Raw genomic sequence first — 57,671 nt, 5'->3', positions numbered from 1 at the left:
ACTTAGAAGAAATAGTTTTAGAAGCATTCTTAATTTCAATTCAAAATTGCTACAAAAACTCTAAATTTTACAATAAACCAATTAAAGATTGAACAAGTCAAGATTTCCCAACATTTGATGATTTAAAACCATATGTTTTAGATGAAGTTTCAAAAGCACAATCAAGATTAATTAGATTAGAATATATTATTAATAACTTTGTTGGGAATGGTAAATATGCTAACTTATGAAATGGTTATACTAATATAGATTTAACTAATGATTTAATTTTATTTGACTTTGCTGATTTTGGTTCTGGTGGACAAAATACTAGAATTAAAGCAGCACAGCTATCACTATTAGTTAAAATTGTAGATAACATCATATGAAATAACGACTTAACAATACGTCAACCAATTCAAATCATAGTTGATGAAGCACACACATTTATAAGCAGTGACAACACTTATGCTTTAAATATGATGTCTACATTTGCAAGACGTATTAGAAAAAGAAATGGTTCATTTATTCTAGCAACTCAAAATATTTCTGACTTTGTTAAACCAGGAGCAATTAAAGACGCAAGAGATATCATTAATAACACTCAATTCTCATTTATTGGAAAACTTATGCCCCAAGATTTAAAAGATTTAGATACTTTATATTCTAAATTTAATGGGTTTACTGAAAATGAAATGACTAATATCAGAACTCAAGAAGTAGGTAATTTCTTATTCATTAATGGTGGTATAGAAAAAATATTTTTTAAAACCAATATAAGTGATTTAGAACAACAAAACATTGGAATAAAAGTTTAATTTAAGAACCTTTAAGGTTCTTTTTTTACGAACAATTTAGTCGGATTTCCGACCTTTTTGTCTGTAAAGATTTTAATTTATTAGAAAATATTTTATTAAATCTAAACTCTTTATTATTTATAGCTCATCTCTTGACTTAATTTAATTTCTATGATATTATATTAATATATATTTATATTTTTAAGTACTACAACTCAACCAATAATATATTAAAAAGCATTATTTATAAGTAATGCCTTTTTGTCTTGCTTATAACAACCACTTAAAACCTGGTTGTTTTTTGTTTATTGACTTAATTTAAACCCAATACAATAGAAAGGGCTAACATATGAAAAAATATAAAAAAATATTAATTCACAACAACAAAGGTGGTGTTGGTAAAACTCTTATCACTTCAAATTTGGCAGTTTATTTAGCAAGTCAAGGTAAGAAAGTATTACTTATTGATTTTGATAGACAACGATCATTAACAAATTTTTTCACTAATTCAAAACAAGAAGAATCATTCAAAATTTTTAACAAAAATGAAACAGTAGATATTATTCCTACAGATGTAGAAAACATTTGAATAATTCCGGGAGATTCAAAAGTTGAACCATTATTACCTTTTATGACTATGGATGCAAGTTTTAGAAAATTTGAAAATCAATATTTTGATGATTTTGATTATATATTCTTTGATTTACATTCAGCATTAACAAATTCAACAACTCTATCTTATAAAAATGCAGATTCAGTTATTTTTATAACAGATACTTCATTAAACTCAGCAAGCATATTGACTGAATTTGTTGAAGATTGACATTCTACTTTATCTGAAAGTGGACTTGATAATAACATAAAAGCAGTTATTTTGAATAGATTTCAACCAACAAAGCAACCACTAGAAACACTAGAACTTTTAAAAAGAAAAGTCCCACAATACTTATTAAAAACTGTAATACCAAATCAAGCAAATATTTCAAAATCAATACTACCTGAACAAAAATGAATGTTTGAATCACCAACAACTAAACAATTATTTATAGATTTAGTTAATGAATTAAAAGAAAGGAAAGCATTATAATGTCTAAAAATTTATTTAGTGAACAATATTCAAATCATGGTCTAAGTTACAAACAATCATCTACAAGAAGAGTTTGTATAACTATTCCTAAAAAGGTAGTTGATTTAGAAATTCAATATGAAAAAAGATTTGGTATGAAACCTAACCGTTCTCAAATGTATGCTAACTTTTTAAAACAACTTTTAGAAAATGTTCCTGGTGATTAGTATGAATAAAAATATTAAAAAATTCCCAATTTTGGACACTATATTTTTAAAATATAAATGATTATTTATTTTATTCTAAAGAGTGACATAATATTGAACCAACTAAACTAGTAAAACAACTAACTAGTAAACCATCACATTGATTAGTTAGAAAATGGATTATTACTTGTTTAAAACAACATTATTTAAGTTATTTTATTATAAATGCTTTGTTGATTTATTGTTTTGGTGTTTCAAAATGACTTTGTGCTATTCAATTAGATCGAATGAGTGAATTTGTTTTAAGAAAAAACATTAAGAATATTAACAAATTACTTACTATATTACCTAACAAAGTTTATATATAAGTGTGTTAAGTATATACCTTGATATACCTTAAACAAAACTAGAAAAAAGTTTAATTAATTAATTTAATTATTAATTTAATAAATAGAAAACCAAAATTATTTTTTATAAAATTGAAAGGAGAAAGGAAAAGTGGATAAAAAATCTAAAACTAACCAAGAAATTGAAGATAATTCTAAAATAAAACAAAAATCAAAATCTACATCAAACAAGAAACTAAACAAAAAAGCAATTTCTTATATTATGTTAGCTTCACTTTGAGCTGGTTCAGGATTTGGTTGATTTTTGTATTATTATAACCATCAAAAATCAGTTCCTGTACTAAGAAAAGGTTATGAAGAACAATACTATAAAGAACTTGAAAAGTGATTAACTCCCCAACAAAGAAAACAACGTGAAGAATTTTTAAAACAAGCAAAAGAGTATGAAAAACAACTTAAACTTGAAAAAGAAAAACGATTAGAATACGCTTCAAGACATTTAGTTAAGTTTATTAACGACTTTGATTTAGGTGCTATAAATGATAATCAAGACAAGACAATTATTTCAATACTTGAAAATAAATTTGAACAAGTTAAAGGTCAAATTAGAGTTGATGAAACTTTTAAAACAAAAGAATATGCAAGAATTATTCCTATTAAAAACAGCAAATATAACGGTGAAGTTACAGTTAACTTTACAATTAAAACTAAGCTAAATACAGTTATAACAAAACTTTATTTAGACAAGTTTGATAATCCAACCCAAGAACAAATCATCGCTAAGGTTAATGAACTTAACCCAGATTTAAATTTAACTAAAGATGATATAACTGTTGAAATAAAAACTAATGAAAACAAAGCAGTTATCAAAGCAAAACCAGACAGTTCTAAATATCAAGGTCAAGTTGAAGTTACATATAATATTAGACCAAAAATTGCTGACAAAATTTCAACAACTAGTTTAGGTGCTTTACTAGATAAAGATAAAAATTCAATTCTTAATGCTATAAATAAAGCAAATGAGAATCTAAATCTAACTTTAGACCAAGTTGATATTGATCCTATAAATGATACTAGTGCAATTGTTAAAGCAAAAGAAAACAACAATTACCAAGGACAAGTTACAGTTAACTTTACAGTTAAAAAACAACTTGAGCAAGAAGCAAAACAACTAAATCTAGGTGCTTTATTAGACAATAAAGAACAATCAATCTTTGAAGCATTTAAAAACTCAAACAAAAATGTTAACTTAAACCTAAGTGATGTCACAATTGGTGAAAGAAGAAATGGTAGTGCAACTATCACTGTTAAACCAACCAACAATGATTATCAGGGAAAAGTTACAGTTACATTTACAATTAAAACTAAACTTCAAGATATTATAACAAAACTTCATTTAGACAAGTTTGATAATCCAACCCAAGAACAAATCATCACTAAGGTTAATGAACTTAACCCAGATTTAAATTTAACTAAAGATGATATAACTGTTGAAATAAAAACTAATGAAAACAAAGCAGTTATCAAAGCAAAACCAGACAGTTCTAAATATCAAGGTCAAGTTGAAGTTACATATAATATTAGACCAAAAATTGCTGACAAAATTTCAACAACTAGTTTAGGTGCTTTACTAGATAAAGATAAAAATTCAATTCTTAATGCTATAAATAAAGCAAATGAGAATCTAAATCTAACTTTAGACCAAGTTGATATTGATCCTATAAATGATACTAGTGCAATTGTTAAAGCAAAAGAAAACAACAATTACCAAGGACAAGTTACAGTTAACTTTACAGTTAAAAAACAACTTGAGCAAGAAGCAAAACAACTAAATCTAGGTGCTTTATTAGACAATAAAGAACAATCAATCTTTGAAGCATTTAAAAACTCAAACAAAAATGTTAACTTAAACCTAAGTGATGTCACAATTGGTGAAAGAAGAAATGGTAGTGCAACTATCACTGTTAAACCAACCAACAATGATTATCAGGGAAAAGTTACAGTTACATTTACAATTAAAACTAAACTTCAAGATATTATAACAAAACTTTATTTAGACAAGTTTGATAATCCAACCCAAGAACAAATCATCACTAAGGTTAATGAACTTAACCCAGATTTAAATTTAACTAAAGATGATATAACTGTTGAAATAAAAACTAATGAAAACAAAGCAGTTATCAAAGCAAAACCAGACAGTTCTAAATATCAAGGTCAAGTTGAAGTTACATATAATATTAGACCAAAAATTGCTGACAAAATTTCAACAACTAGTTTAGGTACTTTACTAGATAAAGATAAAAATTCAATTCTTAATGCTATAAATAAAGCAAATGAGAATCTAAATCTAACTTTAGACCAAGTTGATATTGATCCTATAAATGATACTAGTGCAATTGTTAAAGCAAAAGAAAACAACAATTACCAAGGACAAGTTACAGTTAACTTTACAGTTAAAAAACAACTTGAGCAAGAAGCAAAACAACTAAATCTAGGTGCTTTATTAGACAATAAAGAACAATCAATCTTTGAAGCATTTAAAAACTCAAACAAAAATGTTAACTTAAACCTAAGTGATGTCACAATTGGTGAAAGAAGAAATGGTAGTGCAACTATCACTGTTAAACCAACCAACAATGATTATCAGGGAAAAGTTACAGTTACATTTACAATTAAAACTAAACTTCAAGATATTATAACAAAACTTCATTTAGACAAGTTTGATAATCCAACCCAAGAACAAATCATCACTAAGGTTAATGAACTTAACCCAGATTTAAATTTAACTAAAGATGATATAACTGTTGAAATAAAAACTAATGAAAACAAAGCAGTTATCAAAGCAAAACCAGACAGTTCTAAATATCAAGGTCAAGTTGAAGTTACATATAATATTAGACCAAAAATTGCTGACAAAATTTCAACAACTAGTTTAGGTACTTTACTAGATAAAGATAAAAATTCAATTCTTAATGCTATAAATAAAGCAAATGAGAATCTAAATCTAACTTTAGACCAAGTTGATATTGATCCTATAAATGATACTAGTGCAATTGTTAAAGCAAAAGAAAACAACAATTACCAAGGACAAGTTACAGTTAACTTTACAATTAAAACTAAACTTCAAGATATTATTAGAAATACAAATTTAGGTTATATAAAAGACAATACATCAAGAACCTTACTTGACCTAATCAATTCTAAAAATGATTGATCAATGAATGAAAATCATATAAAACTTAATAATATAACTAATACTTCAGCAACTATAACACCTAAGTCAAATGGTTCAGAAAATAAATATCAAGGACAAGTTATAGTTAACTTCAAAATTAAAACTAAACTTCAAGATATTATTAGAAATACAGATTTAGGTTATATAAAAGAAAAAAACTTTAATTCTATCTTAAAAGCAATTAATGAAAAAAATCCTGGAATTAATTTAACTAGCTCTGATATAGCATGAAGATCACTACAAAGAGGTCAACAAGTTGAAATATACCCAGAAACAAATAGTCAATATAACCCATCTAACAAATATCAAGGACAAGTTACAGTTAACTTCAAAATTAAAACTAAACTTCAAGATATTATTAGAAATACAGATTTAGGTTATATAAAAGAAAAAAACTTTAATTCTATCTTAAAAGCAATTAATGAAAAAAATCCTGGAATTAATTTAACTAGCTCTGATATAGCATGAAGATCACTACAAAGAGGTCAACAAGTTGAAATATACCCAGAAACAAATAGTCAATATAACCCATCTAACAAATATCAAGGACAAGTTATAGTTAACTTCAAAATTAAAACTAAACTTCAAGATATTATTAGAAATACAGATTTAGGTTATATAAAAGAAAAAAACTTTAATTCTATCTTAAAAGCAATTAATGAAAAAAATCCTGGAATTAATTTAACTAGCTCTGATATAGCATGAAGATCACTACAAAGAGGTCAACAAGTTGAAATATACCCAGAAACAAATAGTCAATATAACCCATCTAACAAATATCAAGGACAAGTCCGATTAACTTTTATTACAAAACCACCAATGCCAGAAAAACAGCATGTTTATGATGGTACAAAAGTTGTTCAAATAGGTTGAAAGACTCTTGAAAATGGTACAGTTCAAATTAAACAATTTAGACCAGCCACAACTGAAGTTCCTGTTGAACTTCCACCATGAATAACTAGTTTATATGGTGCATTTGTCGGTCTTGAATCTAGCAGTGTAAAAAATCTTGATAAATGAAACACCTCAAATGTAACTGATATGGGGGAAATGTTTTATGGGGCTGAAAAATTCAACCAACCACTAAACAATTGAAAAACAGAAAATGTAGTTGATATGAATCATATGTTTTTTTGAGCTAGTTCATTTAATCAAGATATTTCAATGTGAAATACTTCAAATGTAACTAATATGGCAGGTATGTTTTTTGGTGCTTATAATTTTAACCAAAATATTTCAATCTGAGATGTCTCTAATGTAACTGATATGAGTTATATGTTTAAAGGAGCACAAAACTTTAACCAAGATATTTCAATGTGAGATGTTGGTAAAGTAACTAAATGAGATAATTTTGGTTGGGGGATATTTTCATCTAAACTTTGACAAATCCCAGAAAAATTTAGATAGTGTTGACTCCATCTTAAATTAGAGAAAAATATAATAAATAATAAATTTTCAAAAAATATATATAATAAAAATGAAAGGATTATATATAATGAAAAAAATATTAACACTACTGACAATTTCAACATTAACATTGTCTGGAGTTGCTGTGGGGGGTTACTTATTAACCAATAATCTTAACCAAGTTTTATCAACAAACAATTATCAGAAACAAAAACAAAAAGAGACAAACCCTCAATTAAAAGAAAAACAGCATGTTTATGATGGTACAAAAGTTGTTCAAATAGGTTGAAAGACTCTTGAAAATGGTACAGTTCAAATTAAACAATTTAGACCAGCCACAACTGAAGTTCCTGTTGAACTTCCACCATGAATAACTAGTTTATATGGTGCATTTGTCGGTCTTGAATCTAGCAGTGTAAAAAATCTTGATAAATGAAACACCTCAAATGTAACTGATATGGGGGAAATGTTTTATGGGGCTGAAAAATTCAACCAACCACTAAACAATTGAAAAACAGAAAATGTAGTTGATATGAATCATATGTTTTTTTGAGCTAGTTCATTTAATCAAGATATTTCAATGTGAAATACTTCAAATGTAACTAATATGGCAGGTATGTTTTTTGGTGCTTATAATTTTAACCAAAATATTTCAATCTGAGATGTCTCTAATGTAACTGATATGAGTTATATGTTTAAAGGAGCACAAAACTTTAACCAAGATATTTCAATGTGAGATGTTGGTAAAGTAACTAAATGAGATAATTTTGGTTGGGGGATATTTTCATCTAAACTTTGACAAATCCCAGAAAAATTTAGAAATTATAATCCTAACAATACAAAAACACTATCAATTGTTTTAGGGATTATAGGTGGTATTGCAGGTATAGGTATACTAGGTTCTGCAATTTATCTATATAAACGTAAAAAATCTAATCAATAATTTTAATCAAACACCTATTTCCCCCCGCTACCATAAACACGGACTAAAATTTTTCAATATTATAACAGGATTGTTTTCTGAATTGTACAGGAGACAATCCTTTTAATTTTTCTTTTATTCTTATGTTGTTATATCAATAAATATATTTATGAATCCTTTTAGTTAACTCTTCTACTGAATTATATTTTTCACCATAATAAATTTCTTGTTTTAATAAACCAAAGAAGTTTTCTATAATAGCATTATCTAAGCAATTACCTTTTCTAGACATACTTTGTGTTATGTTATTTTCTTCTAGTTTTTTAACTCAGCTAATGTGTTGATAATGAAATCCCTGATCAGAGTGAATTAACAAACCATTTGTATTTTTAACCTTTTTAAGTGCTTTTTCTAGCATTGAATTTGTTAAGTTTAAGTTAGGATTAGTTTGAATCGAATACGAAATAATTTCATCATTGTAAAGATCAATAATTGGTGATAAATATAACTTTTGACCATTAACTTTAAACTCTGTTACATCAGTGCATCAAACTTTGTTTTCTTGTAAAGAATGAAAATTTCTTTTTAAAACATTATCTGCAATTTTTCCAACAGTTCCTTTATAAGAACTATATCTTCCATTTTTTGTTCTAAATTTGATACACTGAACACCAAGCTCTTTAGTTAACCTTAAAATTTTTTTGTGATTAACAATATATCCTTTTGATTCTAAAGCTATTTTTAGCCTTCTATACCCATATGTTTCAAATGATTTGTTAAAAATATCAACAATCATTTCCTTTAATTCTTTGTTTTTATCTATTGTATTTTCTAACTTATGTTTTCATTCATAAAAAGAAGATTTAGGCAGCTTGGCTATTTTTAAGAGAATAGAAATTTTAACTTTTTTGTGTGTTTTTAGTAATTCTAAAACTACTTTTGTTTTTTCCTTGTTGATTTTTGTTTTGTCAACAAGGTGTGGAACTTTTTTCAGAATTCAGCCTCCAACTTATAGTATTCAACTTGTTCTTTTAATTCCTTAATCTGTTGTTCATTATTAATTTCTACTTGAGATTTCTTTATTTTAGTTGGTTTTTTATTAGGGTTTTTCATATTTTTCTTAGGTCTCCCTATATTATTATTTAACCCTAAAAATCCATATTCTTTATACTTTTTAAATCATCCAGCTATAGTTGATGAATAAACAATATTAAATTTTCTTGCAATTTCATCATAAGACTGATTAGTTTTAAGTTTATATAATACAATTTTGAGTTTTAATTTTGGACTATAATAAGGTTTTTTATCCTTATTAATAAGTCCTTCAATTCCGAATGCTTCAAATCTATTAATTAAATTTTTTACAGTTGAATCTGAAATATTATACTTATTTGCTAAATAAGTGCTCCTTTTTACATTAAGTTTTTTAGCTTCTTTAACAATTTTTAACTTTTTTTCTAAATCTAATTTGGACATATAAAAACCCCATTTCCTGGATTTTTAGTCCGGAATATGGGGTTCGGGGGATTTAAAAATTAGGTGTTTTTTTTAATACTATTTTGTTTATACTTTAAAAACTAATTTTACAAGATATTTTACTATGAGTTGATGTAAACCGCCTACCAAAGTAAAACACCTCCTTATTTTGATTATTAAACCCCTTAAAACATACTTTAATAATTATTAGAAATTAAAAGTATGTTATTTTATTTGTTTTAATAAATATAAAAAAGTCTAAATAATTAAATTAAATTCCCTTTATTCTAAAGTACTTTATTAATCCTATATAACTAAATATACACCTAGATATACTTCTATATACCTTGTGATTAGAGTTGTTATTTTATGTATTTAAAATAAGTAAAAACTTATATTCAAATATTATAATTAGTCAAAAATAGTATAAATAGGTGATATTAATGAAATATAGCTTAGAATTTAAACACAAGGTATTTAATGAATTTAAATTTAAATCCTTAAAAGAATTATCTAGTATTTACAATATAAACTACAACACACTTAAATATTGAAAATATCAAACACAAAAAATATTATTAAAGAAAATTAATCATCAATCACAAGTTTTATTCAAACACCAACAAAATTTGAATGGTTTATTAAAAATAAAAGAGATTTGACAAAAACAAAACAAAAAAAGCATTTCTGTTTTTCACCAAATATATCAAATTCAAAAAGAATTTAATATTCCAATAAATAAAATATTAAACACTATTAGTGTTTCAAAGAGTTTATATTACAAAAGATTAAAACAAGTTGAAGTAAATATAAATAAACCTAATAAATTAGAACAATTAATTATTAAAATATTTGTTAATAATCATAATTTAATAGGTTATAGAAAAATAAAACAAAAACTTTTTGAATTATATAACCTAGTTGTTAATCATAAAGTTATTTTAAAAATAATGAGAAAGTGAAACCTAGTAGTTGGTTGGTTGAAAAACAAATCAAAAACACCACATCATAAATCAGGTAAAAATAAATTTAATATACCAGATTTAGTTAATCGTGATTTTAATCAATTTAAACAACAAGGACAAGTAGTTTATACAGATGTTACATATATAACTTTAAATAAGCAAAAATACTATCTTTCTACTACTATTGATGGTTTTTCAAAAGAAATTATAGATTATAGAATAAGTAATAAAAATGACACTCATTTAGTTGTTAAAAACCTAAAACACACAATTAAAAAATATCAACAATTAAATATTGATATATCAGGTTTAATCATTCACTCAGATCATGCATTAGTTTATGAATCAAAACAGTTTAGAAAACTTTGTTTAAAATACAACATTAGACAATCAATGGGTGTCAACTATTCTTGTTTAGATAATGCTGTAATTGAGAGTTTTCATGGACAACTTAAAAAGGGAACAATTCACTCAAATAAAAAGTTTTATAAATCAATATTTGACTATTTAAAAAATATTGATATTTGGTGTAAGTGATATAACAAATCTAAAAACTCAAGCATTAAGTTAAACAAAAGAAAATTACTAATCTGTTAATATTTTTAAATACCCTATACAACCTTAATAGTTATAAGGTTTAATAAAATCTTGATAAATTAAAAATTACAAAATCTAAAAAAAGTGCTTATAAAATAAGAGCATAGTTTTTGTTTTGCAAAATTTTTAATTTTTTTTAAATTTGGGTTTATAATTTTTAAAAAATATGTTAAATTAAAAGTAACTAATCAATATTTAATTGATATTTTACTTGTTTTTGCTTAAGGTAGCAGTACATTTTCATTAGCATTTATTTCTTTAACAAATTTTGAATAAACAAAAAACTCTGTTAAACCATTTTTTAATATATTTTTTCTATCAGCAACAAATTCATTTAAGTTATAAAAATCTCTTCAATTCAATTTATTTTTATCACTATGTTGAACTAAAGTTTCTAAAGTAATTAATTCTGGTAATGAATATGCAATATCTGTTTCATAATATTCTTTTTCATTAAATGCTTTATTACTAGTAGTTTTACCTAAAATTTGATTAAACTTATCTTCAGAATCAAATAATTTTTTATTAACTTTTTTAAGAACATCTGATGTTAAGTCTTTTTGTTTTAATAAACTAACTACACTATTATCAGACTCAAATTCTTTTAAAAGACCTTCTAATTCTTTTTCTTTTCCATTAGATTTTAATTTAATATTTTCTTTAATTTGTAAAATAAAATTTTTTACTTTGTCTTCTAATTCTTGTTTAGCATTAGAAAAATTAACATAATTTTTAAGTGCAACATAAGTTTTATTACCATTAGAAGTCATTTGTTCAGTTAAAACATCAGAAAAAGCATTATGAATAATGTATTTTGATTTATCATTAAAAGTTAAAACTAATTTTTTATCAATAATCTTATTAGTATTATCTTGTTTTACTTCTGCATCACTAATAGTTTTTTCTTCTAAAGCAACATTCTTTGGATTTATTTTTTCAAAAAATTTATAAGAATCATTTTCTTTTTTATACTCAGAAAGTTTAATTTCTAATTTTTTACGAGCTTCTTGTAAACTATTTGCTGGAATAGCAAACAAATATGGGGATTTATCTTCTAATCTTTTCTTTTCTAATTCAGAATAAGTTTTAGAAAATTTACTTTGTCAATTTTCTTGTTTATAAACAAAAACTTTTTGTTCTTTTACAAAACTAACATTAGTAATTCCTCTAAAGTATGACTTATTAATTGTTTGTTGAGATAAATTAGCTAGCGAATTATAGTTTTTAACATTAGCTAAAAAACCTTCTAAGTCTTTTTGAGTTAGAACTTGTTGGTTCAATTTATAGGTTAATGACTCATAAGCGTTACCTCTACCACTCAAATTAGAATAAATAGGAAGTGTTCCAAAAAAAGCATCAGGATAAAACTTAATAGTTGTTTCTTCTTTGTTTTTATTACTATGTGCTCCTAAAGTAATGCTATTACCACTCATTTCAACACCCTTAACAATTGAAAACGATTTTAGAGTAATAATTTCAGGACCTCAAGAAACATTTTTCATAAATCATTTAGTGAATTTGTAAAATTCTTGTGGGCTTACAGCTTCTATATATTGATTGTAAAAATTAAATGAACCATATCTAATATTTAAATAAGGTAAGGCTTGATACTTTTGATAATACTGTTGTAAATATTGATCAACACTTATTTCTTTTTTATTAAATTTAACTATGTTTTTTTCTGGATCATACTTTACACTTTTCTTATTATTATGAACTTCAGAAAATTCAGTTACAGGCAAAGCATTAGGATCAATAAAAGCATTTTTAAATGATTCTTCATCAACAAAATTTTTACGACCAAGTTTTTCAATAGATGTAGTTGAGTATTTATAAGCAGATCCTAAAACAGCAGTAGTTGCAACAATAATTAAACTAGCAGATATAGCATATTTGTGTCATACGTATTTTTTAAAATTTATTTTTGACATAAGCAATACTCCTTAATCAATGTTTTTATTATGTTCATTTTTGAGAAAAAAGCAGAGACATACAATCTCAATATGAATAAAATATTGCAACATTTAAGTAATTACTAACATCAATTACAAGATATTACTAAAATAAATTTCAAAAATTAGTTAGCTTTCATGTTAATAATATTTCTCTTTTCTAGTTGCTTATTCTATGTTAATAGAAATAATACCACAAAGACTTTTATATTTGCAAATGCTTTTTTTGTTTTTTTATTAATAAATTAATAAAAATAAAAAGCAAAATTTGGAAAATAATTGCAAAAAAACGCCTTTTTTAAGGGTTTTTCTTATAATTTAGCTTTTAATTTACTAATATTTCAGAAAACAAAGCTTATTTTTTATTTCTAAAAAAAATAAAAAAAACTAGTTCTAAAACTAGTTTTTATTGATCCAAATTATTTAAATTAATATTCTTTAATAGGTTCAACATTTTTAAATGAAACTTCTAAAGTAGTTCATCTTCCAAACATTTCAATAGCAACAAAAGCTACACCTTTTGAATAGTCCATGTCTTTAACAGTACCTTCTTCATTTTCATGAATACCAGATTTAACTTTAACAACATCACCAATTTTAAAATCAGCAGTAAACAAAGCTTTTTTAGCGACTGCTTCATTTTTTTGTTTAGTTTCTTGTTCTTTTTCTTCTTCATGAGCTTGTTGAATTTCTTCAATATTTGGTACTAACATATTTAAAGTTTCTTCAATAGTTAAAGGAGAAGGTTTAGCCCCACGACCACTTGAACCAATAAATCCAGTTACCCCAGGAGTATTTCTAATTAAAAATCAAGCCTTTTCACTCATAATCATATTAATAAAAATATAACCTGGAAACTTATTTTTAGTTGAAGTTTTTCCTGATTTACTTACTTGATTCGCTTTTGAAATTTTTATTGAAAAAACTTCATCTTCAATATTAGCTGATTTAATTTTTTGTTGTAGATCACCTAAAACTTTTTCTTCATGCCCAGTTTGACAAGAAATTACAAATCATTGTCCTTTAGCTTCTAACAACTCATCTTCTAGTTGTTTAATTTCTTCATAAGTCATAAATTGTCTCTCCTAATTAAAATGCTTTTATTAATCTAAATAAATGTTGAATCACAATATCTACACCAAAAAATAACAAAGCAAAAATACTCATAAAAATAATTACTATTAAAAATTTTTTACCTAAACTTCCTGAACCAGTTCATCTAATTTTAAAAAATTCTTTAGACATTCTTATTGGAAGCTCTTTAAATCATTTTCTAAAATTTTTTGGTTGTTTTTCTTTTTTAACTTTTAATTTCTTTTTAGTTGCTTTAGAAATTTTTTGTGTATTTTTAGGTTTTATAAGTTCATTTTGTTCAACTTGATCTATACTAATTTCTTTTTCCATTATCTTGTTTCCTTATGTAGGGTATGTGCATTACAAGTAGTGCAAAATTTTTTAATTTCTAGTCTTTGTTTTTGAGTTAAACCACTCTTATTAACAGAATAATTTCTACTTAAACACTCAACACAAACTAATGTTGCTTTTTTATTTGTTGAACTTCTCATATAAAACCTCCAAAGATACTAACAATTAATATTATATATATATTTCTTTTAATTAAAAAACTATGACAATTTGTTCAAATAATTTGCTATTCAAAAACAAATAATTGAACAAGCAACACTTGCATTAAATGAATCAATGTTTTTATTAGATGGAACATAAATATTAAAATCACTATTTTTTGTTAATAACTCACTAACACCTTTTTGCTCATTTCCAATAATTACAACAGTTTTATTAGCAAACTGGGTTTTTGTCATATCAGTTGAATTTTGATTTAAATTAGTTGCATAAATTCAAAATCCATTATTTTTTAAAATTTTAATAGCATTATTTAAATTATTAGTTTTACTTATTTTAATATCAAAAGCTGAACCGCTACTTGTTTTAAGAACTGTTGAGTTAACTTGTACTTGTTTTTTATCTAAAATAATAATTCCATCAACATTTAATAAACTACAACTTCTAATAATTGCTCCAAAATTATAAGGATCATGAATTTGATCTAAAACTAAAACTAATGATTTTTCTTTTGTATTTAAGTCATTAATTAATTCATCAAATGGCGTATAGTTAAAATCTTTAATTTCTGCAATAATTCCTTGATGTGGTTTATTTGTTTTTAATAACTGATTTAATTTATTCTCTGATACAACATTTATTTTAATTTTTGTATTTTTCAAATCAAATTCATTTAAAAGTTTTAAATTTTTAACTCAAATTTCTTTAACCATGTTTTTATGTTTTTTTAATAATTCATAAACTACATGCTTACCATAGATTAAGTTATGGTTCATATTATAAGATTCCTTGTTCTATTAAATCTTTTCTAATAAGATCAGCTTTATCAAACTCTTTGTTTTTAACTAATTGTTGTCATTTTAAAAATAATTTTTTAGCTTCTTTTTTAAAATTGTAATTAAATACATTTTTAAATCCTAAAACATCTAATATATAACTTAATGAACTAATTAATAAGTTAAAGTCTTCAAATTTATTGTCAAGTATATTCTTATTTATTTGTTTTATTAATGAATCAATTAAAGATAAAACTAAAGAAGTATTTAAATCATCATCCATATAATTATTAAATTGATCTATATATTCAGATTGATTAATCAATTCAATTTCTAAATCATTTTTAATAATAAATTGAATTGTTTTTTTACTTAAATTAGTTAATTTTTCAAAAAATTTATTAGCTTGATAAATTAAATCATCACTTATATTTAAAGGTTGAGTATAATTTGTTGTTAAAAAAATTCAACGTAAAGTATTTTTGTTATACTTTTTAATAAAGTCTTTTACTAAAATTACATTACCTAAAGATTTAGACATCTTTTCATTATTAATTTGTAAATGTCCATTATGTAATCAAATATTAGCAAGTTCTTTATTATTTTTTGCAATAAACTGAATTCTTTCATTTTCATGATGAGGGAATTTTAAATCAATTCCACCAACATGAATATCTATAGTTTGATGATTAAAATACTCATCAATTAAAAGCACACATTCAGTGTGTCAACCAGGTCTACCTAGACCAAAAACTGAATCTCATTTAATTCCTATTTCAGTTTTTTTTCACAAACTAAAATCTAAACTATAATCTTTTTTAGAATCAATCTCAATTCTTTTACCACTAATTAATTCATCTAATTTATATCCAGATAATTTACAATATTCATTTTGATATTTTTTAATATTAAAATAAACATCACCCTCAAGTTCATAAGCAGCTTTAATATTAACTAAATCTTTTATAAATTTAATCATTTCATTCATTTTCTCACTGATCAAAATGATTTTGTCAGGTTGATTAATATTTAAAGATTCTAAATCATTTAAATAAGCTTTAGTGTATTTTTGAGAAATTTCTAATTCAGTTAAATTATTATCTAAAGCTTTTAAAATGATTTTGTCATCAATATCAGTAATGTTTTGTAAATAATTAATTTTAATGTTTCTACTTTTTAAATATCTAATTAAAACATCAACTAAAATAACTGGACGAGCATTTCCTATATGAATGTAGTTATAAACAGTAGGTCCACAACAATATAAATTAATAGTTTTTTTATTTAAATTCTTTTTTGTTTTAGATAATGAATCATATAGTTGCATAAAAACTCCTATTTAACTTTAATTAGAGGTCTTAAAACAATATAAACAGTAGTTAGAATAGCAGTATTAAAAAAGATCTTAATTGGTATTTGAATAATTCTTACTACAACCATAGTAATAAATGGATTTTCAGAACCTGAAGAGTTTCTTAATCCAAACATTTGATAATCTCCTCAAGCCGCAACTAAAACAGTAACCAAAATTTCACTAATAACACATAATAAAATTATTGGTAACATTACTTCTAATCATTTTTGTCTTTTTCTAATATGTAATACTAAAACAATTCCATAAATAAAAATTAGTGTAATAGAAATCATTATTAAAAATAAAAACGGATAAATATCAGCAGGTATTTTAACACCAAATAGTGAAGTTTCTGGATTAATTTCTTTCATTCCTTGCATTAGTCAAAACATAATACCAGCAGATATTAATAAAAACACAGTAACAAATACTAAAGTTAATCAATTCTTTTTTAATTTAAAGGCATAAGAAGTCATTCCTGATCAAAAACCAAAAGAAAAAGCAACAATAAGATAAGCTACATGAATATATGAAGGAACAAACATTAACGTTAATAATTCAGTAACAATTCCAACAGTTAAACCAACAAAAGGACCAAAAATCATTCCTGTGATTTTAATCATAACTCCTTCAAAAGCTACTCTAATTGGTGGTAAAACCGTAATTGGTAATGTTAAAGAAATAACAGTTGTTGTTGCAACTGAAACTCCAACCATCATTGCTAAGTATGTGATTTTTCTTGTACTAAATTTAACTTTACTACTAATTCTAAAACCGCTACTATAATTTTTGAAATGAACTCTAACTAGTTTAAAAATTGAATAAATAAAAAGAGCAGATAAAGTTATACATAATGAAGTAATTGCTAAATTATTACTATCTAGTAATAAATGTCTAAATTTATCCATAACTTACCTTCTTTTCTATTGAATCAATATATAAGCATCACATTATAAAAGTGTGGTAAATTATCCCACACTTGATTAACTTATTATTTATTTTACCTTATTATTGAATTTATTAAAGTTGTTTTATTATTATTTGTTAGCAACTGTTCCATTTATTTTCTTATCTGAAATTTTTAAAGAAATATCTTTAAATCTATAGGGTGTATTAACTCCTTTTGAATAATCATTACTAAATCTATATGAATTAAATGTTCAACCTACAAATGAATGTTTTTTATCATCATTTTTAGTTTTTGGAACATAAGTTTCAATTAAAGGAGTATAAACTTTTCTTAACCCACCAAATTGTACATAAAATGTAAAATCTTTATTATTTATACTATGAGTTATTTGTAATTCCAAAGTTTCAGCATCTTTAGCCATATAATAGAAATTATGTTCTGAACTTAATTCTCATTTTTGATTAATATTATAAATAAATTTGCTACTATTTCCATTATCAGCTAAATTAACATATGAGCTATCTTTTTTATTTAATTTTGTTGATGAATAGTTAATAGTTAGTTTTAGACTTTTAATATCTGGTCCCTTATTATCTCCAACAATACTCATTCCAAAAGGATCATTTGTAAGTGATGTTCCAAAAACATAAGCATTATGTTCTTTTAAATCTTTAATATCTCCAATTACGCCATTATTTTGTTCACTTAAAGAAATAGAAGATAAACTAGTTGGTGTTGTTTTAACATCTTGTTCAAAAGTAAAAAATGATGAATTTGTTTTAGAAACTTTTGATACTAATTTAACATCTTTAATTTTGTTATCAGTTGATGAATTTACAATATTATTAAGATTTTTTACAAAATTTTCATCTCATTTTTTAACTTGTTCAGCATCATCTTTTAAACTTTTTGTTCATGAACTTACAATAGATGAGTTTTTATTGTTATTAACAAATTCTCTAAATTGTAAAAGACCCTTTAAAGAAGAAATGTGAGTATTTGAATCATCTAAATTTTTATAAAATTCTTGTTGAGTTATTTTCTTTTGTTTAGAATCAGCTCCAGTATAATATCCTAAAACACTAGTATTTTCAGCATTACCTCTAAACAGGTCATAAGATTCTTTTAAATTTCTTACTTCTTGAATATTTCTAGTTAATAAGTTTAAAACATCAGAAATAGTACTAGTATATGCATTAGTTGATCCATTTAAAGACTTTGTAATATCTTGAATATTAGTTGATTGTTCTTCAGTTGTAAATTTATTATCTTTTCAAACATACTTATCAACTTTAATATCACTATTAAAACTAGTTGTTATAGTATGTGTTTTTGTAGTAGAACATGAAATTACTGTTAATGTAGGAAAAACTGTTATAGATCCAAACATTAATACTCCTAATAACTTTTTCATCTTTTTCTCCTTTTTCAGAATATAATACATCAAAATATTATAACAAAATTAAGTCTTTTTTCTATTATCAATCTCTAAACACACCAAAATCTTTAATAAATCTTAAAAAAACTGTTCCAGTAGCACCATTTCTGTGCTTTGCTAAAATTAGCTCAGTTTTTTCTTTTTCTAAATTAGACTGATTATCAGATTGATTTTTTTTATAATAATCATCACGGTATAAAAACGCAACAATATCTGCATCTTGTTCAATAGCACCAGAATCTCTTAAATCTGAAAGCATAGGACGTTTGTCTTCTCTAGTTTCAGCTCTACGGCTTAATTGTGATAAACAAATAATTGGAATTGAAGTTTCTCTTGCAATTTGTTTTAATTGTCTTGAAATTTCACTAACTTCATTCTGTCTATCTTTATTTTGTGAACCAACTATTAATTGTAAATAATCTATTACACACAATTTAATATCATGATCTCTTTTCATTTTATAAAGTTTAGATCTAATTTCTTGAGTTGAAATACCAGGAGTAGCATCAATATAAATTGGAATATCTTCTAGTTTTTCTTTAGTTGCTTGAATTCTTTCTCAATTAAGTTTACTTAAACCTTTACCTGTTCTTAAATTAGTTGAATCAATACTTGTAAGTCTAGTAAATAAACGTTGGGTTAATTGTTCAGCAGGCATTTCTAGTGAAAAAAAAGCAACAGGGTATTTTTTCATAGCAGCATTAAAAGCTAAGTTTAAAGAAAAAGCAGTTTTTCCAACACTAGGACGAGCAGCTAAAATAATAAAATCTGATTCTTGTCAACCTGAAGTAATTAAATCTAAATAATTATATCCAGTTGGAACTCCTGAAATAATCTCAGCTTTCATTTCAAGTTCTTTAATTTTTTCAACAACTCTCTTAGCAACATCTCCAACAGCTTCAATTTCAAATCTTTTAATAGAAAGATCAATATCTAAAAGTTTAGTCTGAGCAACTTTTAATAATTCATCAACATCAGTATTTCCATTATTTCTTTTTAATTCTAATTCTTTAATAACTGCATCAAGCTTTCTAACAACTCCAGATCTATGAATAACATCTATATATTCTTCTAAACCTTGATCTGTATAGTTTTCAGCAGCTATTTCATAAACAACAATATCTCCACCAACTTTATCTAATTTATTAATAGCTTCTAATCTATTAATCACTGAAATTGGAGAAACAGATTTATTTTTGTTATTTAAATCTATAATTGCTTGATAAATATATTTATTTGCCTCAATTGAAAAATCATCAACTTTTAAAACTGAAATAATATCTGCAAGAGCATTAGAAAAACTCATAGCTACACCTAAAACAAAACGCTCTGCATATAGTAATTCTGTAATTGATAATTCTTTTTTCATTTTAAACTTCCTTAACATCAATTTTGATTATTGCTTCAATACCAAAATCTAGTTTTACTTTTATATAATTAATTCCAATTTTATTAATATTTTTAAAGCGAATAAATTTCTTTTTATCTAGTTCAATTCTATGAACATCTTTTAATTGATTAACAATATCTTGACTTGAAATACTTCCAAATACTTTATCATCATTAGTTTGTAATTTAAAATGAAGTGTCAATTCTTCAAGAGTTTTTTTAATTTGTTTAGTTTGGGCTTTTGCTAATTCTTTTTCTTCTTGATCTGCTTTTAAATGTTCATTTAAAGTTTTAACACTATTATTTGTAGCAATTTTTACTAATTGATTTGGTAATAAATAATTTCTAGCATACCCGTCACTAACTTCTTTTATTTCATTTTTTTTACCCTGACCTGGTACATCTTTTAAAAAAATAACTTTCATAATAAGAACCTTTCTTTTGTTAATCTTATTATAACAATATCCTTTTTAATATTCCTAATTAGTAATCTACAATAACAAGACTGAACCAATTTTACTAATTAATAATAAAAAACTTCGTTTAATACGAAGTCTAATTATATTTATTCATTAAATAAGTAAAAGTTTTATTATTAGTAAAATCATTTATAAATTCATTTTTATTAACAAAAGATTCTTTTAATAAATTTAATTCATCATCACTGAACTTTGATAATACCCAATCAATTATTTTTCATTGATTTGCTGGTTTATTTATTCCAATTCTTAATCTATAAAAATCTTGTGTGTTTAAATTATTAATAATTGATTTAATTCCATTATGTCCTGCTGATGAACCATCTTTTTTAAATTGGATTCTAGATATATTTAGATCTTTATCATCATGAATAACTATTAGATCATTTAAATCTATTTTATAAAAATTAATAATTTGTCTAACTGCTAATCCTGAATTGTTGATAAAAGTTAAAGGTTTTACAAACAACACTTTTTGATTATTGATAATAGATGTGTAAACTAGTGAATTAAATTCTTCTTTTACAGAATTATATTTATACTTTTCTAATAAAAGATCAATAGCTATAAAACCAGCGTTATGTCTAGTTTTTTCATACTCTTTTCCAATATTTCCTAATCCAATTATTACTTTCATTAACTTTCCTTATTTACATTTTTTTAATTCTAATAGTTCTTTAAATTACAACAATAGCTTTATTATTCTTTTATTTGTTTAAAAAATATTAATACATAAGACTATATATGTCTTATAATAAAACATTTAAAAGACTCTTTAATTTTTATATTATTTTAGCAACTTATAAATAAATCAATATAATTTAATGTTTTTTTATATAACAAGCCAAACTTTTTTCAAATTATTTAATAATCTTTATAAATTTAATATTTACATTATCTTTTTATTTTTAAAATATAAACCTAATAAAAATAATAATGCTATTTTTATAAATTTTACAAATATTATTTTAATAATTTTTAGCAAAAATTTAGTTTTTATTATTCATGAAATCTTGAATTTTTAACTGAATTTCATCTTTGTTTTTATTATAAACTTCTGTTAAAGAATGATGTTCTTGTGATTCTTTAATCATATTTGCTAATAATGGGGCAACTGAAACAATTTTTAGTCCCTCAAAATGTCTTTCTTGTGGAATTTCAACAGTATTAGTTACAACAACATTTTTTACAATACCATCTTTAATAGCTTGAGTCATTCTTTCTTTAGCAGAACCATTAAATAAACCATGACAAGCAAAAATATAAACATCTTTTGCTCCATTTGCTTTTAATGCTTTAGCTCCACTAATAATAGTTCCACCAGTATCAATCATGTCATCTATTACAAAACAAGTTTTTCCATCAATATCTCCTAAAACAAATTCAACTTCAGCTTTATTAGGTTCAGGTCTTCTTTTTCCAATAACAGCAATGCCATTAGTCATATTAGTTGTATATGAATCAACTTTATGAACTCTATTTAATCCTCCATAATCTGGTGATACTAAAATACATTTTTCAGGATCAAACTTTTCTCTAATAATAGTATCAACTATTTCATTTGCTAGACTTTGTGAAGTGTGAAAATTATCCATTGGTACATCAAAAAATCCCATTGCTTGAGTAGAATGAATATCAAAAACAATTACACGATCAGCTCCTGCTTTTGTTAGTAAATCTGCTACTAATTTGGCTGTAATTGGTTGTCTACCTTTTGCTTTTCTATCTTGTCTTGCATATCCATAATAAGGAATAACTACATTAATTTTTTCTGCACTACCTCTTTTAAAAGCATCAATAGCAATTAATAATTCCATTAAATTTTCATTAACTGGCATTGATGTTGATTGAATAACATAGATTTCTTTTCCTCTTACTGAATCAATTGATTCAACTAAAATTTCACCATCTGCAAACCTAGTAGTTTTTACAACTTTTTGCTCAACACCTAAAAAATGACACACTTCTTTTGCTAATTGCTGACTTGCTGAAAGACCAAAAACATAAATATCTTTATTATCCATAATTACCTCATTTCATAAATAATAATAACAAAAAAGCAATTATTGATAACCTTGTTTTGCACTAAAAACAAAAAAGCAAAAAAGATAAAAAAACAACTCTTATAAAAAGAGTTGTTTTTTGGTTCAATCTCCGTCTTTCGGGATCTACTATCACCCAGAGCCAGCAAGAACCACACTGCCAATCTTATAAATATACAAGATATTTATATTTTTAATGTGGCATAGCCTAGTTATATTTGTCAAATATTGTAAATTAATTTGTTTTTTTAGATATTAATTTTTTTTTTAAATTTTACATGCATCACATTCATAGTTTTCACTATCTTCTAAAACATCTTGACGAATTCTTACATAATAAATTGAAGAACAACCTTGTTTAAAGGCATTAACATATGCTCTGTTTAAATCTCTAGTTGTTGCTTTATCAGTCATAAATAAAGTTAGTGAAATTGCTTGATCAACATGCTGTTGAGCTGCTGCAGCAATATTAATAATTGGATCTGGTCCTAATTCATAAGCACCCATTGCATAATATCCCATATTATCAAAATTAATTTGATATGCTGGAACATAAACTCTTCCTAATTTTCCTTCTTTTCTAACTTCAACTGTTGAAACTACTGGTTGTAGTGAAGGGGTACATGATGATAAATAACTAATTGATCCAGTTGGAGCAACTGCCATTAAATGTGAATTTGCTAAACCTGTTTTTTTAATTTCTTCAACTAATTGAATTCAATCAGCTTGACTTGGAATTTGAACATCATAATCTTTAAATAATTCTTTTACTCTATTTGTTTGTGGTGTTCATTTATCAAATTCACATTTAGTATATTTATCAAATCAAGAACCATCAGCAAATCTTGATTGATCAAATGAAGCAAATTTTTCAAATTCTTTAGCTAATTTATTTGAAGCTTTAAAAGCGTTATAAGCAACTGTATAAAAAAACATATTAGTAAAATCAACAGCTTCAGGTGAGTCATACATAATCTTATTAGTTGCTAAAAATCCATGTAGATTCATAGCTCCCAATCCAACGGCATGATTTTCAGCATTTCCTTTTTTAATTGAAGGAGATGCACTTAAATCTGAATTTCTTGAAACTATATCTAAAGCAGAAATTGCATTATAAATAGAATCTGAAAATTCTTTTCCTGATTTCATCATTTTATCAATATTTAAACTACCTAAATTACAACAAATATCTTCTCCAGTTTTTATAAATGATAAATCAGAACTATATTCACTTGCTGTACTTACTTGAACAATTTCACTACATAAATTACTCATAATAATTCTTCCCTTTTTATCATGAGCATTTCTTCTATTAACAGTATCTTCAAATAAAATATATGGATATCCACTTTCAAAATGTAGTTCAGCAACAGTTAAAAAGAATTTTCTAGCACTAATATATGTTTTTTTAATATTAGGATTTTCTAACATTTCATAATATTTTTCAGTAATTGAAATATCTGATAATGGATTACCATATGTCTTTTGAACATCATAAGGGCTAAATAAAGCCATATCTTTATTATCTCTAGCTAATTCAAAAGTAATATCTGGAATTACTAATCCTAATGATAAAGATTTAATCCTAATCTTTTCATCAGCATTTTCTCTTTTAGTATCTAGAACTGAAATAATATCTGGATGATGTGCTGAAATATAAACAGCTCCAGCTCCTTGACGTTGACCTAGTTGATCAGCATAAGTAAATGAATCTTCTAAAATCTTCATAACTGGAATTGGTCCTGAACTTAGACCTGAAATATTTTTAATAGGAGAACCTGTTTCACGTAAATTGGTTAAACAAATTGCAACTCCTCCGCCTCTTTTTGAAAGTTGTAGTGAAGTTGAAATTGTTCTACAAATTGATTCCATATTATCTTCAGTTCTTAATAAATAACAAGACACATACTCTCCTCTATGCTTTTTAGCTGCATTTAAAAAAGTAGGTGTTGCTGGTTGAAATCTACCTAACATCATATCTTTTAATAAGTTTTTTGCTTTATTAAAATTACCATTACCTAAAAATAGAACATTCATTAATACTCTATCTGTATAAGTTTCTAAATACATTGTAGTATCAAAAGTTTTTAATCCATAAGCATTAAAGAATTTTAAAGCTCCCATAAAACTTGGAAAATGATGGTTAAATGAATAAGCATAATCATTTAATTGACTAATTTGATCAAAACTATATTTATTTAAAATTTCTGAATCATAATACTGATTTTCTAACAAATAATCTAGTCTTTCTTTTAGACTAGAAAACTTTTTCATTCTAGGTTCAATATAATTTTTTAAATATAATTCAGCTGCTTTAACATCTAATTGGAAATTGTCTTGATCTTTTGAAAAAATCTTAGATCTAGCATTTAATTTAATATATTCATCATCAACATCACCTAAAACAATTGTGTTTTTATTTTCGTTCATTATTACCATCCTCTCAAAACCTAAATAGTATTTGCTTTATTTGACTAACATCATGTTGTGTTCCTAATAATTCAAATTGGTATAAAAAAGGAACATTTAGCTTTTTAGAAATAATTGGTCCAGCAATTCCAAAAGTATCACCAAAATTAGTGTTACCAGATGATATAACCCCTCTACAAAAACTTCTATTTTGTTTATTATTTAAAAACTTAATCACTTGTTTTGGCACTGCACCTTCAACATACTCTCCCCCACCACTATAAGTTGGTGTAACTAAAACATAATCACGATCAACACTAATTGATTGTTCTATTTCATAAGGGATTCTTAAATTTTCTATTTCTAATTTTTGAATAAATCTATGTGTATTATTTGAAATTGAAGAAAAATAAACTACAAAAGGCACACCAACTGGTTTAATTACATCTTTATCTGTAACCTTTTTAACATTTGAATGCATAATATACTCCTAAAATTCTCAATCTTCATCTTCTGTTTCAACTGAAACTCCCATCACATATGAAGAACCATTTCCAGAAAAGAAATCATGATTTTCATCAGCTCTTGCAGATAATTGATTAAAAATTTCTGGTTCAATTCTAGTTTCTTCTTCACTAAATGGTGAATCATATCCCAAGTTTTGTAAGAACTTACCAGCATTATATACACTAAATCTAATAGCATCATCAGCAATATCAAAACCAGCATACAGCTCTTTTAAATAAGCGGTTTCTAAATCAATTAATTCATACAATAATTTAAAAACAAATTCTTTCATTTCTGCTTGTTTTTCAACTGATAATTTAGCTACTTTTTTTTGATATTTATAACCACTATAGTAATTATGAATTACTTTATCTCTTAAAATTAGTCTTACAATATCTGAAGTATTTGGTAATTTAGCTCTAGAAGATAAATAAAATGGTAAATAAAATCCCCCATATAATAAAAATCCAGGCATTAAAGCAGCAGCTACTTTAGATTTTAATGGGTCAGTTCCAGCATAATAAGGAATTAAAGCTTTTGCTCTTTTTTGTAATGATTCAGTCTTAACAACTCATTCGTGAGCTTCTTCTATTTGTTCACTTGAACATAATGTTGAAAAAATAGTTCCATAAGAACGAGCATGAACACCAACCATAAAAGCAAAATTAGAATAAATTACTTGTTCATGATCAGTTAGTGAGTGTTCAATTTGAGCAACATCTCCAACTGTTGCTTGAACTGTATCTAATAAAGTCAAACCTGTAAAAGTTCTAGTAACTAATTGTTGTCATTCAGCAGATAAACTTCTTCATGATGATAAATCATTTGATACTGGAATTTTTTCTGGTAATCAAAAGTTTTGAGTAATTCTATTTCACACTTCTAAATCTTTTTCATCATTAATAACATTTCAGTTAACTGATCTTAAATTTCCTTTGAAATTATTTTTAACAAATTCGATTGGTGAAACTGATTCTTGATAATACTTTTGTTCTTTAGCCATTGTAATTTATCCTTTCTTTTTTTGTCATGTAAACTCATTATATTATAAATTTAAGCCTATAAATTTTTAACCACTTAAAAAGTATTTCATCTAAAAAAACATTTTTCAGAAATTGAAAAGGTGAGGTTTTTAATAGATTTTTTATAAATTTTATGCTATGTAATAAAAAGATATTTATTCAATGATTAAGAGTATTTATTTAAATTTAACTTATTTTGAGATATTATTATATAGTAATATTTTGGAGGTTTTTATGATAAATCTATTAGCTTCAACAACTAAATTAGCTCAACAACTAATCTTAGGTTTTGAAATCTTTATTTTCATTATTGCATTTATAATGATTGCTATAGGTTTATTACAAAATAAACAATCTCAAACTGGACTGAGTGCTTTAAATGGTGGAAACGAAGAATTGTTTTCTAATTCAAAAGAACGTGGGTTAGATAAAACTCTTTCTATTTGAATGCTGGTTTTAGGAATTATATTTTTTATAATAGCATTAACAATAAGCATCATTACAAACACTATGTTATAAAATAGTGTTTATTTTTTTATTTAAAAGGGAGTAGTATGGAATCTAAAATTATTGAAATTTTAAAAACTAACAAACATAAAGTTAGTTTAAATAAACTATTAACTTATTTTAATGCTTTAGATTATTCATTAATTAAAAACTACTTAGACCAATTAGAAAAAAATAATAAAATTACTATTTCATTAGAAAATAATATTTACTTATTAGATCAAATTTATAAAAAGGGAACTATTAAATTAAATCCAAAAGGTTTTGGATTTATAAATGATATTAATAAAATTGATGGTGAAGATCATTTTATAGCTGGAGTTGATTTAAATAATAGTATTCATCAAGATGAAGTAGTTTATATTTTAAAACAAGAAGAAGATAATAGATTCAAAGCTATAGTTATTGAACTAATTAAAAGAAATAAAGTTTATTTAATTGGTGAAATAAATAGAAGTTTTGATAAAAGGTTTTTAGATTTCATTCCAAATGATAAATCATTTGATAGTTTTAGATTTGTAATTGTTAATAAAAACGAATTTAAATATGAAGAGTTCAATATTATTAAAGCAAAAATTATAAGTTGTAAAGAACGTAAAATTTTTATAAGACTTATAAAAATTATTGGTAATAGTAAAAGAGCAAGTGATCGCATCTTAGCAATAGCTGAAGAATTTGAAATAAAAACTAGTTTTGATAAACAAACTCTAGATAATGCAAAACAAATTAATTTATCAACTGATAAACTAGAAAAAGAATTTTTAAAAAGACAAAATAATTCTTTAATTAATAAAACAATCGTTACAATTGATGGAATTGATTCAAAAGATTTAGATGATGCAATTTGTGTTGAAAAATTAAAAAATAATAATTATAAACTATTTGCTGCTATTGCTGATGTTTCTTATTTTGTTAGATACAAAACCGCTTTAGATAAAGAAGCTTTATTAAGAGGTAATTCAACTTATTTAGCAAATAAAGTAATTCCAATGTTACCAAACATTTTATCTGATGATTTGTGTTCATTAAATCCAAACACTAAAAAACTAGTTTTTGTGTGTGAAATGGAATTTGATAATAACGCAAACATGTTAAATAAAAAAGTTTATGAATCAGTGATTATTTCTAAAGCTAGATTAAATTATGATGAAGTAAATAATTATTTTAAAACTAAAACATGAACTCATTGTGAACAAACTAAAAAAATGTTAGATGTAGCTTATGAATTGTATAAAAAATTAGAAGATCTAAAAGCTAAAAAGGGAACTATTAGTTTTGATGTTAGAGAACCAAAAATTATTTTAGATAAAAACTTAAATGTAATTGATATTAAAACAAAAACGGCTGATCAAGCTGAAAAATTAATTGAACAATTTATGGTAAGTTGTAATGAAGCAGTAGCTGAATTAATCTATCAAAAAGATTTACCATTTTTATATAGAAATCATAATAAACCAGATGAAGATGAATTAATTAATTGATATAAGTCACTAAAAACATTTGGAATCAATCCTAAATTAACTAATAAACAAATTTTAGATCCAATATTTATTAATCACACTTTAACTCAAATCAAAGAGCAAATTAAAGATGAAACTGAAGTTGAATTATTAAATATTTCTTTATTAAGATATATGGATAAAGCTAAGTATGGATTAGAAAACATTGGTCATTTTGGTTTAGCTAGTGATTGTTATACTCATTTTACTTCTCCAATTAGAAGATATTCAGATTTATTAGTTCATAGATATTTAAAACAATACTTAATTACAAAAGATTTAAATCAAACTAGTTTAGAAAATAATACAAATTATATTAATAAAGTAAGTAATATTATTAATGATACTGAAACTAAAAGTGTTGAATGTGAAAGAGAAGTTATTAAAGCATGTATGTGTGAATATATGTTAAATAAAGTAAATACTACTTATACAGCAACAATTTCAGCAGTTCTAAAATTTGGAATTTTTATTCAATTAGATAATTTAGTTGAGGGATTAGTTCATATTTCAAATATGAATAGTAATTTAGTTTATGATGAAACTAACCGTATTTTAATTAAACCAGATAATACTTATTATAGAATGGGACAAAAAGTTAAAATTAAACTAATTAGTGTTGATATTAAAAAAAGAACAATTGATTTTGTTTTAATGGAATAAGAGGTTTTTATGTCAGAACATTTGATTGTTAAAAATAAAAAAGCTTATTTTAACTATGAAATCATTCAAACTTATCAAGCAGGAATTGTTTTAAATGGTCCTGAAATAAAATCAATTAGAAATCATGATGTTTCTATTAATGAAGCTTTTGTTTTAATTAGAAAAAAAGAAATTTATATTTTAAATATGAATATTAAAAAATATCAGTTTGCTAATTATATTAAAGGTTTAGAAGAAACTAGAACTAGAAAACTGTTATTACATAAAAAAGAAATAATTAAAATATTAAATAAAATAAAACAAGAAAATTTAACAATTATTCCTATTAAACTATACTTTAAAAATGACTATGTTAAATTAGAAATCGCTTTAGCTAAAGGTAAAAAGCTTCATGATAAAAGACAAACTATTAAAAAAAGAGATACAGAAAGAAAAGAATTAAGAGATTATAAATAATGATTATATTTAGTCAGCAAACTAGTCATATACCAACTTGAGCAGTTTATTTAATTTTAGGTTTAGGTTTTATTGGTTTAATTATTTCATCATATGGAGCAACTTGTGCTTTAAAATATCATTCAAAATTAAAAAGCAAAAATAATTCTAAAAAAGTTCAAAATATTTTATCAACTCGTCAATCATATGATTGAGATCAAATAAATACTTTAAATCAAAAAGGTTTTTTTCTAGTAGGTATAACTTTTAAAAAATTTGATTTTAATAAAAACAAAACTCCAATTACTATTTTAAAATCAACTGATTTAAATAATGACATTAATAAATTTAAATCTAATTTAAATGATTATAAAAGTTTAGTAGATTATATGAATAATCAGCAACTTATAGCTAATGATTTAATCTTTTTTATTTTAGAAAAAGCTGAAAATTTAGATGAGATAAATCAATTATATTTAGACTGATTATCTTTAATAAATAATTAAAAAGACTACTTTAAATAAAAAAGAAGTTCTTAATTGCATTAAAATACAAAATTTTAATTTATGCAAATTAAACTTCTTTTTTTGTTATACCATTATAAAGAGGTGTGCAAATATTTTTATGTTATTAATGTTAGTAGTTAAAACAGAATTAATAGTCCAACTAGGAGTATTAATATTTGGTATTTTTTTTATTTTATTTGGGCTGTTTTTATATTGAAAACAAAAAAATAAAAATCGATATTCTTTTGAAAAACAAAACAGAGAATCAAAAAACGCTTGAGAATTTACAAAGAAAAATTTTTACTTACTAGTTTTAGCTATTGGATTTTTATTTATAATAACAGCAATTATAACACTAATAACAAAATAATGTTGGATTATAACACTAATAACAAAATAATAACACAAAACTAATTAACATCTTTTTATAGAAAGGATTTAACATACTCATGTTAACACAAACAAACAAGAGTAATTTTAAAGATAAGTTAAAGGCGTTTGGTGCTAATATTATGCCTACTTTATCTAAATTAAGTAAAGCATTTTTATTACCTATTGCTTTGTTACCTATTGCTGGTGTGTTTTTAGGAGTTGGGGCAGCTATTGCTGCAAATACAGCTGAAAAATCTGCTTTATGATTTATTGGTGCAGTTATGAAAACTATGGGAGAAGTTTGTTTTGATAACTTACCTGTATTGTTTTGTATTTCTGTAGCTTTAGCTTATACTAAAGACTCAGGAGTTGCTGCAATTACTGCTGTTGTAGGATTTTTAGTATTTAATGGTATTCAAGCTCCTTTATTTGTTCAAGGAGTTGTTAAAAGTGAAAAAGTTTCTGAGTATAGTTTATTATGATATAAACATGTTTCAAACTCACTAACTGGATATAATATGGGGATCTTATCACTTAATACTGGGGTTTTAGGTGGTATATTTGTTGGAGCTATTGCTGCTAAATGTTATAACAAATTCCACCAAACTCAATTACCTACTGCTATTAGTTTTTTTAGTGGTACAAAATTAGTTCCTATTATTACTTTTGTAGCAGTTACTCCATTGTCATTTATTTTTATGGCAGTATGACCTATCATTGGATTAGGATTAAATAAATTTGGACAAGTATCAGGCACTTTGCCTTATGGAACTGATTCATTGATTTTTGAAATTGTTGAACGTTCATTAGTTCCATTTGGACTACATCATGTGTTTTATGCTCCATTATGATGAACTAGTGCTGGAGGTTCAATTGCTGAAGGATTTGAAAATCTTCAAAAACAATCAGACAGTGTTAAAACTGCATTTGTAAATACTTATAATGCATTACACTCAACTAACCATGAAAATTTAGAAAAAATTATTTCTGTAATTAAAGGAAACGATAAATTATGGGGTGCAGTTGGTGATCAACTAATTTCTCAAGCTATTATTGCTAATTTAAAAATTTTAAACTTTACAGATGTTGAAAAACTAGGAATTAACTTAGGAAGATTTCAATCAGGTAAATTTGGATTTATGTTATTAGGTTTACCAGCAGCTGCACTAGCTATGTGATTAGCAGCACCAAAAGAAAATAGACAACAAGTATTTGGTATTTACTTTTCAGCTGCATTTACTTGCTTTTTAACAGGTATTACAGAACCAATTGAATATACATTCTTATTTGTTGCTCCATGATTATTCTATGGTGTACATATGCCATTAGCTTCAATTGCATTCTGAATTACAGGAGCTTTACAAACTCACATTACTCAAACTGTTTCTGGTGGAATCATTGATTATATAGTATTTGGAGTAATTCCATTTATTGGTAGAGCTATGAAACCTTTATCAGCATTTGGTGTATTAATAGTTGCTGTTGGGTTAGCACCAATTTACTTCTTTGCATTCTACTTCTTAATTAAATTATTTAACGTTAAAACACCAGGTAGAGATGAAAATTCTGAAGCTAAATTATACACTAAAGCAGACTATAAAGCATCTAAAGGATTAAATGCTGATGGTTCAAAAATGGGCTCATCAACTGATAAAAAAGAGCAAGCTAGATTAGCAAAAGCTGCTGCTATTATTGAATATCTAGGTGGAGAAGAAAATATTGTTGATGTAGATTCTTGTGCTTCAAGATTAAGATTAACTGTTGTTGATTCTAAAAAAGCTAATATTGATGGAATTAAATCTTTAGGTGGAACAACTGGGGCTTTAGTAAAAGGAAATAACATTCAAATTGTTTATGGTGGAGAACAAGAAGCTATTAAACCAAGAATGCAAAAACTTTTAGAACAACAAAGAAATGAAAAAATGATGTCTCACTCAGCAGAAATGAAATCTGATGAAATGAGTATGTCTTGTGAATCAAAAGAAGCTTGTGAGAAAAAAGATTGTAAATTAGAAGAAAAATGTGGTTGTGAAGAAAATTGCATGTGTGAAGATAATAAAATGCAAACACAAGATCAATCTGTAAGTGAAATGAAAGTTGAAGAAAAAGTAATTGGTGAAATGATGGTTGAAAAACCAAAAGCAACTAGAACAAAATCAACTAAAGCTAAATCTACAACTTCAAAAACAACTTCAAAATCTACAAAATCAACTAAGTCAACAAAATCTACAGCTTCAAAGCCAAAAACAACTAAAACAAAATCATCAAAATAATATTTAATAAAATACTCAATTTGTCTATATAGAATTGAGTATTTTTTTATTAGTGATTTTAAAATTTATTTTAAAATTAAAAAGAGGTAAAATAATGGAATTTATCAATATTGAAAAAACAATTAACTCTTTTATAAAAAATAAATACTTTAAAAATGCAGCTATTAGAATTGCTAAAGATAAAAAAGTTATTTATGCTAAACAATTTGGATATAATGATCAAAATAATACTATTTTATTAAAAGGTAATGAGATTTATCAAGCTTATTCAATGACTAAACCTATAACTACACTAGCTTTTTTACTTCTAGTAGATAAAAAACTAGTTAGTTTAGATGATGATTTATCTAAATATATTCCATCATTTAAAGATAAAAATATTAAAATTTGAAACTTATTAACTATGACTTCAGGTTTAACTTATAGTGGTAATAAGTTAAATACTCAACTTCAAATTAAAAAAATATTAGAAGATTGAAAGCTAAATAATTTAACTTTAGAACAATTATGTGATGAATTAAGTAAAGTTGATTTATTATTTATTCCATCAACTAATTGATATTATGGATTAAGTTTAGATGTATTAAGTAGAGTAATAGAAATAGTTTCAAATAAAACTTATAGAGATTTTGTAAAAGAAGAAGTCTTTAACAAATTAAATATGAATGACTCTGATTATTATTTATTTGATAATAAAAGAAAAGCAAATGTTTTTAAGTGATCTTATAAAGAAGATCAAAATCATTTAGATCAAGTTGAAAACTTTGACTTTTTATTTCAATCAATTGATAAATTATCAGTATGTAATTTAGGTGGTAGCGGCTTGTTTACAACAGCTGATGATTATTTAAAATTTCTAAATGTTTTAATTGATGGTAAATTAGAAGATAATAGTCAGTTCATTTCATTAGATTTATTAAATGAAATGAAATCAGATCAACTTACTAAACATAACTTAAAACAATTTTTTAATTGAAATTTAAATGAAGATTATAGTTATGGATTTGGTGGAAGAGTTAGAGTTAAAAATGAACTATACCCACTAACAGAAGTTGGTGAATATGGATGAGACGGATTATTAGGTTCATCTGGATTAGTTGATACTAAAAACAAAATTACAATGACAATAATGTTATCTTCTCATCCTGGACATAACAAACTAGTTGAAACTAAGTTTTTTGATGCTTTATATCAAGATTTAAGAGTAAATAATCTAGCTTAATTTTTTAATTTTTATTAGTTTTATTTTAATATAAAAACTAAAAGAATTAATATGATAATAAAAAAGTATAAATTAATAAGTAAGGAAATAAATGAAAAAAATATTAGGAATAGATCTTGGTGGAACTTCAGCAAAAGTTGTAATTATTTCACAAAGCGGAGATTTAGAACATAGTTTTTCTATAACTAATCCAAAAACTAAAATTATAGAAAACTTATATTTTGAAATTCAAAAAACTTTAAAGACACTAAACATAGATGAAAAAAACATTATGTTAGTTGGAATAACAGCTCCTGGATTTGTTGATCATGATAAAGGAATTGTAATTATGGCTCCAAATATTGAAAATGGATGATTTAATTATGATTTAAAAACTGAAGCTGAATTTTTATTTAAAAAACCTGTTTATGTAATTAATGATGTTAATGCTGCTGCACTTGGTGAATATAAAAAAGGTTCAGGATTAATTTATAAATCAGGGTTGTTTTACTGATTAGGGACTGGAATTGGTGGAGCTATAATTTCTGATGGAAAACTAATTTCAGGATCGCATGGGTTTGCTGGAGAATTTGGACATGGTGGAAGTAATCAATACAATTTAAAATGCAATTGTGGATTAAATAATTGTATTGAAAAAGTATGTTCAGCTACAACAATACCAAACTCACTTTTAAAAATTTTAAATAATAAATATCCTGAATTTTATAAAAAGCATTTTTTAAATATTAAAGATTTAGATATGAAACTTTTATTTGAAATTTATAATAATTTGAATAAACCAATAGAGTTAAAAAATAGTTTATTAGAAGTTTATAATGAATTATTCAATCATATGTCATTATTAATACATGCTTTAGATCCAGATGCAGTTATTATTGGTGGTGGTGGATCTTTAGCTGGAAATAATTTATTAGAATTATTTGAATTTGGTGTAAGAAATAAATTAACAAATTCATATAAAGATATAGTTGATTTTAAATTAGCTTTATTAAAAAATGATGCCGGAATGATCGGTGCTGCTTTTTATGCTTTAGAACAATCACTAAAAGCAAGTTAAATATAATAAAAAAGTTCAAATGTATTAACATTTGAACTTATAAAGTAGTCCTACGTTTCCCAGTTTAAGCATAAAACAAGAAAACATACTTATGTAAATTTTTGATCTCATAAGTTATGTTTTTTATAATGTAATGTCTAAGTGACTTTTTCTTTTGTTAAAAGCTCTAATAATATTTGATAAGTTTGCCAACTTTCTTGTAACTCATAATTATACACTTGTATAGTTTCGATTTTTTGTTTATTTACAAATACTTCAATTTCTTTAACTTCTTTGATAACATTAATCACTTTATGCTCAGTGATTTTGCTTTTTCCAGTCAGTCCTAATTTTGAATTTAGAATGTAGATGATGTAGTTTAAAAACACTAATGAAATGAAACATAAACAAATGTAACCAACAATATGGTTTCAAGTTGATAAATACATTGGACGAAGAGATAATTTACCTTTTAATGTCTTGAAATTAGACTCAATTTGTCATTGTTTTGAATATAAATTAATAACTTCTTTTACTGATAAATCTGTTCTGTTTGTTTCATAAACATAGTATCCATCATATTTTTGATCTTCTTGTATTTTTTCTATGTCAAGTTCATAAAATGCACCTTTGTTTATAGGTTTAAAGAATCTATATTTTTTAGATCCCGCTAAATCATCACAAGAAACAAGATTATCTTTATTCATTTTCTTAGTGAAATTTTGAATTAAAATGTCTCTATCGTTTTTGTCTTTAGTTGCTCGTTTTTGACTAAAACTAATTATTTGTCTTCTAAAATGTCCATTAATTCTTTTTTTATTGTATGAAGATGCAATATCACGAGTTTTGTATATCAAACCACCATCATTTATATAATCTTTTTCATCTAATATATACTCTTTAAATTGTTTGCTTTCAGCTTTCATTCTGTATGAGATTATGTATTTTCAATTCTTAGATTCTAAAAATCTAATATTTCTATTAACACTCATTCCTTTGTCAGCAATTATAGTTACACTGTTAACTTCATAAATATCTGCAATTTCAAGCATAAATGGTATTAAAGTATTTGAATCAGCAACATTTCCTGGAAATATTTTGTAGTGTAACGGTATTCCATTTTCATCAGTTGTCATACCTATAACAATCTGGTCTTCTTTAAATTTTCCATCTTTTGAATAACCAGTTTTTTTATAACCTTCACGAGAAAATGTTTCAAAATAAGTAGTTGTTGCGTCAAATCATAATACATCAATTTTTCTATTGGTATTTGCACAAATTTTTGCATTTAAATTTCTTAAAATTTCATCTTTGTTTTTTGCTATATAGTCTAATGATCTATAAAATGAATTTTTTGAATGAGTGTCTATTTTTTCTTTTTTTGCTGTCTTATAAGTGTTAAAAACATTTATTGGATTTTTAATTCTTTGATAAATCAACTGTAAAACAACATCTTTTAATGTTGTCGATTTTGTGGGAGAACAATCATTAAAAATATTGAAATAATCAAATAGTTTTTCAACTACTTCGTAACCTTTAAACCTTTCTAAAACTTCTTTTTTGGTTTCTTTTTTCTCTTTAAAAATTTCATCTAATTTAGTTCTTGCTTGTTCTTTTGTTCAAGACAATGGAAAGTTTGCAATAATTGCTTTGATAATTGCTAGCGGATCATCATGATATTGTTTTAATTCATGTAAATATCCATATCCTAATCTATATACAAAACCTTTGTTATCTGGTCTTGGCACTCCAATTGATAAGTATTCGCCTTTTTTAACTCTTGCTATTGATGTTCTTCATTGTCTTTTTACATCATTTCTTGACTTCTTCACGTCTTTATTATATCATATATAAGCATAAAAGCATAATAAATTATATTTTTTTATAAAAAAATATAGCCGCTGAAAACTGAGTGTTTTCGCGACTAAGTGGGAAACGTAGGAAAAGCAAGTTAAATATAATAAAAAAGTTCAAATGTATTAACATTTGAACTTATAAAGTAGTTATTAACTACTTTTTTATTATTTAAAATTTAGTTGCCTTAGATTTTTTAAAACTTTTTAAACTTTATCTAATGAACTAATATATGTTGGTTTACCATTATTTTTTAACAAATTATTACAATTTTGAACTTTTAAAAGCATTGAATCTGGTGCAAGTTGGTTTTAAAATGCTGTATTCATTTTTATTTACTAAAGTTTAAATAGCAACACTTAGTGTTTGTTTATTAATTTCCTTTGGTTTAATTCACTACTTTTATAAGTAATACTCAATATGTATCTAATTGATAATTACATTAAAAGAAGTATAAAATTCAAAATTTTAATTTAGTTTTATTACCAATATTAAAATCATTATTAATCATTTTAATTTGAATGTCATTACTATGAGTAATTATAATATATTTTTATTATGCAATTGTTCCACCGATTGTTCCACCTATCAATAATAAGGTTAATGAACTTACTGATAATACTGCTACAAATGGACTAATACCTTTTATAAATTTTGCATAATCGATTCTTGTAATTGCAATAGCTCCCATAACAACACCGCTTGTTGGAGTAATTAAATTAACTAATCCTGATGCAAATGAAAATGCTGTAATTGATCCTGAAGCTAATACATCTTGTTGTTTTAAAACAACACCAATTAATAATGGAAATACTGCGCCCGCAAATCCACTAGTTGAAGGAATTAAAAATGACAATAGGATAAATAACAAAAACATTACTAAAAGAATTAATATAGGTGATTCAATAGCACCTATTGATGACTGTAATCCTGCTACAAATAATTCTTGCATACGCGTTACTTTTAATATTCAAGTAATACCAGCAGCAACAGCAAGAACTAAACATACTCCTAAAAGATCACAAGCACCAGCCATAAATTCTCTAATAAATTTTTCTTCTCCTAAAGAGTTAACAATTGCTAATAAAATTGAGCTGATTAAGAATATAGCTGCTACTGATTCTAATCCACCATGACCAAAACCATCATCAGTTCCTGTTAGGTATGGAATGTGTTCTTTAACAAAGTTAGCTAATATTTCAGAGTTTTTATTGCCTAAAATTGAATCTCATTCCACTAGATAAAATATCATTATTAAAAATGCAACACCAAATATTGAAATTGTTAATTTTCTTCTTCAATTCATTTCTATTTTTTCAGTAGAATTTGATAAGAAAAATTTTTTGTCTTCTTCTAAAGTTTTAAATACTATCGATTTAACGGGGTTATTTTTAACTTTTTTAGCATAAAGAACAACCATAGTAATTGATATGCTCATTAAAACTATAAAAGATACTAAACGCCAAAATAATTCATCACCAGTGTTTGTTATTTTTCCTACTTTATTTAAACTATCAACAGCAATACTAATCAAGAATGGGTTAACAGTTGAAGCAAGAACTCCTGTTCCAGCACCAACTAAAACAATTAATAAACCTGTAAATTTATCAAATCCAGATGCAATCATTAAAGGAATACATATCATATAAAATCCTAATGATTCTTCAGCCATACCCTCTGCAGTTCCACAAATACCAAAAAATATCATCAATGAAACAATTGCTCAAATTTCTTTACCTTTCATTTTAGAAACTATCAATTGAGAAAATCCTTCTAAAGCTTGTGATGCAACAACTACATTTATAAATGCTCCCAAAGAAAGAATAAAGACTATAATTTCAGCTCTATCAATGAATCCTTGCATAGGTGCTTTAAATAAATCAAATATACCAACAGCTAAAATTGTTTTAGTTTCTACTCCTTTATCTGTTGAAATTTGTACTGTAACCCCTGCTCATTTAAATATTCAAGATATTAAAACTAATATAGCAATTGTGATAAATAGTATTGAGAATGCAGACAGCATTTTAAATTGTCTTTTTTTCTTTTTTACTACTTGTTTATGATTTTGTCTTTCAATAGCCATACTTATTTGCCTATTGTTGCAACCATAACAGCCTTAATTGTATGAAGTCTATTTTCAGCTTCTTCAAAAACAACTGAGTGTTTAGATTCAAATACTTCATTTGTCACTTCCATTTCAGGAATTCCAAATTTTTCATAAATTTGTCTTCCAACTTCAGTATTTAAATCATGAAATGATGGTAAACAGTGCATAAAAATTACATCAGGCTTAGCAACTTTAATTGCATCCATATTAACTTGGAATGGTTTTAATAAGTTAATACGTGATTCTCATACTTCAGCTGGTTCACCCATTGAAACTCATACATCAGTATAAATTACATCAGCATCACTACATGCTTGTTTCATGTCTTCAACAAATGAAATTGTAGCATTTGTTTCTTTTGCAATTTCTTTAGATTGATTTACTAAATTTTCGCTTGGTCATAATTCTTTTGGAGCTGCTCCTACAAAGTGCATTCCCATTTTTGCACAACCAACCATTAATGAAGTAGCTACGTTATTTCTAGTATCTCCTGCAAAAACCAATTTTAGGCCTTTTAAATTACCTTTATATTCTTCAACTGTTAAAAAATCTGCAAGAATTTGAGTTGGGTGAAACTCATTAGTTAATCCATTATAAACTGGAACTCCTGAATATTTTGCAAGATCTTCAACAACAGCTTGTTCATATCCTCTAAATTCAATAGCATCATACATTCTACCTAAAACTTTTGCAGTATCTGCTACTGATTCTTTTTTACCAAATTGAGAACCTGATGGTCCTAAATAAGTAACATGAGCACCTTGATCTAATGCTGCTACTTCAAAAGCACATCTAGTTCTAGTCGAATCTTTTTGAAATAGTAAAACAACGTTTTTTCCTTGCATTGTTTGAACTTCATTACCAGCATACTTTGCTCTTTTCAAATCTCTAGATAAATCTAATAAATATCTAATTTCTCTTGGAGAAAAATCTAATAATTTTAAAAAACTTTTACCTTTTAAATTTAAAGCCATAATTTTAATCCTACCTATTATCTTTTAATTTCTTGTAAGTCTTCTCTTCATAGTGGCATAGTCATACATCTTGGACCACCTCTACCACGAGATAATTCTGATGAAGCAATAGTTAATACTTCAACACCTGCTTTTCTTAATAAGTCAATTGTAATTCAATTTCTTTCATAAGCAATAACTTTACCTGGTCTTAATGCTACAACATTAGTCCCATCATTTCACTGTTCTCTACTAGCACCAACAACATCATTACCACCACATCGAATAATTTGAACTTCTCTTCCTACTGCATCACTTAATAATTCAATTAATGTTTTTTTAACTTCTTTGGTTCCTTGTTTTGAAACTTCATAAATTTTAAATTCATCAATGCAATCAAAAATTAATGGGTGAGCAATAAATTTATCATAATCAATATTTGTAAATACAGTATCTAAATGCATAAATGCACGAGATTTTGGAAGATCTAAAGCAATAACTTTACTATAACTTGATTCTGGATCGTTAAATAGTCTTTCACTAAATTTTTCAATTGCTTTTAGTGTAGTTCTTTGAGTAACTCCAATTATTAAAGTTTCTTTATTTAAAACTAAAATGTCTCCACCTTCAATGGTTTCTTCTTTTCAATCTCTTTCATAATAGTAAGGCACTTGATTTGCAAATCTATTATGATGTTTAAATACCAAATCAGGGAAAATTGTTTCTCTGTTTCTTGTTACAGATCACATTCTATTCATTGTTATTCCAAAACCAACACTTGAAAATGGATCTCTTTGGAATAAAACATTTGGTAGCGGATCTGCTATAAAAGGGTATGCTTTATATCCTTCATCAATACCTAATTCAAGCTTTTTGGTCCCAGCAATCATTTTTTTAATCATTCTATAATTATCTAAGCTACTAATAAAATCACGATATTTTTCTTTATATTTATCTTCAATATTTGCTTCTGAAATAAATTGATCAATAAATTTTTCTCTTAAGTCTGGGTGTTGATCTAAAGTTTCTGCAGCTAGTTTTTCAATATATAAAACTTCTACTCCATTATCACGCATAATCTTAGTAAAAGCATCATGTTCTTTAACAGCTACATCCTTAAAGGGAACATCATCAAATAATAATCTTTCTAAAAGTTCAGGAGTTAAATTTTCAATTTCATCTCCTAGCCTATGAACAAGAACTGTTTTTAAAGTTCCTATCTCAGAAAAAACATTTATCTTTTTTTTCACACCTAATATACACCTTCTTATAATCAACTTTAGTGTTGTTAATTTTATTTAATGGTGTTTTATTATCCTATTTATCTAACTTTTCTTATACTAGTTTAAGAGTTGTTGTCTTTTTATCATTAGTTTATATTTTAAGTATTTTAAAAAACAACAATGTTAGTTTTTAAAAGGTTATTACTTTACTAATTTGTATTTTGTACTAACTCCTAATTTTTTAGCATCAAGTGCAACTATTTTTGTTATTGTGAGTCTTATGTTTTATTATGATCAAATATTTAAAAATAAATTTTTAGATCTAATATTAAGTTTTATAAATTTTAATTTATGTCTTTATAAATCTTTTTTTATAGTTTTAGTATTATTATTTGAAATTTATTAATTGTTTTAAGACTATTGTTTAGTTTTTGTATTTTAGTACTATTATTTAAATTTAGATTTAATCATAATTATTTAACTAATTTATCAGTTAAAATCATTTTTTGACTATTTGAATTTATTAAATTAGAAGTACAAAAGTGCAAAAACAAGTATGTAAGGCAAACACCATTAATCTAATTTCATTTTAACATAATTTTTAAAGTGTGAATAGCAGTGAGTGTTAATGTTGGATTAGCAGTGAGTGTTAATTTAAATTGACTTTAAAAGCAAAGTTTTTTATTCTTATACACACTAACCTTTAAATACAAAACAAAGTTTTGCTCTAGTATTTTACTAGAGGTAAAATTACACACTGTCATAGGTTTTTTAAAAAATAATGCAATCTTTAAAAAATATAAAATTATAATTTAATTTTTAAGCAAAATAAAAAGTTCAAACACTTATGCATTTGAACTTGAATAATTTATTTATTTTATGATTATAATCATTTTTTAAAGATTTTTTTATAAACCATTTTAGTTAATTGAGCAACTACACAATAACTAAAAATGATTGTGATTGAAATAGGAATATAAATTAATCCAGGACTTGTTAATTGAACCAAATTTCCAATTTGACTTACATAAACAATCATAAAGGCAATTATTGTAGCCATAGCTCCAATTACATAAACAGGTCAAGTTGAACGAGATTGAATTATTGGTAGTTTTTCAGTACGTAATACTTGGAAAACAAATGTTTGAGATAATAAACCAATAATAAATCAACAAGCATGGAACTTAGCTAATCATAAATTAGCTAATGAAATATCACTAGAAGCAATTGCACTATTATAACTAGTAATATAACCAAAATAATAGCCCGCAATTGCAAATGTTATTAAATCAAAGAATGTACTTATTGCTCCATTAATTGTTGTAAATGGTAAAAGGTCTTTTGATTGCCATCGCTGAGGAGATGTTAAAAATGTAGCATCAACTTTATCTAGTGCAACTCCAAATTGTGAAAAATCATAAATTAAGTTTTGTAATAAAATTTGAGCAGGAGCCATTGGTGAAAATGGTAATCAAACTGTTCCAATTAAAACTGATAATGAATTTCCAAAATTTGAAGCAGTTGTTATTTTAATATATTTTAAAATATTTCCAAAAATAGTTCTTCCTTGAATAATTCCTTTTTCTAAAACTAATAATGATTTTTCTAATAAGATAATGTCACTAGCATCTTTTGCAATTTCTGTTGCATTATTAACTGAAATAGCAACATCAGATTGTCTTAATACAGGAGCATCATTAATACCATCTCCCATATAACCAACCACATGATTATTTTGTTTTAAAACTTGAATAATTTTAACTTTTTGTAATGGATTTAACTTAACAAAAATATTATTATCTTCAACAATCTTTTTTAATTCATAATCACTAGCAGCATCAATTTCTTCACCAGTTACTAAACCTTTAATATCTAAATTAACCATTTTACAAATAGCTCTAGTTATAGGCTCACTATCTCCAGTTAAAATTTTTAAATCTACTCCATATTTTTTTAATAACTTGATAGTTTGTTTTGTTGATGGTTTTGGTGTATCTAAAAATGATGCAAATCCCATAAAGATTAATGACTCTTCATCTTTTGGACTAAATTTAGCTTGATTATCTCTAATTTTTTTATACGCAATACCTAATAAACGTTTACCTTGTTGATTGATTTTTTCATAATAAGCAATAATTTGTTTTTTAAAAGTATCAGTTAAATTAACAACTTTATCATCTTGAATAACTCTTGTACAAGAATTCAAAATTTCTTCAACACTACCTTTTGTAACCATAAAACGTTTTTCGTTTTCATCATCAAAAATAATAGTTAGTTTTCTTCTATTAAAATCAAAGGGTATTTCATCAATTTTAGTAATATCTTGAATAAAAAAGTTATGATTGTGTTTATTAACATAATCAACAATTGCTTTATCCATTGGATTTTTTAACCCAGTTTGATAATAACTATTAATATATAAGTATTTTAATAGCAAAGGATCAGCCTTTTTATCAACTCTTAGATAGTCAATAAGTTCTATTTTATCGTTTGTTAATGTACCAGTTTTATCAGTACATAAAACATCAATAGCTCCAAGTGATTGAATTGCTTCTAATTGTTTTACTACTACTTTTTGTTTTGACATCTTAGAAGCTCCATTTGCTAAATTAGTAGTTACTATCATTGGTAACATTTCAGGAGTTAATCCAACTGCAACAGCTACAGCAAAAAAGATTGCTTGAAATCAAGGGTTGTCTTTAATATTATCAAAAGAACCACCACTTGAAATAGTTCCAATAATTGATTTTGCTAAATAAACTGTTGGAACCATTACAAGCATAAAAATTAATAACATTCTTGTTACTTGTTTAATTCCTTTTGTAAAGCTTGAATCAGGGCGTTTTTCTAAAATAGCTTTACTAATAGTTGAAAAGTAAGTGTCATTTGCAGTTGCTAAAACTACAGCTAAAGCACTACCAGAAACTACACTAGTTCCTGTATAACAAATATTTTCTAAGTCCAAAATATTATTTGTGTTTTTTTTATTATTTGCATGTTTTTCAACTGGTATTGATTCTCCAGTTAAAGATGATTGATTAATAAATAAATCAGTTGATTGAATGATTCTAACATCAGCAGGTAGCATATCGCCACTTGATAAATAGATTAAATCACCTGGAACTAGTTGTTTAACATCAATTTCTTCACCAAGTCTAATTAAATCTAACTGATTTCTTTTAGTTATTTTTATATAATCTTCTACATCTTCATCATTTTTATGTCTGATAATATTAGTAGTACTTTTAACAATAGAACTAATTTTTTTAGTAACTAAATGAGATCTTAATGATTGAATAAAAGAAGCTAAACCACTTCCAAGAACCATTAATAAAACAATTAGTGCACCTACTAATTCAAATTTAGAATCACTACTATTTGTTTCTTGATAAAAACCATTAGTAGCATATGAAATAAAATTATATAAAGAAATTAGTAATAAAATGATATTAAATGGACCAAAAAAAGCATGTAAAAACTCTGCTAATAAGTTAAACTTTTTCTTTTTTAACTCATTAGTTCCATATTTTTTTAATCTTAATTCAAATTGTTCGTTAGTAAGTCCAAAATGTTTAAGTTGTAATATTTCTAATACTTCATTTTGTTCTAAATTACTAACTTGTTTAATGAATCTTTCGTTTGCAAAGTGGGTCTTTTTTTTGTGTCTTGTTATTTTTTTAGGAGAAAACTTTCTCTCTTTAAATAAAAACATTTCTTCACTCCTTTACAAGACTAAATAATGTTATAAAAGACCTATAAGAACAATATGGGATTATTTATAACATTATTTAATCTTTTTATATATTTACTATGGGACTCTGGACTTTCATCTATAGAAAAAGTTAAATTTGTCATAAAATAATCACCACCTTAACTATTTTATTATACTTTAAAAACATAATATATAATAAAAATTAAATTAAGATATAGATAATAAACTATAAAATAAAACTTGTATATTTAAATAAAAAGTTTTGTTTTTAAATTATTTGATTTATTTGATTTTTATAAAATTAAATAGATGATATATAAGTAAGGAGATCTAAAATGCGCGATCATAATTCATCTAATAATTCAAACGATCATCAAAATTTTCATCCAAATAATCAACATCATAATTATTTAGATGATAACTACTATGATCGAAATCAAAGTTCTATTTCAAATTATCATAATCACTATCAAGATAATAGATATTATAATCAAGATTTTAGATATCATACAAACTATCAAAATCAATACAAAAATAATGAATACTACTATAATCAAGATTTTAGATATGAACAAAATTATCAACAAGAATATGAACAGCAAAAATATTATGAAGAACAATCTGAACAAGATAATCAATCAAATAATGAAAAAATAAAATTTGAACCTGATATAAAAATAAAAAATATAGTTAAATTATCTTATTTAAAATTTTGAATTTTATTATTTGTATTTACTTCTTTGATTGGATATTTTGTTATTTTTTTAATAAGTAAGTATAACAACTTTTTATATGATCCAAACAACATACAAAAATATAGTAAATCACTTCACAATTGACTATATACAATGAACAAATTTAAAGTATGACATTTAATAGCAGTTATTATAATTTTGACTCTAATTTGATTTATATATATAGTTTTAGTATCAACACTATTTAGTAACTATAAAAAATATCTAAAAGATATGCAACAAAGAACAGAAGAATATCAAGCACAAAAACTACCTATGCTTTATTTAAATAAACCAGAAGAAGGTATGGCACCTTTATTAATTAAAAAAATGTATGAAAGACAAATTAAAAAGCCATACTATGCTAATTGATTTTGTTTGGTTATATATATTTATACTGGTGTTGGTGCTATTATTTATTCAATGTTTGTAATGTTTAAATGAGGTTCTGGAAAACTTCAAGATAATGAAGCAATTCATAGGTTAACATTAAAACAATATTTTGCTCAACCAGGTCAACTAACTCCTTACTACATTTTATTAGGAATTTTTCTTGGAGTTATTCTTATACATATAATTACATTATTATCTGTTAAATATGTTCGAAACGCTTTAGAAGAATATTGACAAACTCCTATTTTATCTGATGAAAAAATAAAAGAATTAGAAAAAAAAGCCAATCGTAGATCACTAATCGTCTTTATTATATTAATTATAATTGCATTTTTTGTACTAGCTTTCTTCTTTATATTCTTTAAAATTGAAAGAAGAAAAGGTTCAATATTTAATGTTTTTAAAAGATCAGAAAAATAAAAATTAATAAAAACCTATACTTATAACTAGTTTGACTAGATATAGTATAGGTTTTTTTATTATATTAATTTTAAAGGAGTAACTAATTCTTTATCTTGCTTGTCTACAAGATATAATTTTTCAGTAATAATTTTACATTCTGTGCTATTAATAAATACTAGCCCTTGATCAATATGAATATAAGTGTATTTATTTTTTTCTTTAAAACTTAAAGTATCATTTCTTAAAGCTGTTACAAATGGAGCCATATTTTCTAAAACCCCAATGTCTCCATCAATAGTTTTAAGATTAATTATATCTACTTCTTTATCTTCAATAAAAACACCATTAGGTGTTAAGATTTTCAACTTAATTCCCATTACTTATCTTTGTCATTGTTATATTTTTCAATAACATTATCAATAGTTGAAGAATATAAGAAGTAAGTTTCGGGAATGTGATCAACTTCATCATTTAAAATAGATTTAAATGATCTAACAGTATCACTTACCTTAACAAAAACCCCAGGTCTTCCTGTAAATTTTTCACCAACAAAAAATGATTGTGACAAGAAATTTCTGATTTTTCTTGCTCTTTGAACAATTAATTTATCTTCTTCACTTAATTCATCCATACCCAAAATTGCAATAATTGATTGTAATTCTTGATATTTTTGTAAAGTAATTTGTACTTTTAAAGCGATATCATAATGTTCTTGTCCAACAATTTCTGGATCTAAAACACGAGATGAAGAAGCAAGTGGATCAACTGCTGGATAAATTCCTAAACTAGCAATAGATCTATCTAAAACAATACGTGCATCTAAGTGAGTAAAAGTAGTAGCTGGGGCTGGATCTGTTAAATCATCAGCAGGAACATAAACCGCTTGAACTGAAGTAATTGATCCATTTTTTGTTGAGGTAATACGTTCTTGTAATGAACCCATTTCAGTTGATAAAGTTGGCTGATATCCAACAGCTGAAGGCATACGTCCTAATAACGCTGAAACTTCTGAACCTGCTTGAGTAAATCTAAAAATATTATCAATAAATAATAAAACATCCATATTTTTTTTATCTCTAAAATATTCAGCAATAGTTAAACCAGTTAAAGCAACACGCATTCTAGCTCCTGGTGGTTCATTCATTTGTCCAAATACTAGACAAGTTTTATTCAAAACTCCAGCTTCAATGAATTCATGATATAAATCATTTCCTTCTCTAGTTCTTTCACCAACTCCAGCAAAAACCGAAACCCCATTATGAGCTTTTGCAATATTATTAATTAATTCTTGAATTAAAATAGTTTTACCAACTCCAGCTCCACCAAATAGTCCAACTTTTCCACCTTTTGTAAATGGGATCATTAAATCAATAACTTTAATTCCTGTTTCTAGAATTTCAGTTGTTGTAACTAATTCTTCATAAATTGGAGCATCTCTATGAATGGGTAGTCTTTTAACATCTAAATCTGGCTTTTCATCAATTGGATCACCTAAAACATTAAACATACGACCCAAAACTTCATTTCCAACTGGAGCTGTAATTGGTGAATTAGTATTAATAACATCTAATCCTCTTTTTAACCCTTCAGTTGGACCCATTGCAATAGTTCTAACTATTTCATCTCCAATATTTTGTTCAACTTCAAGAACTAATTTTTTACCATTATTATCAACAATTAATGCATCATAAATTTTTGGTATATTATTTTCTGAAAACTTAACATCAACAACTGGGCCTAATACTTGAATAATTTTTCCAATAACTTGAGTTTTGTTTTTATCTATTGTTTTTTTACTAGATACCATATGTCCTCCTAAGATTTGTTATTAGCTCCAGAAACAATTTCACTAATTTCTTGAGTAATAGCACCTTGACGTTGTCTGTTATATTTTAAACTTAAAGTTTGTTCAAGATTTTTACCATTGTTTGTTGCATTTTCCATAGCAGTTCTTCTTGAAGCTTGTTCACTAACTTGTGATTCTATAATAGTTCCATAAATAATTGCATTAACATAAATTAAAATTGTACTATTTAAAATTTGTTCAGCATCAGGTTCAAATATTAAGCTTTGTGAGTGTTTAAATTTATTTTCTAATTTAATAATTGGAAAAATTCTAATTATAGTTGGTTCAAAAGTTACATTATTAATAAATTTAGTATAAACAATCTTAATTTCATCAAATTCATGATTTATATACATATCTAAAAGATCATTACTAATTGATCTTGCTTTTTTATTTGTAAAACTAATATCAATATCAGTAATTTGATTTTTAATTTTAATTTTTTTAGATCTAAAAAATAACACAGCTTTAGAACCAATAGCAAAAATTTCATCTTCTAGTTTAAGATTTTGTAAAACTAGTTTATTAACATTTGAATTATAGCCACCACACAAACCCAAATTAGAATTAATAACTACTCACAAAGTTTTATTTGCTTTAAAATCAGTTTCTTTTAAAAAAACAGATTTATTAGTTTGCCTAATAATATCATTAAATAAAGAATATACTTCACTAACATAATTATGAGTATCAATTACTTTTTTACTAATTTTTCTTAACTTAGCAGAAGCAACAAGTTGCATTGCATTAGTAATTTTTGAAATATTTTTAACAGATGAAATCTCTGTTTTTAATCCACTTAAATTTGGCATACTATTTTCCTAGGTTTTGATATTCTACAATATTACCAAATGTTTCAGGTTTATATTCTTTAATATTTTTAGTTATTTTTAAAACTACTTTTTGAGCTTGTTTTAAAATTTCTTTTTGTAATTGATCATCAAAAGTCTTTTGCTCATCTAATTTTTTACGAAGTTTAACTGCTTGTTGGTCATTTTTAAAATGTGATAAAATTTCATATTTAAAATTATAAATACTATCTAGTGGTAATCATTTTAATAAATGTGATTTAATAGTTAATAATAGAATTGCTTGGTCAACTTGTTCTAGTGGATTATATTGTTTTTGAATTAGCATTTGAATAATTTTTGCGCCTTGATCTAAAGTAGCTTTAGTTGTTTCATCTAAATCAGATCCAAATTTAGCAAATGATTCTAATTCATAATATTGAGCTAATTCTAATTTTAAAGTTCCAGATACTTGTTTAATTGATTTGATTTGAGCAGCAGACCCAACTCTTGAAACTGAAGGACCAATATCAACCGCAGGTCTAACACCTTGATTGAATAATTCACTTGATAAAAAGATTTGTCCATCAGTAATTGAAATAACATTAGTTGGAATATAAGCAGAAATATCTCCTGCTTGAGTTTCAATAATTGGTAAGGCAGTAATTGAACCACCACCATAGTTTTCATTTACTCTAGCAGCGCGCTCTAATAGTCTTGAATGTAAGTAAAAAATATCTCCAGGATAAGCTTCTCTACCAGGTGGTCTTCTTAATAATAAAGACATTTCACGATAACTTACTGCATGTTTTGTTAAATCATCATAAACTATTAAAACATCGTTTCCATTTTCCATTCATTCTTCAGCAATAGTTATTCCTGTATATGGAGATAAATATTGTAAAGAGGCTGGTTGGCTTGCTCCAGCATTAACAACTACTGTGTAATCCATTGCCCCATATTTTTTAAATTTTTCAACAACCTGCACAATAGTTGAATCTTTTTGACCAATTGCAACATAAATGCATTTAACATTTCTATTTTTTTGATTAATAATAGCATCAACTGTAATAGCAGTTTTTCCTGTTTGACGATCACCAATAATCAATTCACGTTGTCCTTTTCCAATTGGAATTGCTGAATCAATTGCTAGAATTCCAGTTTCTAATGGTTGAGAAACAGATTTACGAGCCATAACCGAAGTTGCAACTCTTTCAACAGGTCTAGTTTTAGTAAAATTAATTGGCCCTAGATTATCAATTGGTTGACCTAAAGCATCAATAACACGCCCTAATAAAGCATCACCAACTGGAGCTTCAACAACTTTATTAGTTCTTTTTACTATATCTCCTTCTCTAATTAAAGTTTCATCGCCTAAAATAACAGAACCAACAGCTCCCTCTTCTAAGTTTAAAACCATTCCATAAACATCATTTGAAAATAATAGCAACTCACCCATAATTGCATTATCTAATCCATAAATTAGTGCAATTCCATCTCCAACACTAACAACAGTTCCTTGTTCAGTTTGAACCACTTCTTTATTATAATTTCTTATCTGTTTTTCTATCATCTCAGAGATTTCTTTGATATTAAAACTCATCTTAAACCTCCTTATGTATTCATTTGTTTTTTAAGAGCTTCTAATTTAGCTTTTATAGAACCATCAAAAACTTTTCCTTGAACATTAACTTTTATTCCACCAATTAATGTTGAATCAATTTTATTAACTAATTCAACTTTTTTGTTAACTTTATTTGAAACTTTCTTTTTAATAGCTAATAGTTGAGTTTTTGTTAATTTTTCAGTAGAATAAACTACACCTAAAACTATATTTTTATAATCAAGTAGTTTTTTATATAAAGCTTTTAAAATCATTCTTGCATTTATAAACAATTGATTTTCTACTAAAATTTTTAATGCATTGATTAAATAAATATCAAACCCAAATGGAGTAAAAGTTTTTTCAATGATTAAAATAGCATTTTGTTTTTGTTGTTTATTAGAAAAGTTTACAAGCTTATTAAAATCATCTTTGTCAGCTAAACTTTGAATTAAGGCATCAACTTGAATAATATAATCATCAACCAACTTTTCTTTAACAGCAATGTTAAATAAAGCAGTTGCATAGTTATTTATTGTACTATCTTTTAAAATCATATTAATCTAAATCTTTAATAAATTCTTCAATAAGTTTTTTATTTGTATTTTTATCAATTTCTTTACTTAAAATTTTTTCAGCTGAATTGATTGCTAAATTAACTATAGTATTTTTAATTTCTAGTTGTGCTTTAATTTTTTCTTGTTTAATAGAATTTTGCGCATATGATTGAATGTTTTTTGCTTGTAAATTAGCATTATCAATAATTTTATTTTTTTGAATTTCAGCATCAACTCTAGCTGTGTTAATAATTGATACTGATTCTGTTTTAGCTTCTTCTAGTAGTGAATTTGCTTGTTTTATTTTAATATTTGCTTGTGTTTGTTTTTCAATAGCATCACTTAAAACTTCAGTAATTTTTTGTCTTTGTTTTTCAATCATTTGTTTATATGGTTTATAAACTAATTTTGCTAAAACAATAACTAAAACAATTGTTGCTAATAAGTGAGCTATAAAATTTGGTAAATTAGGAAATAACGATTCAATAATTTTTGGCACACCTTGAGTGGTTGCATTAATCGCTATGTTAAAGTCTACAGATAACACTTTTTATTATCCTTTCTAACAGCAAATCTAAACAACAAAAATTAATAAAATAGCAATAACTAGTGAATAAATTGCTCCAGATTCAGAAATACCAGCAGAAACTATCATTGTTGAAGTTACTTTCGAAGCCATTTCAGGATTACGCCCAATTGCTAAACAAGCTCCTTGTCCAATTAAACCTTGTCCAACTCCAGTTCCCAAAATTCCAACAGAGGCTAGCCCAGCTCCAATATATTTAATATCACCAGTTACAGCTAAAATGTTTGGTAAAATTACTGACATTGCTCCTAAATAATTGGCTAAAATATTTGAAATAAATGCTGTATGTAACATGTTATATTCCTCCTTTAATTTAATTAGAATACTTTTTATTATTGATATTTATAGTTATTTCTTCTTTAACTTGTTCAATTAAATCTGTTTTTTTTGCATTATCATCAATTTGTGCAGATCAATACGAAAGTGTTAACATTGCAAAAACTGTTGATTGAATTACACCACTAAACAAATCAAAATACATATGTAAAAAAGGCATAATTGGTGTTGTAAATAAATTTAATCCTGATCATCAAAATTCATATTGTTTTAAATAACCATTTTCAACTAGCTCAGGATTTCAAATTGCATATGATGCTCATCTTGTTATGCCATCAACTTGAATATTATTTACACCTCAACTTAATTGAAAACCAATTAATAATCCATATAATAAACCTAAAATAATAGATCCACCAATTAAATTACCAAATAAACGAAACGAAATAGAAATTAGTGGTGTAAATTGAGTAAATAATTCAACTGGATTTTTAAATCTTTTAAAAAAAGCCAGTTTTTGATATTTAATCCCAAAATAATAAATCATTATAAAAGTTACCATTCCCATAGATAAAGTAACTGTAAAAGAAGTCCCTTGTGCTTCAAGACCTAATATTGAAAGAAGACACCCTATAAAAATATATGCAAATAAATACATTATATAAGGTGTAAGTTTTTGATATTTTTTACCTAATATTGAAACTACAATATTTTCAACACTTGCTACAAAAACATTTACTAGTACTAAAAAACCTGGCATCTTATCATCAATATTATAATTTCTAATTTTTTTATTATAAATTATTGAAATTATACAAACTATAATAACAACTAATAAGATTGTTATTAAAATTCCATTAAATTTATTTCAAGTAGCTAAATTATCTTTTATTGATGCAAAAGTTACTAGTTTCATTAAGTTCCTCCTTTCTTTTCTAGTCTTTTATGTATAAAAAATGGTATTACTAGATTTGAACTATAACCAATTAAAATACCTAAATAACTAAAAATATTTTCATCACTTAATAATAAAGCAATAAAAAGTGGAATAACATATATACCCATTCTTAAAAGGAACATTAAATAAATTAAATAAGGATTTTGATATTTTATAATTAATAATTTAGTTAAAAATAATAAAAATATTGCTATATATGAGCAAAAATAAGCAATAACCAAACTTATTAAATTAATCCAATTTAGTGTTTTAACTACTGATAATACTATAAAAACAATAATAAGTATGAATCATCAAACAGTATTAAATATTAAAGCTTTTCTTAGTTGTTTGTCTAAAAAAGTTTGCTTTAACATTGTAAATGAACCTTTCTTGAAATATGAAACTCCTTATATATATTCTACTCTCTTTTTAAAAAAACATTTATTTTTTAAAGTCTGTAACTTTAGAGTAAATAAAAAAAATGATACATAATGTATCATTTATAAATTTTAATTATTTTGTACCAAAAATTCTATCTCCAGCGTCTCCTAAACCTGGAACAATATAACCTTTTTCATTTAATTTTTCATCTTTTGAAGCTGCATAAATTTCAACATCAGGGTGTTGTTCTTGCAGTCTTTTAATACCAGGTTCTACAGCTACTAAACAAACAAACTTAATTTCTTTAGCTCCTCATTCTTTAACAATATCTATTGCTTTACATGCACTTCCACCAGTTGCTAACATTGGATCAACTACTATTACATAACTTTTATCAATATCTTTAGTAGTTTTTGCAAAATATTGATGAGTTTCTAATGTTTTTTCATCTCTATATAATCCAATATGAGCAATTCTTGCTGTTGGAATTAATTTTTGAATACCATCTAACATTCCAATTCCTGCTCTTAAAATTGGAACTAAGACTACTGGTTGATTAATTGTATGTCCAGTAGTTTTTGCAACTGGAGTTTCAATATCAACTGATTCAAGCTTTAGATCCCTAAAAATTTCATAGACCATTAATTGAGCTATTTCGCTTAAGTTTTCTCTAAAATCTTTTGAAGAAGTTTCAGTTTTTCTCATTCTAGTTAGCTTATCTATTATCAATGGGTGTTTAATTTCTGTAAATGCCATAATATATTCTCCTTTTTTATGCGCTCGATTCATTGTATAACAAAAATAATTAATTAGCAAATCATTTTTTAAAAAAGTACTCAAAAAAAGAATACTTAAAACTAGTATTTAATGTTTTGATATATTGGAAATTTTTCGCATAAACTAGCAACTTGTTTTGCTAATTTTTCTAAATTTTCTTCTGATTGATCTTTTAAAGCACTAACAATAATTAGTCCTACTTGTTTAAACTCTTCTTCTTTAAATCCTCTAGTTGTCATTGCGGGAGTTCCAAGTCTAATTCCAGAAGTATAAAAAGGTTTTTCAGTATCAAATGGAATCATATTCTTATTACAAATAATGCCAATTGATTCTAAAATCTTTTCAGCTTTTTTACCTGTAATTTGTAAAGTAGATTTAATATCTACATTAATCAAGTGATTATCACTACCACCAGCAACAAGTCTTAAACCATTTTCTTGTAAAACATTAGCTAATGCTTTAGTGTTTTTTACAATTTGTTTTCCATATTCTTTAAATTCATCAGTTGAAGCTTCTAAAAGAGCTTGAGTTTTACCAGCAATTAGATTTTCTAAAGGACCACCCTGTGAACTAGGAAATACTGCTGAGTCAACTTTTTTTGCAAACTCTTGTTTACATAAAATTAATCCGCCACGTGCTCCTCTTAAAGTTTTATGAGTAGTTGTTGTCACAATATCTGCATATTCCATTGGATTTGGATGAACTCCAGCAGCTACTAATCCAGCAATATGAGCCATATCAACCATTAAATAAGCTCCAACTTTATCTGCAATTTCTTTAAATTTTTTAAAATCAATAATTCTAGAATAAGCACTTGCACCAGCTACAATCAATTTTGGCTTATGTTCTAAAACGATTTGTTCAATTTCTTGATAATCTAGTTGCTCAGTATCTTTATTAACTCCATAAAATCTAAAATCATAAGTATATCCAGAAAAATTAATAGGATATCCATGAGTTAAATGACCACCAGCGTCTAAACTCATAGCAACAACACGATCTTTTGGTTCTAATAAAGCCTTATAAGCAGCATCATTTGCTTGACTTCCTGAATGAGGTTGAATGTTAGCATGTTCGGCATGAAACAATTCTTTAGCAGTTTGAATTCCTAAACTTTCAATTTCATCAATAAATTCACAACCACCATAATATCTTTTACCAGGATAACCTTCAGCATATTTATTAGTTAAAACAGAACCATTTAATTCTAAAACAGCTTGAGAAACATAGTTTTCAGAAGCAATTAATTCAATGTGAGATTGTTGTCTTTTTAATTCTTTATTTAATGATTCTCTTATTTTTGAATTAATTTTTGTATTCATTTAATGTATCAACCCTTTCTATATGTCTTCCACCTTCAAATGGTGTATTTAAAAAGATATCAACCAAATTTATGGCTTTTGGTATTGCAATCATTCTAGCTCCTAGTGCTATAATGTTTGCATCATTATGAATTCTTGCTAATTCAGTTGTTTCTTTTTCATATACTAAAGCAGCTCTTGCAGTTTTAACTTTATTAGCAGCTATACTAATACCAATTCCAGTTCCACAAATTACAATACCTCTACTATTAGTATCTTTTACAACATGTTCAGCTACAGTTTGACCTATTTTTGCATAATTACAAGATTTACCATCATTATTTCCTAGATCAATTACTTCATAATTTTTTGATTTTAAATGATTAACAATTGCTTGTTTCATTTCAACTGCACTATGATCATTTCCTATATAAATTCGATTTGACATACTAACCTCTCTTTTAAAATATTTTACAATAATATTTTTAAGAATTTTTAGCAAGTAAAATATTATTAGGTGAGCTTAATGAAAAAATTTATTGAAATATCTAATGATAAGTTTTTTGAATTACTAGATAAAGGTTGACAAGTAATTGATGTTAGAGATAAGTATGAATATGAAAATTTTGAAAAATTTTTACCAAGTACTAATATCTCTTATCCAGAAGTTTTAGATAACGTTAATAAAAGATGACCTAATTTAGATACTAAACTAATTTTTGTATGTAATCATGGTAACCGATCAGGTTTAACAGCTAGACACTTAAACAAACTTGGTTATTATAATGTTTATGTACTAGATACAGGAATAGCTGGGCTTTAGAGTTTTAGCTATTTTTTATTTGGATTTAATTTAACAGTAATTAAATTATCTTTTTTTAATTTTTTAATAAAATCAGTTCTTATATTTCCATCAAATCCATTTTCATAATCACTTTGACCTTGCATTAAACTAATTGCATTTGTTATTGTATTATGTTTATCATCACTAGTAAGTAAATAATTAATACCAATTAAATTAAATGAAGAATCAATAGCCATTGATCCAGATGAACCTTCATCTAAAGCTTTATGATCTTCATTTTTTTCTATTCTTGTAAATAAAGATGAATGTTGAGTTAAAACAGTTTTAACCATTCCGTGTTGATCTTTTATAAATGGTTCAGTATATTTTTTTCAATTTTCATGATGTGAATTTCAGTCTTTATTTTCTTTTTCATCATACTTAGTTCATAAACTTTTAAAATTATTTGCATCAACACTTCTGTTTTGAGTACTAATAATCCCACCTATTGATTTGTTAGTTTTAAATACATAATCAAATTTTCTTTTGCTATAATCGTAATTTTTAGCTGGATATCCTGCATAGAATTGGGTTTTTATAGGTGAATGTTTTTCATTTCAACCTAAACCTATATGCCAGTTTTTCTCTTCTTCTTTTCCAATAACTTTATCTAACTCTGGTAAAATGTGTTTTAATTTGTTCTTCTTTATTTTTAGTTTTAAAATAACAAAATCAGCACCACCATTTTTTGTTTTTGCCATAAGACTAGTTTTATCAAATTCCTCAAAATATGCTAAACCATCATCATATACTTTGCTTCTTAATCCAGAAACTGAATATCTAGGAGTATAGTATGGTGCAGTTAGGTATTCATTTTGAATTTCAAATGTTTGTTCAAGCGAACTATCAACTTTTATTTCATTAGAATCAAAATTGTTACTATTTAATCTACTTGCAGATATGTGTGGTATTGTATTTTGGTCTTTAAATGTTTCATAATCTCAAAAACTAGCATTTCAATCATTAAAATATCTTTGATTCTTATTATTAATATCAAAGTGCAGTGATTTATCAAAGGC

Annotated in this window: 48 protein-coding genes and 1 pseudogene (2 of these 49 cut by a window edge); 15 read left to right on the top strand and 34 right to left on the bottom strand. The window is 25.1% G+C overall.

Features of this window, described 5'->3' with window-relative positions; translation table 4 throughout:
- From V2P32_RS04305 to V2P32_RS04285, 5 genes are all read left to right on the top strand, one after another.
- On the top strand, window positions 1-797 hold the 3' end of the coding sequence (locus V2P32_RS04305) for an Mbov_0397 family ICE element conjugal transfer ATPase (RefSeq protein ID WP_434343458.1). The gene continues 1,795 nt to the left of window position 1, outside the view; 797 of the gene's 2,592 nt are visible here — the last part of the coding sequence; its start codon lies off the left edge, out of view; the stop codon is at window positions 795-797.
- Between the two features lie 328 nt (window positions 798-1,125).
- On the top strand, window positions 1,126-1,863 hold the full coding sequence (locus V2P32_RS04300) for a ParA family protein (RefSeq protein ID WP_434343457.1): 738 nt from the start codon (window positions 1,126-1,128) through the stop codon (window positions 1,861-1,863).
- The gene (locus V2P32_RS04295; RefSeq protein ID WP_041159695.1) at window positions 1,863-2,069 is read left to right on the top strand and encodes a hypothetical protein; all 207 of its coding nucleotides are present in this window, start codon (window positions 1,863-1,865) and stop codon (window positions 2,067-2,069) included. Before V2P32_RS04300 ends, V2P32_RS04295 begins: the two co-directional genes overlap by 1 nt.
- A 477-nt stretch (window positions 2,070-2,546) precedes the next feature.
- Window positions 2,547-7,037, top strand: coding sequence for a BspA family leucine-rich repeat surface protein (locus tag V2P32_RS04290; RefSeq protein WP_434343456.1), 4,491 nt, complete (start codon window positions 2,547-2,549; stop codon window positions 7,035-7,037).
- 88 nt (window positions 7,038-7,125) lie between these two features.
- Window positions 7,126-7,980: a BspA family leucine-rich repeat surface protein gene (locus V2P32_RS04285; RefSeq protein WP_434343455.1), complete on the top strand. Its 855-nt coding sequence runs from the start codon at window positions 7,126-7,128 to the stop codon at window positions 7,978-7,980.
- Window positions 7,981-8,023: 43 nt separating this feature from the next.
- On the opposite strand, the gene V2P32_RS04280 is transcribed toward V2P32_RS04285, so the two are convergent.
- Window positions 8,024-9,435 (bottom strand): IS3 family transposase gene (locus tag V2P32_RS04280; protein ID WP_434343454.1). Its coding sequence is split into 2 segments (ribosomal slippage): window positions 8,024-8,943 and window positions 8,943-9,435, totalling 1,413 coding nucleotides; the frame shifts between segments, so codons are not numbered across the junction.
- A 443-nt stretch (window positions 9,436-9,878) separates the two neighbouring features.
- Between V2P32_RS04280 and V2P32_RS04275 the strand changes: the two genes are divergently transcribed.
- Window positions 9,879-10,997: an IS3 family transposase gene (locus V2P32_RS04275; RefSeq protein ID WP_434343453.1), complete on the top strand. Its 1,119-nt coding sequence runs from the start codon at window positions 9,879-9,881 to the stop codon at window positions 10,995-10,997.
- 236 nt (window positions 10,998-11,233) lie between these two features.
- Here V2P32_RS04275 and V2P32_RS04270 read toward each other — a convergent pair.
- The 15 genes and pseudogenes from V2P32_RS04270 to nrdF form a co-directional block, all read right to left on the bottom strand.
- Window positions 11,234-12,928: pseudogene (locus tag V2P32_RS04270) on the bottom strand (PDxFFG protein); the annotation flags it as partial.
- Window positions 12,929-13,377: 449 nt separating this feature from the next.
- The gene (nusG, locus tag V2P32_RS04265; RefSeq protein ID WP_434343452.1) at window positions 13,378-14,022 is read right to left on the bottom strand and encodes a transcription termination/antitermination protein NusG; all 645 of its coding nucleotides are present in this window, start codon (window positions 14,020-14,022) and stop codon (window positions 13,378-13,380) included.
- 16 nt (window positions 14,023-14,038) lie between these two features.
- Window positions 14,039-14,353, bottom strand: coding sequence for a preprotein translocase subunit SecE (secE, locus tag V2P32_RS04260; RefSeq protein WP_014584349.1), 315 nt, complete (start codon window positions 14,351-14,353; stop codon window positions 14,039-14,041).
- Window positions 14,353-14,514 (bottom strand): 50S ribosomal protein L33, encoded by a 162-nt coding sequence (gene rpmG, locus V2P32_RS04255; protein WP_011387009.1) that lies wholly within the window; start codon window positions 14,512-14,514, stop codon window positions 14,353-14,355. The genes secE and rpmG overlap by 1 nt, the downstream gene beginning before the upstream one ends.
- A gap of 60 nt (window positions 14,515-14,574) precedes the next feature.
- Window positions 14,575-15,309 carry a 23S rRNA (guanosine(2251)-2'-O)-methyltransferase RlmB gene (gene rlmB, locus V2P32_RS04250; RefSeq protein WP_434343451.1) on the bottom strand — a complete coding sequence of 245 codons (735 nt, stop codon included), beginning with the start codon at window positions 15,307-15,309 and terminating at the stop codon, window positions 14,575-14,577.
- Between the two features lies 1 nt (window position 15,310).
- On the bottom strand, window positions 15,311-16,636 hold the full coding sequence (gene cysS, locus V2P32_RS04245) for a cysteine--tRNA ligase (protein ID WP_434343450.1): 1,326 nt from the start codon (window positions 16,634-16,636) through the stop codon (window positions 15,311-15,313).
- An 8-nt stretch (window positions 16,637-16,644) separates the two neighbouring features.
- Window positions 16,645-17,571, bottom strand: coding sequence for an ECF transporter S component (locus tag V2P32_RS04240; RefSeq protein ID WP_434325937.1), 927 nt, complete (start codon window positions 17,569-17,571; stop codon window positions 16,645-16,647).
- 129 nt (window positions 17,572-17,700) lie between these two features.
- The gene (locus V2P32_RS04235; protein ID WP_434343449.1) at window positions 17,701-18,987 is read right to left on the bottom strand and encodes a lipoprotein; all 1,287 of its coding nucleotides are present in this window, start codon (window positions 18,985-18,987) and stop codon (window positions 17,701-17,703) included.
- A 64-nt stretch (window positions 18,988-19,051) separates the two neighbouring features.
- On the bottom strand, window positions 19,052-20,380 hold the full coding sequence (gene dnaB, locus V2P32_RS04230) for a replicative DNA helicase (RefSeq protein ID WP_107670023.1): 1,329 nt from the start codon (window positions 20,378-20,380) through the stop codon (window positions 19,052-19,054).
- Window position 20,381: 1 nt separating this feature from the next.
- Window positions 20,382-20,825: a 50S ribosomal protein L9 gene (rplI, locus tag V2P32_RS04225; protein WP_013447466.1), complete on the bottom strand. Its 444-nt coding sequence runs from the start codon at window positions 20,823-20,825 to the stop codon at window positions 20,382-20,384.
- 130 nt (window positions 20,826-20,955) lie between these two features.
- Window positions 20,956-21,516 (bottom strand): aminoacyl-tRNA hydrolase, encoded by a 561-nt coding sequence (gene pth, locus V2P32_RS04220; RefSeq protein WP_434343448.1) that lies wholly within the window; start codon window positions 21,514-21,516, stop codon window positions 20,956-20,958.
- A gap of 352 nt (window positions 21,517-21,868) precedes the next feature.
- Window positions 21,869-22,903, bottom strand: a complete 1,035-nt coding sequence (locus V2P32_RS04215) for a ribose-phosphate diphosphokinase (RefSeq protein WP_434343447.1) — start codon at window positions 22,901-22,903, stop codon at window positions 21,869-21,871.
- Window positions 22,904-23,188: 285 nt separating this feature from the next.
- Window positions 23,189-25,351 (bottom strand): class 1b ribonucleoside-diphosphate reductase subunit alpha, encoded by a 2,163-nt coding sequence (gene nrdE, locus V2P32_RS04210; protein ID WP_434343446.1) that lies wholly within the window; start codon window positions 25,349-25,351, stop codon window positions 23,189-23,191.
- On the bottom strand, window positions 25,338-25,811 hold the full coding sequence (gene nrdI, locus V2P32_RS04205) for a class Ib ribonucleoside-diphosphate reductase assembly flavoprotein NrdI (RefSeq protein ID WP_013447462.1): 474 nt from the start codon (window positions 25,809-25,811) through the stop codon (window positions 25,338-25,340). The genes nrdE and nrdI overlap by 14 nt, the downstream gene beginning before the upstream one ends.
- Window positions 25,812-25,820: 9 nt before the next feature.
- On the bottom strand, window positions 25,821-26,840 hold the full coding sequence (nrdF, locus tag V2P32_RS04200) for a class 1b ribonucleoside-diphosphate reductase subunit beta (protein WP_434343445.1): 1,020 nt from the start codon (window positions 26,838-26,840) through the stop codon (window positions 25,821-25,823).
- Window positions 26,841-27,093: 253 nt separating this feature from the next.
- On the opposite strand from nrdF, the gene secG reads away from it, so the two are divergent.
- The 7 genes from secG to V2P32_RS04165 all read left to right on the top strand — a co-directional run bounded on the left by secG (window position 27,094) and on the right by V2P32_RS04165 (window position 35,393).
- Entirely contained in the window at window positions 27,094-27,378 is a 285-nt protein-coding gene (secG, locus tag V2P32_RS04195) for a preprotein translocase subunit SecG (RefSeq protein ID WP_013729883.1), read from the top strand.
- Window positions 27,379-27,413: 35 nt separating this feature from the next.
- Window positions 27,414-29,528, top strand: coding sequence for a ribonuclease R (gene rnr, locus V2P32_RS04190; RefSeq protein WP_434343444.1), 2,115 nt, complete (start codon window positions 27,414-27,416; stop codon window positions 29,526-29,528).
- Window positions 29,529-29,537: 9 nt separating this feature from the next.
- Window positions 29,538-29,984 carry an SsrA-binding protein SmpB gene (gene smpB / locus V2P32_RS04185; RefSeq protein WP_013447458.1) on the top strand — a complete coding sequence of 149 codons (447 nt, stop codon included), beginning with the start codon at window positions 29,538-29,540 and terminating at the stop codon, window positions 29,982-29,984.
- Entirely contained in the window at window positions 29,984-30,469 is a 486-nt protein-coding gene (locus V2P32_RS04180) for a hypothetical protein (RefSeq protein WP_434343443.1), read from the top strand. Before smpB ends, V2P32_RS04180 begins: the two co-directional genes overlap by 1 nt.
- A gap of 449 nt (window positions 30,470-30,918) precedes the next feature.
- Window positions 30,919-33,114 (top strand): PTS transporter subunit EIIC, encoded by a 2,196-nt coding sequence (locus V2P32_RS04175; RefSeq protein ID WP_434343442.1) that lies wholly within the window; start codon window positions 30,919-30,921, stop codon window positions 33,112-33,114.
- A 94-nt stretch (window positions 33,115-33,208) separates the two neighbouring features.
- On the top strand, window positions 33,209-34,336 hold the full coding sequence (locus V2P32_RS04170) for a serine hydrolase domain-containing protein (RefSeq protein WP_434343441.1): 1,128 nt from the start codon (window positions 33,209-33,211) through the stop codon (window positions 34,334-34,336).
- A gap of 91 nt (window positions 34,337-34,427) precedes the next feature.
- On the top strand, window positions 34,428-35,393 hold the full coding sequence (locus V2P32_RS04165) for an ROK family protein (RefSeq protein ID WP_434343440.1): 966 nt from the start codon (window positions 34,428-34,430) through the stop codon (window positions 35,391-35,393).
- Between the two features lie 137 nt (window positions 35,394-35,530).
- On the opposite strand, the gene V2P32_RS04160 is transcribed toward V2P32_RS04165, so the two are convergent.
- The 5 genes from V2P32_RS04160 to mgtA all read right to left on the bottom strand — a co-directional run bounded on the left by V2P32_RS04160 (window position 35,531) and on the right by mgtA (window position 45,224).
- Complete coding sequence (locus V2P32_RS04160) at window positions 35,531-37,204, bottom strand: IS1634-like element IS1634 family transposase (protein ID WP_434343439.1); 1,674 nt, start codon at window positions 37,202-37,204, stop codon at window positions 35,531-35,533.
- 578 nt (window positions 37,205-37,782) lie between these two features.
- Window positions 37,783-39,252 carry a YfcC family protein gene (locus tag V2P32_RS04155; RefSeq protein ID WP_434343996.1) on the bottom strand — a complete coding sequence of 490 codons (1,470 nt, stop codon included), beginning with the start codon at window positions 39,250-39,252 and terminating at the stop codon, window positions 37,783-37,785.
- 62 nt (window positions 39,253-39,314) lie between these two features.
- Window positions 39,315-40,310, bottom strand: a complete 996-nt coding sequence (gene argF, locus V2P32_RS04150; protein ID WP_434343438.1) for an ornithine carbamoyltransferase — start codon at window positions 40,308-40,310, stop codon at window positions 39,315-39,317.
- Between the two features lie 17 nt (window positions 40,311-40,327).
- Window positions 40,328-41,539, bottom strand: a complete 1,212-nt coding sequence (locus tag V2P32_RS04145; RefSeq protein WP_434343437.1) for an arginine deiminase — start codon at window positions 41,537-41,539, stop codon at window positions 40,328-40,330.
- A gap of 856 nt (window positions 41,540-42,395) precedes the next feature.
- Entirely contained in the window at window positions 42,396-45,224 is a 2,829-nt protein-coding gene (gene mgtA / locus V2P32_RS04140; protein WP_434343436.1) for a magnesium-translocating P-type ATPase, read from the bottom strand.
- 335 nt (window positions 45,225-45,559) lie between these two features.
- On the opposite strand from mgtA, the gene V2P32_RS04135 reads away from it, so the two are divergent.
- A complete protein-coding gene (locus tag V2P32_RS04135; protein WP_434343435.1) occupies window positions 45,560-46,771 on the top strand; it encodes an MSC_0882 family membrane protein in 1,212 nt (403 codons plus the stop codon).
- A gap of 59 nt (window positions 46,772-46,830) precedes the next feature.
- On the opposite strand, the gene V2P32_RS04130 is transcribed toward V2P32_RS04135, so the two are convergent.
- The 12 genes from V2P32_RS04130 to rpiB form a co-directional block, all read right to left on the bottom strand.
- Window positions 46,831-47,130 (bottom strand): F0F1 ATP synthase subunit epsilon, encoded by a 300-nt coding sequence (locus tag V2P32_RS04130; RefSeq protein ID WP_434343434.1) that lies wholly within the window; start codon window positions 47,128-47,130, stop codon window positions 46,831-46,833.
- The gene (gene atpD / locus V2P32_RS04125; protein WP_434343433.1) at window positions 47,130-48,560 is read right to left on the bottom strand and encodes a F0F1 ATP synthase subunit beta; all 1,431 of its coding nucleotides are present in this window, start codon (window positions 48,558-48,560) and stop codon (window positions 47,130-47,132) included. The genes V2P32_RS04130 and atpD overlap by 1 nt, the downstream gene beginning before the upstream one ends.
- An 8-nt stretch (window positions 48,561-48,568) precedes the next feature.
- On the bottom strand, window positions 48,569-49,411 hold the full coding sequence (atpG, locus tag V2P32_RS04120) for an ATP synthase F1 subunit gamma (protein WP_434343432.1): 843 nt from the start codon (window positions 49,409-49,411) through the stop codon (window positions 48,569-48,571).
- 1 nt (window position 49,412) lies between these two features.
- The gene (gene atpA, locus V2P32_RS04115) at window positions 49,413-50,990 is read right to left on the bottom strand and encodes a F0F1 ATP synthase subunit alpha (protein ID WP_434343431.1); all 1,578 of its coding nucleotides are present in this window, start codon (window positions 50,988-50,990) and stop codon (window positions 49,413-49,415) included.
- An 11-nt stretch (window positions 50,991-51,001) separates the two neighbouring features.
- Window positions 51,002-51,547: a F0F1 ATP synthase subunit delta gene (locus V2P32_RS04110; protein ID WP_434343430.1), complete on the bottom strand. Its 546-nt coding sequence runs from the start codon at window positions 51,545-51,547 to the stop codon at window positions 51,002-51,004.
- 1 nt (window position 51,548) lies between these two features.
- A complete protein-coding gene (gene atpF / locus V2P32_RS04105) occupies window positions 51,549-52,094 on the bottom strand; it encodes a F0F1 ATP synthase subunit B (RefSeq protein WP_434343429.1) in 546 nt (181 codons plus the stop codon).
- Window positions 52,095-52,121: 27 nt separating this feature from the next.
- Window positions 52,122-52,427 carry an ATP synthase F0 subunit C gene (atpE, locus tag V2P32_RS04100; protein WP_013447445.1) on the bottom strand — a complete coding sequence of 102 codons (306 nt, stop codon included), beginning with the start codon at window positions 52,425-52,427 and terminating at the stop codon, window positions 52,122-52,124.
- Between the two features lie 19 nt (window positions 52,428-52,446).
- Entirely contained in the window at window positions 52,447-53,325 is an 879-nt protein-coding gene (locus tag V2P32_RS04095; RefSeq protein ID WP_434343428.1) for a F0F1 ATP synthase subunit A, read from the bottom strand.
- Complete coding sequence (locus V2P32_RS04090; protein WP_434343427.1) at window positions 53,325-53,723, bottom strand: MG406 family protein; 399 nt, start codon at window positions 53,721-53,723, stop codon at window positions 53,325-53,327. Before V2P32_RS04090 ends, V2P32_RS04095 begins: the two co-directional genes overlap by 1 nt.
- Before the next feature lie 139 nt (window positions 53,724-53,862).
- Complete coding sequence (upp, locus tag V2P32_RS04085; protein ID WP_434343426.1) at window positions 53,863-54,486, bottom strand: uracil phosphoribosyltransferase; 624 nt, start codon at window positions 54,484-54,486, stop codon at window positions 53,863-53,865.
- Window positions 54,487-54,587: 101 nt separating this feature from the next.
- Window positions 54,588-55,829 carry a serine hydroxymethyltransferase gene (gene glyA / locus V2P32_RS04080; RefSeq protein ID WP_434343425.1) on the bottom strand — a complete coding sequence of 414 codons (1,242 nt, stop codon included), beginning with the start codon at window positions 55,827-55,829 and terminating at the stop codon, window positions 54,588-54,590.
- The gene (rpiB, locus tag V2P32_RS04075; protein WP_013447440.1) at window positions 55,813-56,256 is read right to left on the bottom strand and encodes a ribose 5-phosphate isomerase B; all 444 of its coding nucleotides are present in this window, start codon (window positions 56,254-56,256) and stop codon (window positions 55,813-55,815) included. The genes glyA and rpiB overlap by 17 nt, the downstream gene beginning before the upstream one ends.
- Before the next feature lie 78 nt (window positions 56,257-56,334).
- Here rpiB and V2P32_RS04070 point away from each other — a divergent pair, with 78 nt between their 5' ends.
- Complete coding sequence (locus tag V2P32_RS04070) at window positions 56,335-56,631, top strand: rhodanese-like domain-containing protein (protein WP_107669984.1); 297 nt, start codon at window positions 56,335-56,337, stop codon at window positions 56,629-56,631.
- Between the two features lie 8 nt (window positions 56,632-56,639).
- On the opposite strand, the gene V2P32_RS04065 is transcribed toward V2P32_RS04070, so the two are convergent.
- Window positions 56,640-57,671, bottom strand: the 3' portion of a protein-coding gene (locus V2P32_RS04065) for an MAG2960 family serine endopeptidase lipoprotein (protein ID WP_434343424.1). The gene runs 1,155 nt beyond the window's last position; 1,032 of the gene's 2,187 nt are visible here — the last part of the coding sequence; its start codon lies off the right edge, out of view — the gene reads right to left on this strand; it ends in the stop codon at window positions 56,640-56,642.

The sequence above is a fragment of the Mycoplasma sp. 06067-C1-B144P-99-0482-3 genome (assembly GCF_051053925.1).
Classification (GTDB): Bacteria; Bacillota_I; Bacilli_A; order Mycoplasmatales; family Mycoplasmataceae; genus Mycoplasma; species Mycoplasma leachii.
Note: the sequence above shows the minus strand (reverse complement) of the source record. Positions and strands in the feature narration are given on the sequence as shown.